Consider the following 56,528-nt stretch of genomic DNA (forward strand, 5'->3'; position numbering starts at 1 on the left):
GCGACCTGCTGAGCGACGACCCCGTCGGCGCCTGGGAGCGGGCCACCGCCGACTCGGTACCCGCCTTCCACCGGCCCGGCGCACTCGACCTGTCCGTGCACACCTCCGCCGGACGGGGTTCGGCGACCGAGTACGCCTGGCAGATGACCACCGACCTCACCGTGCACGCCTGGGACCTGGCCCGCGGCAGTGGCACCGACGAACAACTCGACCCGGAGCTGGCCGCGGCCGTCCACGCCCGTGTCCTCCCGTCCGTCGACGCCCTCCAGGGCAGCGGTCTGTTCGACCCGCCGGTGCCGGTGCCCGACTCCGCTTTCGCTCAGGACCGCCTGCTGGGCCTCCTCGGCCGCCGTCCGTAACCCCCGGCCCAGCGGTCGGTCGGGAATGAAGCAGCACCTGCGCGTGTTCCCGCTGGTCGTGCCCCCTGAACCGAACGCCGCACCGGACACGCCCGCGGACGCCGGCCCGTCCCGCGCTGCCGCCCGCCCTGCCGAGCCGGACCGGCCCTCCGAGCCGGACTCCGTATCCGCGGCTCCCGCGAAGGGGGCGTCCGGTGGCCGGATGCCCCTCGCGGTCCACGTGCTCGGCCTGTCGGTGTTCGCCCTGGGCACCAGCGAGTTCATGCTCTCCGGCCTCCTCCAGCCGCTCGCCGGGGACCTGGGGGTCAGCATTCCGCGGGCGGGGCTGCTGATATCCGCCTTCGCCGTCGGCATGGTGGTGGGGGCGCCCGTGCTGGCCGCGGCGACCATCCGGCTGCCGCGCCGCACCACCCTGATCGCGCTGCTCGCCGTCTTCGGTCTGGGGCAGGTGGCCGGAGCAGTCGCCCCCACCTACGAGATCCTCTTCGCCTCCCGCGTGGTCAGCGCACTGGCCTGCGCGGGGTTCTGGGCCGTCGGCGCGGCGGTGGCCGTCTCCCTGGTACCGGTCACGTCCCGGGCCCGCGCCATGGCCGTGATGGTGGGCGGGCTCAGCGTCGCCAACGTCCTCGGCGTCCCCGCGGGCGCCTTCCTGGGCCAGCACTGGGGCTGGCGGGCGGCCTTCTGGGCGGTCGCCGCCCTCTCGGCGATCGGCCTGGTCGGCGTGGTGGCGCTGGTGCCGCGCACCCGGCCGGCGACGGGAGCGGACCGGCCGATGCTCCGCAGGGAGATCCGGATCTACGCCGACCCGCAGGTGTGGCTGGCCCTCTCCGTCACCGCGCTCAACGGCGCCGCCGTCTTCGCGGTCTTCTCCTACCTGTCCCCGCTGCTCACCGACACCGCCGGGCTGGACGAGAGCTGGGTGCCGACCGTACTCGCCCTCTTCGGCGTGGGGGCGCTCCTGGGCACGGTGCTCGGCGGCCGGTTCGCCGACGCCCACCTCTTCGGCACGATGTACATCGGCATCCTGTCCGGCACCGCTGTGCTCGTCCTGCTGGCGCTCACCGCACAGCTCCCGGCAGCGGCGATCGGGCTGTCGCTGCTGCTCGGTGTGGCGGCGTTCTTCACCGCACCCGCGCTGAACGCCCGGATGTTCGACGTGGCGCACGCCGCCCCCACTCTCGCCGGTGCCACCACCACGGCCGCGTTCAACATCGGCAACACCCTGGGCCCGTGGCTCGGCGGCCTGGTGATCAGCGCGGGCTGGGGCTACCGGAGCGTCGCCTGGACGGGGGCGCTGCTGGCCGCGCTCGCCGGGCTCGGCACGGTGGTCGCCTCGCGGACCCGGCGCACAGCGGCGACCGGCGCCGGACCGCACACCGTCCGCGCGCCGGAGCCGCCGCCCACCGCCGCCGGGCCTGCCGCCGACCCCGTCGGCACGTCCCGCTGAGCAGCCCGCCCCCGCTCACTCCCACCGAGCCTCCGCGCAGGGCCGCGCCGGGGCGCCCGCCCCGGTCCGAGTGCGCCGGTCCGTCGGCTCAGCGCCGGGGACGGCGGCCGTACGGGCGCCGGGAGCCCGGGTACGTCAGCCGCCACAGCACGCCGAGGAGCAGCACCCCGGTCGCCCACAGGAACACCACGACGGTCACCTCGACGCCCGCGCCCACCTCGCCCGCGCTCCGGCAGGGGTCCAGCTCGTCACCGGTGAGCCCGCCGCACCGCCCGGCCCCCTCCCCGACGAGGAAGGTCGCCGCGGCGACGGTCCACAGCAGCATCTAGGGCGAGCAGATGCTCATCGGAGCGGGTCCGCTCCCGCACCCAGACCACTTCCTCGGGCTTGGGGGTGAAGAAGACATGCATCCCCCGCACCGGCATCAGCCGCTTGAAGCGCGGATACGCGGTCCGTTCTACGAGGTCACGCCGCCGGTTCCCGCCCCTGGTACGAAAACGATCTCTTCGGGGCGGGACCGTACCAGGGTGATCACCAGCCGTTACGACGGCCCTGGAGAACCCCCGTGCGCACCGGCCGCACGGCCTCTGCGCTCGACACCCGTGACCGACAGCAGCAAGCAGCCCGGCCGTGACGGAAACCTGAGCAACGAGCAGGTGGCACTCCTCGTCGAGCAGTTCACCGGCCAGACCAACCGGATCGCGGACATCACCTCGATGCTCATCAAGTACGCCCAGGCCGGCGGCAAGGACTGGGAGACCTACGAACGCCTCCTGGACCACCTCGCCCGCGAGGGCATGAAACTCATCCAGTACGGCCACGGCCCGCTCCAGCCGGACCTGGAGAAAGCCGCCCGCGTACAGATCGAGCAGGCCGCCGGGACCACCGCCCGCCAGGGCGGCATGCGCGAACACCTCCACCAGCGCACTGCTGCCTCGCTCCTGGCCACCGTATGGTTCGCCGGCCAGCACCACCACGTCGAAGCCGACGACTGGCCCGACACCCTGCCCGCCACCGTCCCCGGTGCGATCCGCCAGGCCCCGGCCATCAACAACGACCCCACCATGCACACCTTCCGCGACACCGGCGCCCCCGCCGATAGCGGCCCCGCAAGCACCAGTCACCCGCTCAGGATCGGGCTGCTATCCCTTCCGGACGTATCTCGACTGACCCCCCGAAGGAGCCTGCCGACACCTACGCACCGAGTACCTGATGCCGCACCTCCGGCTTCCATTCGACGTACTCGGCCTCCACTCCGCCCTGATGACGGGCGTAGAGGAAGCGGCCGGTTGCGCTGGTTGCCTCCTCTGTGGTGATCTCGGCGCCTGCCTCGTCCAGTGCCACGCGCGCCTCGTCCAGGTCGGAGACAACCACTGTGGCCGTGGCGTGGGCATACCGAGCGCGTTCCCCGGCGGGTCCGGCGATGACCAGGAAGTCACCGATGGCGGCGAGCTCGATCTCGTCGAAGGAGAAGTGCAAGTCCGGACGCGTTCCCGTCAGGCGTTCCAGCAGGGGGAGGGTCGTGCTCAGGTCGTCGGCCCAAAGGCGGGCGTACGTCTTGAGGATCATCGTTGCTCCAGGGGTCCGCTCAGGTTGCCGTGGTTTCCAGCAGATACGGACTAACCGTAGGAGAGTATGCTCCGAACTGGAAGAACGCACCTTTCCGTGAGAGGGGCACCTCGTGGTAACCAAGCATCCCGCCCGTGATCCGGCCGACACGGATCTCACCCGCGCCGACTCGCTGGCCCGTGAGATCTTCGCGGGTGTGGCCAACAAATGGGCGTTGCTGCTCATCAACGTCCTGGCCGACCGCACCCTGCGGTTCACCGAGCTGCAGACGCAGGTCGGAGGCATCAGTCACAAGATGCTGTCCCAGACACTGCGGCACCTCGAACGGGACGGGCTGGTCGACAGGACCGTTCATCCGGTGGTGCCGCCCCGTGTCGAATACCGCCTCACCGAAGCCGGCCAGGCACTGCGCGCCACGGTCAACGGTATGTGCGCCTGGACCCGTACCTATCTGGACCACATCGAGGAGGCTCGGCGCCGGTTCGACTCCGCCCGTGCGGTGTGACATGGCCGGCCATGGCCGTGACGGGGTGAACAACCCCTGCTCGGGCCCTGTCAGGATGCCGCGTCCGGCCGGCCGTTTGCGCTTCGGCCGGACGTCGTTGACGTTGCCGGGCGCGATCTCCGGAGCCCTCGCCTCGCAGACCGACCGGGCCCGCAGCGGGGCGTCGGCCGCGGCGAACACCGCCATGATCTGCCGGGAGGTCGGATGGTCCGGCAGCTTCGCGGCCGGCGGCGTTTCCGTGCGCGGACGCGGCCGGCACCACCACCGCGATCACCAGAACGAGAACGTCAACTGTCAGGCCCCGCTTGCGGCCTGGGACTTTCTTGCCGCGTCCCCTCCGGTGGTGTCAGCCGTCGGCACCCCGGCGGCCACGTGCAGGCTCTGGGTATCGCGCACCACCAGGCTCGGGGCGGCCCTGCGCCCCCGGCTCTCGCGGACCTGCCAGCGCAGCAGTTCGTGGATGGTCCGGTCGGTGCCGTCGTCGCGCCACGTGTGGACGTCGTACGTCACCGCACCGAACGGGGGCAGGCCGTGGGGAGGTCGTCCCACGGGCAGCCGGTACGGGACCGGTAGAGCAGGGCGTTGACGATCTCCCGCATCCCGTGGGCACCCTGATGGCCACTGACGGAGGACGCCTGGCCTTCCAGGAGGCGACGACGGACTCGATCAGGGCCCGCCGCTCGTCGGACACGTCGCTCTTGCAGGGCTGGCGGTCGCTCCTCGCCTCCGCCGAACCCACCATGACGACGAACGTGCTCGGCCCGATCCGGCTCATCGCCACGTTCATCGCCCATCTGCAGGCGCAACCGGACGCCACCGTCATGACCGTCTCCTCGGGACTGGCGTTCACGCCTCTCCGGATCACGCCGAGCTACAACGCGTCGAAGGCGGCGATCCACATGCTCAGCGAGTCCGTACGGCTCCAGCTCGCCGACACCCCGGTGCGGATCGTCGAACTCGAACCGCCGGCCGTGCGCACCGCGCTGCTGCCCGGGCACGAGGAGAACGAGCTGGCCATGCCGCTCGACGCGTTCGTCGAGGAGGTCGCCGGACTGCTCGAAACCCGGCCGGACGCCAAGGAGATCCGGGTCGAGCGTGTGAAGTTCCTGCGCTACGGCGAGGCCCGCGGCGACTACGGCCACGTGGTCGAGGCGCTCAACGGTGCGGCCCCGCACGGCGAGTAGGCCGAACGCCGTACCGCGACGAGCGGCACCGGGCGTGGAAGGCCCCTCAGCCGGGCGGGCGGGGGGTCGGCCGGCCCTTGGGGCGGCGCAGACCGGCGGCGGTGATCCGGCGGACCAGTTCCTTGCTGCCGACCTCCACGGCCCCGAGCCGTACGGCCTCGGCGTAGTGGTCGGAGGGGAGGTCGTAGTGGTCCCCGTCGAACGCCCGGCGCGGGGCGCCGAGGCCGGCCGCGAAGGCGTGCAGCTCCGCGAACGACACGTCGCTGACCAGGTGGGACCACATCCGGCCGTGCCCGGGCCAGCTCGGCGGGTCGATGTACAGCGTCACGCGCGGGTCGCCAGACCGCCGACGGGAGCGACCGCGGTGGCCGTCTCGGTGCAGACCCAGTGCGGGTCCTCGCCGAGTTCCGGTTCGACGTCCAGAGCGTGCGGGCCGCCCACCGGACCGCCCGGAGCGTCCCCGCAGAGCGGGCACAGCGGCCAGCGGCCGTAGCGGTCCAGCAGGGCGTCCTGGACGTCCTGCGCGACCAGCCCGGCGACGTACGCCGCGCCCTGCGGCCACTGCTCCACCCACCAGCGGCGGTGCGTCACCGACTCCTCGACCAGCGACACCGTGTCGGCGCCCGCGACGTCCTCCGCGGTGAGGTCGGCGAGGATCAGGGCGCGGGCCCGGTGCAGTGCCTCTTCCAGCTCCATCCGTCCATTGGACCATTCCCGGCCGGGCCGGCGGCCCGGCCGGGCACAGCCGTCCGCATTGCGGCCCGCCGCGCGGGCAGAAGGGAACTGCGGGGGCTCGGTGTGCGGAACAGGCGACTCCCTGCGGTGAACAAGCGGTGAACCCACCCTTCCCAGAGCAGACGGAGCAGCATGAAGGACACCCCCCACCGGCGCGCTCCCGGCAACCACTCCGGCGCCCGCGAGGCCGCGAGCCCCGCACGCCCCGCCGTGCGCACGCCTCCCGCGGTCCGGCCGTCCGCGAGCGCCATCGCCCCGCCGGCGGGCGGGGTGCCGGCGGGACGGCAGGCGCCGGTCCCGGGCGGCCCGCCGCCCGGGACCCGGGCACTGGCCGCGAAGGTGCGCACCCTCGCCCCCTCGATGACCCGCTCCGTGCAGCGCGTGGCCGAGACGGTGGCCGCCGCTCCGGCAGGCTGCGCGACCCTCACCGTCACCGGCCTGGCCGAGCGCACCGGCACCAGCGAGGCCACCGTCGTCCGCGCCTCCCGCCTGCTCGGCTCCCCCGGGTACCGCGACCTGCGGATGGCGCTCGCCGGGCACGCAGCCCGGGAGTCGTCCGGAGCGGCCCCCGCCGTCACGGCGGACATCGCGGCCGACGACCCGATGGACCAGGTCATCGCGAGACTCGCGGACGACGAGCGCCGCACCCTCGCGGAGACCGCGGCCCGCCTGGACCCGGGCCAAGTGGAGGCCGCGGTGATCGCGCTGGCCGCCGCCCGCCGGGTGGACGTCTACGGCGTGGGCGCCTCCGGACTCGTGGCCCAGGACCTGGCGCAGAAACTGCTGCGGATCGGCCTGCTCGCGCAGGCCCACGCCGACCCGCACCTCGCCGTCACCAACGCCGTGCAGTTGGCGGCCGGCGACGTGGCGGTGGCGGTCAGCCACTCCGGGCGCACCGTGGACGTCATCGAGCCGCTGCGGGTCGCCTTCGACAACGGCGCCACCACCGTCGCCGTCACCGGCGGACCGGACGGCGGCATGGCCACGTACGCCGACCACCTGCTCGTCACCTCCCCCACACGGGAGAACGTGCTGCGTCCCGCGGCCATGTCGAGCCGCACCGGCCAGTTGCTCGTGGTGGACTGCCTCTTCGTCGGCGTCGCCCAGCACACCTACACCACCGCCGCCCCGGCGCTCGCCGCCTCCTACGAGGCCCTCGCCCACCGGCACACCCCGGGCCCCCACTGACCCTCCCCCACCGCACGCACACCGGCCACCCGGCCACGGACGCCCGGCCCCGGCACGAGAGAGCCGCACCACCATGAACGCCTCCACCTCCGCGCCCGACCCCGGCCCTGGCTCCGACCCCGCACGCGACCCCGGCTCCGACGAGCTGCGTGCTCAACTGGACCGGCTGGCCACCGAGGCGTACCGCCCGGAGCTCGCCGGGATCGACCGGCTGCCCACTCAGGAAATCGCCCGGCTGATGAACACCGAGGACGCCTCGGTTCCGGCGGCCGTCTCCGCACGCCTGCCGCAGATCGCCGCCGCCGTGGACGCCGTGGCCGCACGGATGGCCCGCGGCGGACGGCTCGTCTACGCCGGGGCCGGCACGGCGGGACGGCTTGGCGTCCTCGACGCCGGCGAGTGCCCGCCGACGTTCAACACCCGTCCCGGGGAGGTCGTCGGTCTGGTCGCAGGCGGCCCGGCCGCGATGGTCACCGCCGTCGAGGGCGCCGAGGACCGGGCCGGCCTCGCCGTCGCCGATCTGACGGCGCTGGCGCTGACACCCGAGGACACCGTCGTCGGCATCTCCGCCTCCGGGCGCACCCCCTACGCCGTCGGCGCCGTCGAGCACGCCCGGGCGGCGGGCGCGCTCACCGTCGGCCTCGCCTGCAACGAGGACTCGCCGCTGGCCGCGGCGGCCGAGCACGGCATCGAGGTCGTCACCGGGCCCGAGTTGATCGCCGGGTCGACCCGGCTGAAGGCCGGCACCGCGCAGAAGCTCGTCCTGAACATGCTCTCCACGCTCACCATGATCCGACTGGGCAAGACCTACGGGAACCTGATGGTCGACGTCCGGGCGTCGAACGAGAAGCTCCGGGCACGCTCCCACCGCATCGTGGCGCAGGCCACCGGCGCGTCCGACACGGAGATCACCGACGCGCTGCTGGCCACCGGTGGCGAGGTGAAGCCCGCCGTCCTGTCGCTGCTCGCCGACGTGGACGCCGCCACTGCCACCCGGCTGCTCAGCGCCTCCGCGGGCCACCTCCGTCCGGCCCTGGAGGCCGCGACCGGCACGGGCCCCGGGACCGCTTGACGCGGCACCCGTCCACCCGTCCACCCGTCCACCCGTCCATCCGTCCACCCGTCCACCCGTCCACCCGTCCACCCGTCGGACCATCACGTCCTGCACGAACAGCGAGCCGGCCAGCAGCACCGTCACGGTCCGCGGCGCGAGCGGCAGCCGCGGCAGACAGGACGGGGGAACCGGGCCGGGCGGTCGACTCGTCCGCGAGGGAAGAGACAGCGACGGCCGGGGCTCAGATCTCGTGCGTCACCCGGGCCGGGTTGCCGACGGCAACGACGTCGGCGGGCAGGTCGCGGGTGACGACCGCTCCGGCACCGACGACGGTGTTCTCCCCGATCGTCACGCCCGGGCAGACGAGGACGCCGCCACCGAGCCAGACGTTGTCGCCGATGGTGATCGGCTTGGCGGCCTCCCACTTGGCCCGCCGCGCCTCCGGCTCGATCGGGTGCGTCGGAGTGAGGAGCTGCGTGTGGGGACCGACCTGGACGTCGGCACCGATGGTGATCGGCGCGACGTCCAGCAGCACGGTGCCGACGTTGATGAAGGTGCGCGGGCCGATCGTGATCCGGTAGCCGTAGTCGACGTGCAGGGCCGGACGGATCTCCACGTCCTCGCCGACGCCGCCGAGCAGTTCCTTGAGCAGCGCCCGCCGGGCCTGCGGGTCCTCGGCGCTGCTGGCGTTGTAGCGCTCGCTCAGCAGCGCGGCACGCTTGAGGTCCGCTTCCAGCTCCGGGGCGTCGGACCGGAACAGCTCGCCCGCGAGCATGCGTTCCTTCTGGCTGGCCACGTCTGGTCCTCCCGAGGGGCCGCCGGGGCCCCGGTCGTAGCCGGGCCCGCTGCGGGGGTCGGCGCTCCTCCCCCCACGCTACGGGCAGTTCCGGGGCGACCGGAACCCGGCACGACCACCGGCGGGACGCGTCCGAGGGGCACTGGCCGGGCCGTCCGGGCTCTCCCGCGGTGGGGCGCGGTCCCCGGACGGCCGCGACCGTCAGGAGGGCCAGGTGCTGCGGAGTGCCGGGAGGAGGGTCTCCTCGGCCCAGCGCAGGAAGGAGGGCTGGGTGTCGCCGCCGACCTGGACGACCGCGAGCTCGCTGAACCCCGCCTCGACGAAGGGCGCGAGGGCGGCGACGAAGTCGTCCGGGTCGTCGCCGCAGGGGATCGACTCGGCGACGTCCTCCTCACGGACGAACCGGGTGGCACCGGCGAACGCAGCAGGCCCGGGCAGCTCCGAGTTGACCTTCCAGCCCCCGCCGAACCAGCGGAACTGGTCGTGGGCCCGGGCGACGGCTGCCTTGCGGTCGGGGTCCCAGCAGATGGGCTGCTGGCCGATGCGCGGCTTCCCCGCGCCCCCGTGCCGGCTGAACGCCTCCAGCAGCTCCGTCTTCGGCTCGGTGGCGATCAACAGGTCCGCGAGTCGTCCGGCCAGCGCGCAGGACTGCTCGCCGGAGACAGCGAGACCGATCGGCGGCACCTCGTCCGGGAGGTCCCACAGCTTCGCGGACTCGACCTGGTAGTGCGTGCCGCGGTGGTTGACGTAACCGCCGGCGAAGAGCTTGCGGATGATGTCCACGGCCTCGGACAGCATCTCGTGCCGGACGTCGGCCGGCTGCCAGCCGCCCCCGACCACGTGCTCGTTCAGGTTCTCCCCCGCGCCGAGCCCGAGGCGGAAGCGCCCCTCGGCCAGCAGTTGGAGGGTCGCGGCCTTCTGGGCGACGATCGCCGGGTGGTAGCGCACCGTCGGGCAGGTCACGTACGTCATCAGCGGGATGCGTTCGGTGACCTGGGCGGCGGCGGCGAGGACCGCCCACGCGTACGGGGAGTGCCCCTGCGAGGTGAGCCACGGAGAGTAGTGGTCGGAGGTGACGGTGAAGTCGAAACCCGCCCGCTCCGCCTGGACGACGTGGTCGACCAAGTCCTTGGGGCCGGCCTGCTCGGTCATCATCGTGTAGCCGAATTGCACCATTTTCACCGGGTCCCCCACTCGCCCCCGAGGGAAACCCGGCCAAGACGCGGCGGAGAGGGAGCAGGACACCGGACATGCCGGAGGGCGGCATCCGGAACCCGGATACCGCCCCCCGCCGTACGGTTCGCCCGCGCACGGCGCGCCCGCTCTCACGGGGCGCGCCCGGCGCGGGAGCGCCGGACCGCCGATCCCCGAGGGGATCAGAAGTCCATGCCACCGCCCATGCCGCCGGTCGGGTCCGGAGCGCCGGCTCCGCCCTTCTCCGGCTTGTCCGCGATGACTGCCTCGGTGGTGAGGAAGAGCGCGGCGATGGACGCCGCGTTCTGCAGCGCGGAACGGGTGACCTTGGCGGGGTCGATGATGCCCTCGGCGATCATGTCGACGTACTCGCCGGTCGCAGCGTTCAGGCCGTGGCCCACAGTGAGGTTGCGGACCTTCTCGACCACGACGCCGCCCTCCAGACCACCGTTGACGGCGATCTGCTTGAGCGGGGCCTCCAGGGCGAGCTTGACGGCCTGCGCACCGGTGGCCTCGTCGCCCTCCAGCTCCAGCTTCTCGAAGACGCTGGAGGCCTGGAGCAGGGCGACGCCACCGCCGGCGACGATGCCCTCCTCGACGGCGGCCTTGGCGTTGCGCACCGCGTCCTCGATGCGGTGCTTGCGCTCCTTGAGCTCCACCTCGGTCGCGGCGCCGGCCTTGATGACGGCCACGCCGCCGGCCAGCTTCGCGAGACGCTCCTGGAGCTTCTCACGGTCGTAGTCCGAGTCGGAGTTGTCGATCTCGGCACGGATCTGGTTGACCCGGCCCTGGACCTGGTCGCTGTCGCCGGCACCGTCGACGATGGTGGTCTCGTCCTTGGTGATGACGACCTTGCGGGCGCGGCCCAGCAGCTCCAGGCCGGCGTTCTCCAGCTTGAGGCCGACCTCCTCGGAGATGACCTGGCCACCGGTGAGGATGGCGATGTCGCCGAGCATGGCCTTGCGGCGGTCGCCGAAGCCCGGCGCCTTGACGGCCACGGACTTGAAGGTGCCGCGGATCTTGTTGACGACGAGCGTGGACAGCGCCTCGCCCTCGACGTCCTCAGCGATGATCAGCAGCGGCTTGCCGGACTGCATGACCTTCTCCAGCAGCGGAAGGAGGTCCTTCACGTTGCTGATCTTGCTGTTGACGATCAGGATGTACGGGTCGTCGAGCGACGACTCCATGCGCTCCATGTCGGTGGCGAAGTACGCCGAGATGTAGCCCTTGTCGAAGCGCATGCCCTCGGTGAGCTCAAGCTCCAGACCGAAGGTCTGCGACTCCTCGACGGTGATGACGCCTTCCTTGCCGACCTTGTCCATCGCCTCGGCGATGAGCTCGCCGATCTGGGTGTCGGCGGCGGAGATGGAGGCCGTGGAGGCGATCTGCTCCTTGGTCTCGACGTCCTTGGCCTGCTCCAGCAGAGCAGCCGAGACGGCCTCGGTGGCCCGCTCGATGCCCCGCTTGAGCGCCATCGGGTTGGCACCGGCGGCCACGTTGCGGAGGCCCTCGCGGACCAGCGCCTGCGCCAGGACGGTGGCGGTCGTCGTGCCGTCGCCGGCGACGTCGTCCGTCTTCTTGGCGACCTCCTTGACCAGCTCGGCGCCGATCTTCTCGTAGGGGTCCTCGAGCTCGATCTCCTTGGCGATGGACACACCATCGTTGGTGATCGTGGGGGCGCCCCACTTCTTCTCGAGGACGACGTTCCGGCCCTTGGGGCCGAGTGTGACCTTGACGGCGTCGGCGAGCTGGTTCATCCCGCGCTCGAGGCCGCGCCGTGCCTCCTCGTCGAACGCGATGATTTTGGCCATGTGAAGTGGTCCTCCCAGACGGGGTGGATTGCTCCGGACCGCTGGCGCCCGCGACGGACGGCCTGCCCGCCCGGAGGTTCCTTCCCCCCGGGCTTGCGGACCTCACCGAACCGGTCCTTCGTTGTCACTCTAACCCGCAGAGTGCTAACGCCAATGATTAGCACTCGCCCCCCGAGAGTGCAAGCGGCCGAGGCGATTCCGCAAGCGACCCGCGGCCGCGCCGCGCGGAGCGGCCGCCCCGCGCGGCGGACCCTCGAAGCCGGCCGGACACGCCGAAGGGTCCGCATCCCCGTCTGCGGGGGATGCGGACCCTTCGGTGACGATGTGGTGTGGTCGTCGCTCAGGCAGCCACCCGGACCATGTCCGCCTGCGGCCCCTTCTGACCCTGCGAGATCTCGAACTCGACTCGCTGCCCTTCCTCAAGGGTGCGGTACCCGTCCATCTGGATCGCGCTGTAGTGGACGAACACGTCCGCACCACCGTCGACCGCGATGAAGCCGTACCCCTTCTCCGCGTTGAACCACTTGACGGTGCCCTGAGCCATCCCAAACTCCCCTATTGCTGGCCCTGCGCGAGGCCGCACTCCGCAGACCTCGGGTCAGAACTCACCCCCGACAGGCGTCGTGGGGTGTGCGCCGGAACGCGTCGACCGCCGCTGAATGTATCTGCACGGACGCCCTCTGCAACAGGTCAATCCGACGAGAATTCCGGGCGGCGGCACGCGGATGTTTCGCCCCGAACCTGAAGGAAACCGGGCAAGGCGGGCCGGGCACAACGGATCAACCCGACAAATGGGTCAGCATTTTCGGGCACAACTTGTCGCGTTCTCACCTGCGCGCGGCAGGGATGCTCAGGGGGGCGAGGTCCATTCTATCGCCTCTCGGAGCACGGAATTGCCCCCTCCGCTTGTCCTGCGGAGGGGGCAATCCAGGAGGAAAGGTTCGTACCGGTCCGCGGGTTCAGCCGCCGGCGACCGCGGGGATGATCGAGACACCCGCGCCGTCCGGGGTGGGCGTCTGGAGACCCTCGGCGAACCGCACGTCGTCGTCGTTCACGTAGACGTTCACGAAACGGCGCAGCTTGCCGGTGTCGTCCAGGACCCGCGGGCCGATCCCCTGGTAATTCTCCTCCAGGTCGGTCAGCACCTCGGAGAGGGTCGCGCCGTCGGCGGACACCTCGGACTTGCCGCCGGTGTAGGTGCGCAGAATGGTCGGGATGCGGACGGTAACGCTCATCGGGTTCACCTTCTGTGACGTGCCGTGGGTGAGAAGGGGTGACGAAGGAGTCGGTGGGGCGCGGTGGCGCGCCGCCGGGGTGTCGGGAGGGACGGGACCGGGTCGGCCGGACAGGTCAGGGCCGTGCCCCTCCCGGACCGGCCTCCCCGGCCGGGCGGGTCAGCCCAGGCCGGCGGCCCGGAAGGCGTCCAGGCTGGGCCGGATGACCGCAGAGGGGCCGGAGGTGGGCGCCACCGCGTCCAGCGTCTTCAGGCCGTCCCCGGTGTTCAGCACCACCGTGGTCAGCGACGGGTCCAGCAGGCCCTTCTCGATCAGCTTCGCCGTGACACCGACGGTCACCCCGCCGGCCGTCTCCGCGAAGATGCCCTCGGTCCGGGCCAGCAGCTTGATCGCATCGACCACCTGGGCGTCGTCGACGTCCTCCACCGCACCGCCCGTGCGCCGGGCGATGTCGAGGACGTACGGGCCGTCGGCCGGGTTGCCGATCGCCAGCGACTTGGCGATGGTGTCCGGCCGCACCGGACGCACCACGTCGTGGCCGTCCCGGAAGGCCTGCGAGACGGGGGAGCAGCCCTCGGCCTGGGCGCCGAAGACCTTGTACGGGCGGTCCTCGACCAGTCCGAGCGCGATCAGCTCGCGCAGCCCCTTGTCGATCTTGGTCAGCTGCGAGCCGGACGCGATCGGGATCACGAGCTGGTCCGGGAGCCGCCAGCCGAGCTGCTCGCAGATCTCGTACGCCAGGGTCTTCGACCCCTCCGCGTAGTAGGGACGCAGGTTGACGTTGACGAAACCCCAGTCCTCTCCGATCGGGTCGCCGATCAGCTCGCTGCAGAACCGGTTCACGTCGTCGTAGTTGCCCTCGATCCCGACCAGTTCACCACCGTAGACCGCGGCCATCACGACCTTGCCCTGTTCCAGGTCGTGCGGGATGAACACACAGGAGCGCAACCCCGCACGGGACGCCGCCGCGCCGACCGCTCCCGCCAGGTTGCCCGTCGAGGAGCAGGAGAGCGTGGTGAAACCGAAGGCGCGCGCGGCCTCGACCGCGATCGCCACCACCCGGTCCTTGAAGGAGTGCGTCGGGTTCCCGGAGTCGTCCTTGACGTGCAGCGAACCGGTGACGCCCAGTTCCTTCGCCAGGTTGTCGGCCCTGACCAGCTTGGTCATGCCCGGATTCAGGCTGGGCTTGTCCGCGACGTCGGCCGGGACCGGCAGCAACGGTGCGTAGCGCCAGATATTGTGCGGACCGGCCTCGATCCGCGCCCGCAGCGCCTCGGGATCGTCCGCCGGCAGGTCGTAGGCGATCTCCAGCGGACCGAAACACGCCGTACAGGCGAAGCTCGGACCCAGCGGGATACGCTCCCCGCACTCGCGGCAGGAGAGCGCCGCAGCGGGCCCGAGGAGACCCTCGGAAGCGGAACCGCCGTTCGATCCGGCGGCACCGGTGCTGCTGTCGACTGTGTGCACAGACATGGAGGCGAGGCCCTTTCTCCTCATCTTCCCCTCGGCGTATCTCGCCACGGGACGGAATTGGCACCTTCCCCACGGCGGCCTCGCCCGAGAAGAATTCGGAACACGAGTGCGCGCGGGAGGGTTGCCGGGGCTTCAACGGGCCGTTCCCTCTGCCCCTCTGGATGAGCGGTATGACGCCGGGCCCGTGATCCACCCGGTGTGTTTGTCCCGCGGGCCACCGGCGGTCACCGGCAGCCGACCCCGACATACGGAGGTCACACGCGTTGTTCAAGACTGTAACCGACACCCGTCATCGTGGAGACAGTCGTCCGCACCGCGAGACGTGACGCTGCCGCCCCCCGGTGGACGCCCGCCGGGGCGGCAGTGCCGCGGGCCCGCTCGCCGCGCACCGGCCGGTGACCGCACGCGTGGGGGCCGTGCGGCCCCCACGCACCGACCGGCCCGCGCGGCGGACGGCGACGACCCGCGACACCGAGACCTGGGGAGACGCGCACGTGCTGGATGAGGTCGACAGCTGGCTGCGGCGGCGTTCCTGGACCGCCGCGGACCGGTCGCTGCCACAGCTCCTGGCCGCCAAACGCGCCGCCGGGCCGCGCGGCACCGTCAGCGTCGTACTGCCCGCGCTGAACGAGGAGTCCACCGTCGGCGCCATCGTCTCCGTCATCCGCGAGGAGCTGATGACGGACGAGACCCCGCTGGTCGACGAACTGGTCGTACTGGACTCCGGCTCCACCGACCGCACCGCCGAGACCGCCGCCGCGGCCGGTGCGAAGGTCGTCCACCGCGACGAGGTGCTCCCCCGGCTGCCCGCCCTCCCCGGCAAGGGCGAGGTGCTGTGGCGCTCGCTGCTCGCCACCACCGGCGAGCTCGTCTGCTTCGTGGACGCCGACCTGCGCGGCTTCGAGTCGCGCTTCGTCTCCGGCATCGTCGGCCCGCTCCTCACCGACCCCGGCCTGCACCTGGTCAAGGCCATGTACGACCGGCCGATGGGCGACGACCCGGCGGGCGGCGGCCGGGTCACCGAGCTCGTCGCCCGCCCGCTGCTCAACCTGCACTGGCCTCGGCTCGCGGGCTTCGTCCAGCCGCTCGGCGGCGAGTACGCGGCCCGCCGCACCCTGCTGGAGCAGCTCCCCTTCCCCGTCGGCTACGGCGTCGAGCTGGGCCTGCTCATCGACGCCCTGGACACCGTCGGCCTCGACGCCCTGGCCCAGGTCGACGTCGGCGTCCGCCGGCACCGCCACCAGGACGGCCAGGCGCTCGGCCGGATGGCCGCCACCATCCAGCGCACCGCCCAGCTCCGGCTGCCCGGCGCCCCTCTCGCCCGCGCCGAGATCACCCAGTTCACCCGCCTCCCCGGCGGCGGCTTCGACGCCCGGACCCACCAGGTCGCCACCGAGGAGCGCCCGCCGATGCGCGGCGTCCCCGAATACCACGCCCACCGACGCGCCGCCTGACCCCGGCGGCGCGTCGGGTGGCGCGGCCGGTGCCGGGCCCCTCGCGGCAGCCCTGCCGCGGCCCTTACCGCACCCGAACGAGATCCGCACGAGATCCGTACGACAGTTTGAGCAGGCCCGACGACGGATACGCTCGCGACATGGCCCCTGCACCCCGCATCCTCGTCGCCTCCAACCGCGGCCCCGTCTCGTACACCGAGGCCGAGGACGGTTCGCTCACCGCCAAGCGCGGCGGCGGCGGCCTGGTGTCCGGGCTCTCCGCCATCGGGCCCGACGCCGGCGCCCTCTGGGTGTGCGCCGCCCTCACCGACGCCGACCGCGCGGCCGCCCGGCGCGACCGGGGCCGGCTCCCCGCCACCGACACAGGCGAGCAGCGCGTCCGCATGCTCGACATACCGGCCGACATCTTCGCCGCCGCCTACAACGGCGTCGCCAACTCGGTCCTGTGGTTCGTCCACCACCTGCTGTACCAGACCCCGTTGGAACCGGTCTTCGACACCGCGTTCGAGGCCGAGTGGGCGTCCTACGAGGCGTACAACGCCGCCTTCGCCGACGCCCTCGCCGCGGAGGCCGACGAGGGCGCCACCGTCCTCGTGCAGGACTACCACCTCGTCCTCGTGCCCGGCCTGCTCCGTGAGCGCCGCCCCGACCTGCGCATCGGGCACTTCTCCCACACCCCGTGGGCGCCGCCGGACTACTACCGGCTGCTCCCCGACGAGGTCGCCGCCGCCGTGCTGCGCGGCATACTCGGCGCGGACCGCGCCGCCTTCCTCACCTGGCGCTGGGCCGAGGCCTTCACCGCCTGCTGCACCGACCTGCTCGGCGCCTCCGTCATCTCCGCGGACGGCGAACTCCTCGTCTCCCACGAGGGCCGCGCCACCCGGATCGGCGTGCACGGCCTCGGCGCCGACGCCGAGTTCCTCCGCGAACGCGCCCACCGCGAGGACGTCGACGACAGGATGGCCGACCTTCGCACCCGGATCGGCGGCACCGACCGCCGCACCGTCGTCCGGGTGGACCGCACCGAGCTGTCCAAGAACATCGTCCGCGGCCTGCACGCCTTCCGCCGCCTGCTCGACGACCACCCCGAGTGGCGCGAACGCGTCGTGCACCTCGCCTTCGCCTACCCCTCCCGGCAGGACCTGCCGATCTACCGCGACTACACCGCCGAGGTCTCCCGCGTCGCCGAGGAGATCAACGACGCCTACGGCACCCCCGGCTGGACTCCGGTGCTGCTGCACGTCAAGGACGACTTCGCCCGCTCGCTGGCGGCCTACCGCCTCGCCGACGTCGCCCTCGTCAACCCGATCAGGGACGGCATGAACCTCGTCGCCAAGGAGGTCCCCGTCGTCTCCGACGCGGGCTGCGCCCTCGTCCTCTCCCGCGAGGCCGGCGCCCACGCCGAACTCGCCGCCGACGCCTGGACCGTCAACCCGTACGACATCGCCGGCACCGCCCGCGCCCTCCACGAGTCCCTGCTGCTCCCGGCCGCCGAGCGCACCGAACGCACCCAACGCCTCGCCGACGCCGCCACCGCCCTCCCCCCGCACCGCTGGTTCCTCGACCAGCTCCACGCCCTGGAGCCCTGAGCCCTCGCCCCGGCCTTCCCTGTCCAGTAGCGCGCCGCGGCCCCGGGAAGGCCGGGGCGAGGGCTCAGGGTGCCTGCTCCGGCAGGAGGGCGGAGAGGAGAGCGGCCACGCCTTCGGGCCCGTCGACGACGAGGTCGGCACGGTCGGCGAGAGTGGTGACGGTCTCGCCGGGGACGGTGCTGGCGCTGCACACCAGCAGGCCGGGACGGCCCGACTCGCGGCGCCTCCCGACGGCGTCGTAGGCGGCCAGGTCACCGAGGTCGTCACCGGCGTAGAGGACGGGACCCGCGTCGGTCTCGGCGAGGAAGGAGTCGAGGGCCAGGCCTTTGTCCATGCCGGGCGGCCGGAGTTCGAGCACCATGCGGCCGGGTTCGAGGTGCAGGCCGTGGCGGGCGGCCAGTTCGTGCAGCGGTGCGCGGAGCAGCTCGAAGGCGGCGGCCGGGTCGGGGGTGCGGCGGGTGTGGACGGCGAAGGCGCGGCCCTTGTCCTCGGTCCACGTGCCTTCGGGCGCGCCGATCCGGGTCAGCAGGGACGGGAGTGCGGCGCGGGCTGCGGCTACGCCGGGGTCCGGGGGCGGGGTGCGGGTCTCCCCGGTGGCGGCGTCCCAGCGTTCGGCACCGTAGGCGCCGAGGACGGTGACCTGCTCCAGGCCGGGGACGCCGGCGAGGCCCGCGTACCGGACGGCGAGGTCGGCCGGGCGTCCGGTGACGATGGCGACGGCGCGGATGCGGGGAGCCAGACGGGCCAGCGCCGGGACGATGTCCGGGTGGGCGCGGGCGTCGTCGGGGTCGGGGACGATCGGGGCGAGCGTGCCGTCGAAGTCGAGGGCGACGACCGTTTGTTCGGGGCGGGCGCGGATCGCTGCGAGGGCGGCGGTGCCGGCCCGGGTGGTCGGCGCGGGGACGGAGTCGCCGGGGCGCCGGGGAACAGAGGTCGGACTGTCCATGCTCCCGAGCCTACCGGCGGGCGCGCTGGGCTTCGCGGACTCGGCGGAGCCGGTTGACCGTCACCGGGGCGTGGGCGAGGGCCGCCGGATCGTCGAGGAGAGCGTTGAGGAGTTGGTAGTAGCGGGTGGGCGAGATGTCGAGCCGCTCCCTGATGGCCCGCTCCTTGGCGCCCGGCCCGGCCCAGCCGCGCCGCTCCACCGCGAGGACCGCCCGGTCCCGCTCGGAGAGGCCCTCCGTCGGTCCGCCCGCGCCGTCCGCGGAGCCCCCACCCGCGGCATCGTCCGCGGGCGCCGACCCGTCGGTCCCGCGACCGTCCGGCGCGGACCCGGGGCCGGACGCGGACGCATCCCCGGCAGGTCCGTGCCCGGCCGACGCAGCCTCGGGGAGCGGGCCCCCGGCGGACGCGTCGGCGGCGGGTTCGTTCTCGGTCACCCGATCCACCCTACGGCGCGCTCCCCACACCGGCCGTCGGCCGACGGTGGCTCACCCGGCCGCCCCGCACGTCGCCCGGGGCGGCCGGGGGCCGGACGCGCAAGGGTCAGTTGCGGGCGTTGGCGGCGGCCTCCGCCTCGTCGGCCTTGCGCTGGAGGGAGCTGAGGACGGTCTCCGGGTTGCCGTTCTCGGCGACGGCCTTGCCGATGCCCTCCTTGACGGCCTGGCTGGTGGCGGCCCAGGAGACCTTCCCGACGGGGTAGAACTCGGCGATGGGGAGCTGTTCGAGGAACGGCTGGAGGTCGTCGTGCTCCTCGGCCTCGGTCATCCGGTTGGACGCGGAGGTGGTGACGGGGAGCAGCCCGTAACGGTCGATGAAGGCGTAGTGCTGGTCGACGCTGAACACGAAGTCGAGGAACTTGCCGATCTCGGCGCGGTGGCCGTTCTGCTTGAAGCCCATGATCCAGTCGGCGACGCCCATCGTGGAGCCGGATTCGCCGGTGCGGCCGGGGAGCGGACCGGTGCCGTAGTCGATCTCGCCGCGGTCGGCCTGCTGGGTCAGCACGGGGTGGCCGTTGAGCATGCCGACGTCGCCACGGGCGAAGGCGTCGAAGGAGTCCTGGCGGTCGGTCGTCGCGGGCGAGTTTGGGCCGGTCAGGCCGGCGCCGACGAGTTCCTCGTTCAGCCAGTTGAAGGTCCGGATGTTCTCGGCGGAGTCGAGGGTGTAGCCGCCGACGTTGTTGGTGTACGCGCCACCGCCGCCGAACATCCACAGCATGGTCTCGGCGGGGGCCTCCTCCGGACCGAGCGGAAGGGCGTAGGGGATCTCCACACCGGCGGTCTTGAGTGCCTCGGCGTAGGACTTGATCTCTTCCCAGGACTTCGGCGGCTTCTCCGGGTCCAGTCCGGCTTCGCTGAAGAGCGTCTTGTTGTAGAAGAAGACACGGGTGCTGGAGACGAACGGCAGGCCGTACTGGATCCGGTTGAGCTCACCGGCCTGCGCGAGGGTCGGCAGGAAGTCCGCCTGGACAGGTATGGAGAGCATCTCGGAGGCGCCGTACAGAGCGCCCTGGGCCGCGTAGTCGGCGAAGGCACCGATCTGCGCGACGTCGGGTGCCTCACCGGCCTCGACCATGTCCGCGACGCGCTTGTCCACGTCGTTCCAGCTGTACACCGAGACATCGATCTTGATGCCCGGGTGCTCCTTCTCGAAGGCTTCGGCCAGGGCGTCCCAGTACTCCTTGGAGCCGTCGTCTCCACTGGGTGTGCCGTAGTCGGCGGCGACGAATTTGAGGGTGACGTCGCCCCCGCCGCTGCCGCCGCTGCCGCAAGCCGCAGCTGACAGCCCCACGGCGCTCACCATGCCGCTTGCTGCCAGTCCCAAGAACCGCCGCCGCTCCACTGAGACGTCCCCTTTACCCTGTTGCATACCCGAATAGCAGATGCCTGTTCGCGCGTCGTTCGCATGCGCGCGGAACAAGAGTCTCCATTCCGGGTCCCACCCGGTCTACACCACCCCCCGTATCGCTTCGGCAACAGACGTACCGCGCAGGTCAGCGGCTCGCCGTGACGGGAACCACGAAGTGGACTACACCACTCCCCGCTCCTCCCGGGAGCCCGGACCGGTCCCCTCCCGTCCGTACGCCGCGGCGGGACTCAGGAGCCGAGCCCGCGGTACCGGCCGCGGTAGTAGGTCAGCGGACCGCCTTCCGCGGACAGGAGGGCCGTGCCGACCACCCGGGCCAGGACGAGGGTGTGATCGCCTGCCGGGATACGCCGCTCGGTACGGCACTCCAGCTGCGCGAGCGCACCGTCGACCAGGGCGGCCCCGGAGACCGGGCCACGGGTGTGCGCGATCTCCCGGAACATCAGCCGGTCGCTGAGCCGGCCCTTCATGGCGAACCGGTCCGCGGTCCGCCGCTGGCTCTCGGCGAGGAGGGAGGCGCCCCACAGCGGCTGCCGCTCCAGCACCTCGTCCATCCGGGAACCCCCGCGGACGCTCAGCAGGACGAGCGGCGGGTCGAGTGACACCGAAAGGAAGGCCGTCGCGGTCATGCCGACGTCCTCCCCCTGCGCCCCGTCCTCCTCGTCGAAGGCGGTGACCAGCACCACCCCCGCGGCCAGCCGGGCCATCGCCGCCTTGAAGTGTTCTTCGCTCACGCCCTCAGCATGCGGGACGCCCCGCCCCCCGCCCTCCTCGGGCCCGGCACCCCCCGCACCGACCACCTCGTCGGGGGACGGCGGAACCTCCGAGGACGAAGTGCGCGGGGGCCGGGGACGGGAGGAGCGGGCGGCGGCGGAATCGGTTGTCGAATACACCCTTACGACGCTAACCGCGTCGGACACCCGACCGCATCGGGCCCGGGGACCAGAGCCCGCCGACGGTAGTCCTAGACCCCGCCCGCACTCATCACCGCATCGTCGGTGCGCGCCGGGAACGCGCCGTTCCCGGCGCGCACCGGGAACGGAGCACACCGCACCCCCGGCCCGTCGAGCCCGACGGCGACCGCCGTCGACACGGGCCTTCCCGCACCGGAGGTCGACACGGGCCGTCGACACAGGCCGTCAACATGGGCCGTCAACGCGGCGGGGCACGCAGGGACGCGCGGTGGACGGAATCGCGGACGGCATATGCGGGAGGTATGTTCCCGACTTCGGGAGCTTCCCCACTCGCAGCTACCAACTGCACACGCTCTGCTGTGACATGAGTCACAGATGGGATTTATCGTTGACCCTGTGTACCGAGTGGGCAGCTCGCTGTGATTCAGTGGCGGGAACACTCGGACGAGTGGCATTCGATGGATGGGGGCCACGGGGGGGGAGGGCGATGGGCACAGATGCGGAGCCGTACGTCCGACTCGCCACTCTGCGCCAGCTCCACCAGTCGGTGGCGAAACTGAACACCGCCCGCTCCCTCGCCGACACTCTCCAGACGGTGGCGAACGGCGTGGTCGAGGGACTGGGGTTCCAGCTGGCCGCGGTCAACCTGGTCCGCGGCGACGGCGACCTGGTGGTGGCCGCGGTGGCCGGCAGCCTCGGCGCCGAGTCCATGATGGCCGGCCGGGTGGGCTCCAAGGAGTCTTGGGCCCGCCGGCTCACGATGGGCGAGGCCTGGGGGGAGCTGCGGTTCATCCCCTACACCGAGGGCTGGGTCCTGGACGACGACGACGTCCCGCAGTGGCACACGACGGGCCCGTCGCCGCGCTTCGCCGACGAGTGGCACCCGATGGACCGGCTCTTCGTCCCGATGTACTCGTCCGACAGCGAGCTGCTCGGGGTCATATCCGTCGACCGCCCCGCGGACGGCAGGAGGCCGGGGGCCTGGGGCTGCGAGGCGCTCCAGATGTACGGGTTCCAGGCGGCCATCGCCATCAGCAACGCGCGCCTGCGCTCCAACATGCAGCGCGCCCTGGTCCGGCTGGAGCGCGAGCAGCAGGCCCTGCGGGCCAGCGAGGAGAGCTTCCGGCAGGCCTTCGAGTACGCGCCCAGCGGGATGGCGATCGCCGAGATGGGCGGGGATCAGCAAGGTCGCCTGATCAAGGCGAACGACGCGCTGTGCCGCCTCCTCAGCAGGCCCGCGTCGGTGATGCGGCGCTACAGCTTCTCCGACCTGGTGCACCCGGAGGACATCGGGACGCTGCTGCGGACCTCCGCCGAGGGCGGCCGGGCAGAGCTGCGGCTGGCCCGCCGGGACGGCTCGTACCTGTGGGTCTCGCTGCGGAACTCCGTGGTCGCCGACGCCGCAGACGGCCCGCGCTTCCTGCTCACCCATGTCGAGGACATAGAGGAGCGCAAGCGGCACGAGCTCCAGCTCGCCCACCGCGCCAGCCACGACCAGCTGACCGGGCTGCCGAACAGCGCCGAGCTGCGCGCCCGGCTGAGCGGCCGGCTGTGCAGTCGGCCGGGACCGGCAGCGGCCGGATCGGCGGGGCACGGCTTCACGGCGGACGAGTTCGACGGGCTCGGCCTGCCGGGCTTCGACCATCACACGCACATCGCCGCCCCCGAGACCGCGGACCCGCTGGACAAGGGACTGGCGGTGCTCTTCTGCGACCTGGACGGCTTCAAGTCGATCAACGACCGGTTCGGGCACCACTGCGGAGACGCCGTACTGATCGAGGTGGCGAGGCGGCTGGCGGGCGGGGTGCGGGACAACGACACCGTGGCCCGGCTGGGCGGAGACGAGTTCGTGGTCCTGGCCGAGGGACTCTGCCAGGCGGACGCGGCGGATCTGGCGCTCCGGTTGCGCAACGCCATCATCCCGCCGATCCGGGTGGACGGGCGTGCGGTCCGGGTCGGGGCCAGTTTCGGCATCGGCTGGGCGGCTTGCGGAATGTCGACCGAAGGGGTATTGCAATCCGCTGACCAGCGGATGTACGTGGAGAAGCGGTCCCGATCCAAGGGTCATCGGCGCGCCGGCTGACCCGATCGGCACGGGTCTCCGACCCGGACCTGTCGCTCAAAAGGGGTAAGCTGCGGCGCGTCAGCCGTATGCCGTGTGAGGAGAGCAGGGGATGACCGCCGGAAATAACGGTACGAGCAGTCCGGAGGGCGACGACCCGTTCGGCTATCTCTACCGCTCGGACGACGGTTCGCCCGCACAGGCCCAGCAGGCCGGCGTGCCGCGTACCTCGTACAACCAGGTGCGCGCGGTCGGTGAGCGCCGCAACGGCGGGCAGCAGGCGGCCCCCAGCCCGTACTACGCCGCACCCGAGGCGCAGCCCGTCGGCGGAGGCGCTCCGCCGTACCCGCCCGGCGGTCGCGGCCCGGCCGGGCACGGCGGCGGACGCGGCCGGGGCGGCGGCTCCGACCGCCGCAACGGCCTGCTGATCGGCGCGATCGCGGCGGCCGCCGCGGTGGTGCTCGGCGTCGGCGCGGCCGTCGCGTTCAGCGGCGACGACGAGGTGGGCGACCTGTCCGCCTCGCCCACCTCCGACGCCGGCGGCGGCAAGGTCGAGGCGAGCGAGGACCCGGGGGCGAACGCCGAGACGCCGCCGGAGCCGGACGAGGAAGTGGACCTGCCGAGCGAGGACGCCTCCAGCCTCCGGCTGGACAACGGCCCGACGGTCGCGTCCGACGTGGCCGGCTCCGAGGCGTCCGACGGCCAGTACGTGTCGGGCTTCAACAACGAGGGCGCCGCCGCGACCTGGACGATCGAGGTACCCGACGCGGGCAAGTACACGATGTTCGTCGGCTACTCGGTGCCTGGCAAGGACGCGGACTCCACGCTGGCGATCAACGGCAAGCCGCACGGCCAGCCGCTGAACATGGGGAACTTCGCCAAGGCCGAGAAGGGCGACTGGGAGAAGGGCTGGACGGTCACCTACGCCTGGGTCCAGCTCGACGAGGGGTCCAACTCGCTCCAGGTCTCCTGCCAGTCGGACAACTCCTGCGACTTCGCGGTGGACCGCGTGTGGCTCGCGGAGGGCCACGTCGAGCGCTGAGCCGACCGCACCCCCGCGCGCCGGCACCCGCAAGGGTGCCGGCGCGCGTCAGACCGGCTGGGTCTGCGGCCGGGGCTGCGCGGGGTGCTGCACGCCGGGCGGCCGCACGACCCACTCGCCCTTGCGGAGCACTCCGGCCACCGTCCAGTCGGCGGTCAGCACGACGAGGTCGGCGTCCTTGCCCGGTTCGACGGAGCCGATGCGGTCGGCGAGGCCGAGCAGCCGGGCGGGAGTGGTCGAGAGGGCCTTCACCGCGTCGACGACCGGCAGCCCATCGACGGTGACGGCCCGCCGCAGAGCGGTGTCCTGGGTGAGGGTCGAGCCGGCGATCGTGCCGTCGCCGAGGCGGGCGACGCCGTCGGCGACCTCCACGGTCAGCGGGCCGAGCCGGTAGCTGCCGTCATGGAACCCGGCGGCGTCCATCGCGTCGGTGATGAAGGCCACCCGGTCCGGTCCGGCACTGCGGAAGGCCAGCTCCAGGACGGAGCGGTGCAGGTGGGTGCCGTCGTTGATCAGTTCGACGGTGACCCGTTCGTCCTCCAGCAGGGCGGCGATCGGGCCCGGTTCCCGGTGGTTGAGCGAGGGCATCGCGTTGAACAGGTGCGTGGCGACGGTGGCGCCGGCCTCGACGGCCGCCCTGGTCTGCGCGTAGTCGGCATCGGTGTGGCCGACGGCGGCGATCACGCCGTGTTCGGCGAGCAGCCGCACCGAGTCCAGGCCGCCCGGGCGTTCGGTGGCCAGGGTGAACATGCGGGCACTGCCGCGGGCGGCGTCCACGAGCTTGCGGACCTCGGTCGGGTCGGGGTCGCGAAGCAGCTCCTCGCTGTGCGCGCCCTTGCGGCAGGGCGAGATGAACGGGCCCTCGAAGTGGATGCCGGCCAGATCACCCTGCTCGACCAGTTCGGACAGCAGCGCCGCCTGCCGGGCGAGTACGTCCAGGTCACCGGTGACGGTGGAGGCGAGCAGGGTGGTCGTGCCGTGCTCGCGGTGGGTCCGGACGCCGGTCAGCACGTCCTCCGCGGTACCGGAGCTGAAGGAGGCGCCCCCGCCGCCGTGGTTGTGGATGTCGACGAAGCCGGGGACGACCCAGTGGCCGGTGAGGTCCAGGGAACCCGGTCCCGGCACCTGCCCCCCGGTGCCGACGGAGGTGATCCGCCCGCCCCCCACCGCGACCCGGCCGTTCTCGGTGACGCCGGCCGGCGTCACCACACGGGCGCCGCTCAGTACCTCGGAATTCGCCTTCACAGCTCCGAAACCTCCGCAGAGAGTAGGTCCCAGGCGAGAAGTCCCGCGCCCAGGCAGCCGGCGGTGTCCCCCAGGGCCGCCGGCACGATCGAGGGGAGCCGCTGGAAGGTGGCCTTGGCCTGCACCGCCGCGCGCAGCGGCGCGAAGAGCGTCTCGCCCGCCTCGGCCAGTCCGCCGCCGATGATCAGCGTCCGCGGGTCGAGCAGCGTCAGCGCGGTGACCAGGCCGGCTGCCAGGGCGTCCACCGCGTCATCCCAGACGGCGCGGGCGCGCGGGTGGCCGGCGGCCACGGCGGCGGCCGCGTCGGCGGCGGTCGCCCGTGGGTCGCCGGAGACCGCGGCCCACGCGCGGCCGACGGCGGCGGCCGAGGCGAGGGTCTCCAGGCAGCCGCGCTGCCCGCAGCCGCACAACGGTCCGTCCGGGCGGACGACCACGTGCCCGATCTCGCCCGCTCCGCCGTGCGCTCCCGCCTCCACCCGGCCCTCGATGCCGAGGGCGCCGGCGATGCCGGTGCCGAGCGGTACGAAGAGGAACCGGTCGACGCCGTCGCCCGCTCCGAGCCTGCCCTCGGCCAGCCCGCCGGCGCGGACGTCGTGGCCGAGTGCCACCGGGACGCCCCGCAGGTGTGCGGTGAGCAGCGCGCGCAGCGGAACGTCGGACCAGCCCAGGTTGGCCGCGTACCGGACGACCCCGGCGGGCTCGTCCAGCACACCGGGCACCACGACTCCGGCGGCTGCCGCCTCGGTGCCGAACCGTTCGGTGCCGAGGGTGCTCAGGTCGGCGGCGAAGGCCAGGACGGCCGCGGTCACCGCCTCAGGTCCGCTGTCGCGGTCGGTCGGTCGGCGTGCCTCGTGGAGCAGCGCGCCGTCCGCTCCCACCAGGGCAGCCTTCATGCCGGTGCCGCCCACATCAAGGGCGATGACGTATTTCACGGGTCCAGTCTCGCCCGAGAGACCACGAAAGGTCTAGTCCACTTCACCGGGGACCGCGTCCGGGTCCCGCCCGGCGGGCCCGCAGGCTCCCCGTCGCGGCCGGAACGTCAGTCCCCGTCGCGGCCGGAACGTCAGTCCCCGTCGCGGCCGGAACGTCAGTCCCAGTCGCGGCCGGAACGTCAGTCCCAGTCGCGGCCGGAACGGCCGCGTTTCAGCTCGCTGCGGTGGCGCTTGCCGCGCAACCGACGCTCCTTCACGCCCCTGGGGGTCTTCCGGGCCCTCCGCGGCGGGGGCGGCGGCGCCGTGGCCTCGGCGAGCAGGGCAGCCATCCGGGCGGCCGCGGCCTCCCGGTTGCGCCACTGCGAGCGGTGCTCGTCGCCTCGGACGGTCAGCACGCCGTCGACCAGCCTGTCCGCCAGTCGCTCCAGTGCCCGCTCCTTCCACACCGGTGGCAGGCACTCGGTGCGGGCGAGGTCGAAGAGGAGTTCCACCTGGGTGTCGCTGGTGTTGACGTGCTGCCCGCCCGGCCCGGACGACCGGGAGAAACGCCAGTTCAGCTCGGCCGCCGGCAGGACGACGGAACCGCGGATGCGAGGAGGACCGGACATGCTTCCATCGTCCCCGCCCGGGCACCCGGGTGCACTCCGTTTTCGGTGCGGGATTCCGTGCGCCCCCCGGCGGCCGGATGCAACGCGGTCCGGTGAAGTTTCCCGAGGAGATCCGGCGCGCAAGGAACCAGCTCGTACCCGCTCCGCGTTGGGAGAGGTGACTGTACCGTCGTCGGAAGCAAGCGCCATCGACGCACGGATCCACCAGCGGTATCCACGAGGAAAGGGACAACTCCCATGGCTGTGAGCCTGTCCAAGGGCGGCAACGTATCTCTCACCAAGGAGGCGCCGGGTCTCAACGCCGTCACGGTCGGCCTCGGCTGGGACGTCCGCACCACCACCGGCACCGACTTCGACCTGGATGCCAGTGCCATCGCGGTCAACCCCGGGGGCCAGGTCTTCTCCGACAAGCACTTCATCTTCTTCAACAACAAGGTCTCCCCCGAGCAGGCCATCGAGCACACCGGCGACAACGTGACCGGTGAGGGCGAGGGCGACGACGAGCAGATCAAGATCAACCTCGCGACCCTCCCCGCCGACGTCGACAAGATCGTCTTCCCGGTCTCCATCTACGACGCCGAATCGCGGAGCCAGAACTTCGGTCAGGTGCGGAACGCCTTCATCCGCATCATCAACCAGGCCGATCAGACGGAGATCGCGCGCTACGACCTGAGCGAGGACGCGGCCACCGAGACGGCGATGGTCTTCGGCGAGATGTACCGCAACGGCGCCGAGTGGAAGTTCCGCGCCGTGGGCCAGGGCTACGCCTCCGGTCTGGTCGGCATCGCGCAGGACTTCGGCGTCAGCGTCTGACACTTCCGTAGCCGTCCCACCGCCGGCTCGGCCCAAGCCGTCCGTGCCGGCGGGCCTGCGGGCCGGACGTCGGGGACGCTTCTCCTACTCGCCACCGGGGCCCACGGCACCGCGAAGGCAGCGCCGTGGGCCCCGCGTCGTGCGCCGGGGCGTGTCCACCCGCGGACACCCGGGGCGGCGGGTGGACACGCCCGGGTGTCCGACACCAGGTCGCGCGAGGTCCGGCGGCAGGGCCGGCAGCGTCCCGCCCCACCAGACGACCAGCGCGACCCGGGCGTACAGGACCTCCGGAGCCTCCGGCATCCGGATCAGTGTGGAGCCGAGGATCACGCAGTACGCCGCCGGCGGGACGAAACAGATCAGCAGGCAGCGCGTGAGGGCCCGGGGCGGCCCCGTCCGACCGGAGCCGTCCCGTTTCACCACGGCGAGCCCGAACAGCTTCTTGCCCAGCGTGCGGCCGGAGAGCAGGGTCGCCACATAGTCGTAGAGCGCCATCAGCAGCATCGCGAGCCCGAAGCGCAGCAGGAACACGGCTCCGGCGGCGGTACTCGCCTGAGTGGCCGCGTCGGCGGCCACGTGCTGCAACCGGTCCATGCTCGCTCCCGCCCGGGCGGTCGCCCGCGCCCGTCACGCAGGTGCGGTCTTCCGGAACGGGACCGACGCGAGCGGCACCGTCGGCAGCAGTGCCGGGTTGCAGGCGACGAAGCGGGCGCCGAAACGCCGCCAGAGCCCGGCCGATTTCCCGTGACACACGCCCCATCCCCACCTTCCCGGCACCCGTGCCCGACCCGCCGGTGTGGGGCTGAACGGTCCGGGGCGGGAGCCGGGGCCACTCGCCGGGCTTCCGACCGGTGAGCGAAAAGACCCGGAAGCTAGCAGCACGGGACCGGCTCCGTCCGGTGAATGCCCGGACTGCCAGGGCGGGCGGGGCGGGCGGGCCGGGCCCGCCCCGACGGACGCCGGACGTACCCACTGCGACGGAGGGGGGCCACTGCGACGGGCGCCGACAGCGGTGGAGGAGCCGTGACACCATCGGGTCCGTGATCGACCTCGGCTACTCGCTCTCCCGCCGCTTCCCGGACTCCCCACAGACGGACTACCGCACGGCGGACGTGCATGCCCTGCGGCACGACCTGTTCTGCGGAGACGTCTACCTGCTGGACGAGCAGGCGGACCGGGAACTGAGCACCGCCTGGGGCTGGGTGCCCGTCCTGGACTTCGCATGGGCGCTGTGCGACGTGGTCGAGCAGGTGGACCGGGATCCGCTCGGGACACGGGCCTCGACTCCGCAACGCGCGGAACTGGACTTCACCGAGTCCTCGGACCGGATGCTCTTCCACCGGCGCTTCGGCTGGGTCGAGGTCTCCGCCGACTGGCAGCCCGCCGACGAGCCGCCGCTCAACCTCGACCACGCCTCACTACGCCGGGAGTCCCGGGACTTCCTGCACGACCTGGTCGCCGACCTCACCGACACGCACGAGGGCCTGGACAACAACCCGGCCGTGTGGTCGCTGCTGGCCCGCTTCCCCCGCGTGTGAGCGCCGGCCGCGGGAACGAGCCGTCGGCCGACGCTCGAACGGGTACGAGGCCGTAGGAGGACGTACGGGCCCGGGCGGCCGCGTCACCCGCGTCCCGGGCCCTCCTCGCGTTCGGCGGCCGTCGTCGCGGTGCTCCGCAGGGCGGACGCGGCGGCGCGGATCTCGGGCAGCCGCCGGTACAGCTCCTCACCGGGGCAGCGGGTGTGGAAGCCGTCCCGATGGCCGGAGACGGCGGGCAGCGAGACGGCGGTGCCCTTCGGGTAGCGGCTCGCGTCGTGGGTGGAAACCAGGCGCACCTGCCCGTCGGGGTCGGTGCCGGGGCGCAGCTTCCAGGCGGCGAGCGCGGCGACGGCGTCCAGCATCGCCTGCGGGACGCGGCTGCCGGAGCCGAAGCTCCCGATGGCGCCGATTCCGGTGCTGTCCGCATTGAAGCCCTTGATGTGCGCGCCGCGGACGGGCCGTGCGACGCCGCCCGCCCGACCCTCGTAGACGGTTCCGCACCGGTCCACCAGGAAGTTGTAGCCCAGGTCGTCCCACCCACGGTGCTCGACGTGGTCGTGGTGGACGGCCCGCAGCAGCGCCGGAACGTCTGCGCACGCGTAGTCGTTCGGGTGGGAGGTTTGGTGGACGAAGACCGCTCGCGGCCGTCCGGTGTAGGTGGCCGGCTCGCGGACCAGGCTCTCGTCGGCCCGCCACTCCGCTCGGCCGACGATCTCCGGCCGGGGCGCGGCGGCCGGTTCCCGGACGGCGGGGCGCTCGGCACCCGGGCGCGGCTCGCTGGCCGGGCCGGGGTCCTCCCCGGCCACCAGCAGGGCCAGCGGCAGTGCGGCCGCGCCCAGGACGACTCGCCGGGACCACATGGGAACCACCCTGCGGCCGAGTCGCTCCGGCGGACAGGGGGTGGGGGCCGTTCGAGTGAGGGGGCCGTTCGAGTGAGGGGCCACGGCCCGTACTGCCCGCGGGCGGCCCGCGGCAGGGGACGCGGGCCCCGCCCTCGCCATCCGGGCGGCGGGTTGCCCCGCCACCGCCCGAGGGAGTGCACTGACGTGGGGATTCGAAGTCGGCAGTGCGGGGAGGAGACGGGGGTACCCGGGGCCGGGCCGCCCCTGGCAGCCACCCGAAAGACAGCACCCACGAAGTCCGGAGCCGCCACCATGCCAAGCTGGACCGCCCAGGACATCCCGGACCTTCACGGCACCACCGCCGTGGTGACCGGAGCCAACAGCGGGATCGGCCTCACCACCGCCACCGCACTCGCCGGCGCGGGGGCGTGCACACTCCTGGCCTGCCGCGACCGCACCCGCGGCGAGCAGGCCGCGGAGAGCGTGCGCGGCGCGGCGCCGCAGGCGGAGGTGCAGCTCATCCGCCTCGATCTCGCCGACCTCACCTCGGTGCGCGAGGCCGCGGAGGAGATCACCGCGGCGGTGGAGGGGCGGCTGGACCTGCTGATCAACAACGCCGGGGTCATGGCGCTGCCGTCCCGGCGCACCCGGGACGGTTTCGAGATGCAGTTCGGCACCAACCACCTGGGCCACTTCGCCCTGACCGGCCTGCTGATGCCGGTGCTCGGCGCCGTGCGGCCCTCGCGGGTGGTGTCGGTCTCCTCGCTGGCCCACCGCTACGGCCGGATCGACTTCGACAACCTCAACGGCGACCGCAGCTACGGCAAGTGGTCCGCCTACGGGCAGTCCAAGCTGGCGAACCTGCTGTTCACCGAGGAGTTGAACCGGCGGGCTCAGCGGGCCGGGCGTCCGGTGTCGGCGCTCGCCGCCCATCCGGGGCTGAGCTCCACCAACCTCGGGCAGGCCGGTCCGCAGATGTCGGGGCGTGTCTGGGCGGCCCGGATGGAGCGCCTGACCCGTCTGTACACCCAGCCGGCGACAGCCGGAGCACTGCCCGTCCTGCGTGCCGCCACGGACCCGGACGCGGCACCGGGCGACTACTTCGGCCCCGGAGCGCTGCTGGAGACCCGCGGCTCACCGCGGCCGGCCCGGCGCTCCGCCCGCGTGGACGACCCGCGGGTGGCCGAGGAGCTGTGGGCGGAGTCCGTCCGGCTCACCGGAGTCGAGCCGGACTTCGCCGTCCGCCGCTGACGGCACCGCCCGCGCGTGCGTCGGCCGCCGGTTCCGCGCCCTCCGGGCAGGCCGCTCCCGCGGCCCGCCCGGAGGGCGCGGGAAAGGGAACCGGAGCGGGGGTTCGTACGTCCCCCGAGTAGGCGGCGAGACCGTGTCCTGACGACTTCCGCCGGGACGCCCCGGCCGCACCGGTGGGCCGCATATCCTCACCGCGTCGAACGTGTCCGGCAGGGGGGAGGAAACCCGTCCATGGAGCCGTTGAATCCCGGGGATCCGCAGGAGATCGGTGCGTACCGGTTGCTGGCACGGCTGGGAGCGGGCGGTATGGGCCAGGTGTTCCTGGCCCGGTCCGACCGCGGCCGGACGGTCGCCGTCAAGCTGGTGCGGCGGGAGCTGGCCGAGCAGCCCGAGTTCCGGGCCCGGTTCCAGCAGGAGGTGGACGCCGCCCGGCGCGTCGCGGCGACCTGGACGACGCCGGTCCTGGACGCGGACACCGGTGCGGCCGTCCCGTGGGTGGCCACCGGGTATCTCGCCGGGCCCAGCCTGCGCCAGGTAGTCGGGGAGCACGGTCCGCTCCCCGAGCGTTCGGTCCGAGTGCTGGCGGCGGGCCTCGCCCGCGCCCTGCGGGACATCCACACGGCCGGTCTGGTGCACCGCGACCTCAAGCCGTCGAACGTGCTGATCACCCTGGACGGCCCGCGGGTGATCGACTTCGGGATCGCCCGCGCCTGGGACACCGTCGCCGAGGGCGGCGGACTGACCCGCCCGGGGGCGCTCGTCGGGTCGCCGGGGTTCATGGCTCCCGAGCAGGTCCGCGGCGGCCCGGTCACCCCGGCCTGCGACCTGTTCGGCCTCGGCCTGGTGCTCGCGCACGCGGCGACCGGCCGCTTCCCGTTCGGCGGTGCCGACCAGGGCGCACACGGGCTGATGTTCCGGATCGCCGAGCAGGAGCCCGATCTCGACGGGTTGCCGGAGAGCCTGGAGGGGCTCGTCCGGGGGTGCCTCCAGAAGGACCCGGCCCAGCGGCCGGAGCCGGACGGAGTGCTGGAGAGGCTGACCGGTCCGGACGCCCCGGCTCCGGAGTCCGAGCCGTGGCTGCCCGCCGCGCTGGTGGCCCAGCTCGGGCGGCACGCCGTGGAGCTGCTGGACCGCGAGCACGCCGCGCCGCCGCCGGACCCCGCTCGGGAGCCGGCCGGCCCGGCAGCGGCCGACGGCGGAAAGGCGGCCGAGACGGCCGCGGGTTCGGCCGGACCGGACGCGGGCACGGCGGTGCCGTCCGCAGGCGGGACCGCCGCGGGCCCCGCGGCCGGGGCCGCGGCCGGGGCCGCGGGCGGCCCCGGTCCGGCGTCGGGACCGGCGGCTCCGCAGGCGCCGCCCGGCTTCGGCCCGCCGGCCGCGTCGTTCCCCGTCCCGGGGTACGCGTACACCGCGCCCACCGCGCCCTTCGTCCCCCGGCCGCCGCACGAAGCGGAACCGCCGCCCGCGCGCCGCAGCGACGGGCGCCGGACGGCGCTGGCGCTGGGCGCCGCGGCACTGATCGTCGCGCTGGCCGCGGGCGGCACCGTCTACACGGTAATGAGCGCGGACGACGGCACGACGGCGACCGGGGTAACCACCGGCGCCGGCGCCGAGGACGACGAGGCGGGCCCCCCGGGGGGCGATCCGGAGGGCGGCGGCCCGGATCGTACGGGCGAACCGGCCGCCGGCGGTTCCGAGAGCACCGACCCGTCCGGCAGCGACGATCCGGACGCCGGAGACGGCCCCGACGACAGCGACGACGCGGCGGACGACACCGGCGTGCCCGAGGCGTTCCTGGGCACCTGGCGGGCCTCCTTCCCGACTGCGCAGGGCACGAGTGTCCGGGTGCTCACCCTGTCCGAAGGGGCGCCGGGCGAGCAGGTGATGGCCCTGGCGGGTCAGGGGCCCGACCATGACTGCGCCTGGACGGCGACGCTGCGCGAGGCGGGTCCGCCTCTGGAGCTGAGCGAGTCCGCAGTCTCGCGCGGCGACCCAGCCACCTGCTCTCCCGGGGAGTGGAGCCGGCTCACTCTTTCGGGCGAAAGCACCCTGGTGCGGGAGCTGGTGGGCAGCGGCGGCACCCCGCTCACCTACACCAAGGTGGACTGATCGGGCGCACCGCGGCACGGACGACTCTGGTCGTGGCGGGACGCACCGAACAGAGGCAGCACCGGGCGGCGCCCGCGCCGGAGGATCGCCGGACAGTCCGCCGCCCGGTGCGGGCCGGCCCCCGGGCGGGCCGCGCCGGGGCCCTCTCCAGGAGCCCGCCGTGAGCAATCCGAACGAACCGGTCCGCCGGGTCCCCGCCGACCACGCGGACCCGGCGGACCCGGCGGGCGCCATCCTGGCCGTCCACGAGGCGCTGGCCGCCTTCGACCCACCGGGCGGCCTCCGCCGGGCGGACGTCCTGGCGGATCACGCCCGCACGCTCGTCGCGGCGTCGGGCGAGCTGAGCGCGCTCGGCGTGGACGAGCGGGTGCTCCGGTCCCTGGCGATCGCCGTCCGGCAACTGCACCGGGCCCAGCGTGCGTCGACCGCCCACCGCGTGAACTGGTTCACCCGGCCACTAGCCACCTTCGCTTCGCGGTGTCCACCGGCATGGCCGGTGGGGCGCTGACCCGGGTGCTGGTCGGCCTGGGCGTTCTGGACGAGCCGCCGGAGCGCGGCTGAGCAGCCGCGGCCCGGTTGCGGCGGCCCGCCGCAACGCCGGGTGACGAAGGCCACCCGTCGCCCGCGCGGGCGACGGAGCGCGGCACGCGGAGCGAGGGGAGCGACGTGGGCGGGTTCGGTTCCGGCGACCCGCCGCACCAAAAACCTGCACCAGCGAGAGTAGACATCCACCTTCGATGTGGTTAGAGTTTCTCCCGTAGCCAAGGAAGTCAGTACGGCGCGGCAGAGACGAACTGCCCGCAGGCAGGTTTCGGAACGGCTGCACGGCGGTGGGGCCGGAGGATCACGAGGGCTTCACCGCCGGGCGCCGGGCCGGGTGGCTCCAGGAGCCACCGCAACAGATCCGCACGACCGCAGTTCCCCGTTTCTGATCGAGGAAGGAGCCGACGCCATCAGCAGGAGCTGAGCGGCCGTCTCGACCGCTCGGACACCGACAGGCCCCGGAACGGAAGGTGGTTCCCGGTCTCGCATCCACGAAACCCGCACGCCTCGCCCTCCCGGGCGGCCGTACGGAGACAGAGGACCGGCGCAGTCGGCCGGTAGATGGTGTTGATCCCCTCGGGGCTCCGGTGCCGTACGGCACCGGAGCCCCTCGACGCGTTCCCGAAGAGGTGCAAGTGCCCGCAGACACCAGACAGAACACCGCGGACCGTTTTGACGACGACGACTATCCCGCCTACACCATGGGCCGCGCCGCGGAGATGATCGGCACCACACCCGCCTTCCTCCGGGCAGTGGGCGAGGCCCGGTTGATCACCCCGCTGCGCTCCGAGGGCGGCCACCGTCGATACTCCCGCTACCAGTTGCGGGTCGCCGCCCGCGCCCGCGAGCTGGTGGACCAGGGCACCCCGGTGGACGCCGCCTGCCGGATCGTCATCCTGGAGGACCAGCTCGACGAGGCGCTCCGCATCAACGAGAAGCTGCGCCGGCCCGCGGACCTGGCCGACCAGGAGTCCGTCGACCAGGACTCCTGAACCGCCGCGGGCCGGTCCGCCGGCCCGGCGCCGACCCGCTCAGGGCCACGCGGGAGATCCCCCGCAACGGCTCGCGCCGGAGAAAATGACCGTCGCTCCCCGGAAGAATTCACCGGCCGACGTGCCCCAATACCTGTCCCCGCGGATGCAGAAACCGGGGCTCCGGGGTGACCCGGGCTCCTTGCGTGTTCCCCGGGCCCGCCGGCCGTCCCGTGCTACGGTTGCTCTCAGTTGCAGTTGCGGTTCCCAAAGACTTCAAGTGCTCCCGCGGTTTCCTAATCACCGCGGGTGTACTTATGTATTCTCCGGCGCAGATCGGATGGGGCAATCACAGCCTGCAGCCCGGCATGGGACCGCACAGTGCGGCCCCGCCTCGAAGGAGAATTTGTATGGCAACTGGCACCGTCAAGTGGTTCAACGCGGAAAAGGGCTTCGGCTTCATCGAGCAGGAGGGTGGCGGCGCTGACGTCTTCGCCCACTACTCGAACATCGCCGCCCAGGGCTTCCGCGAGCTGCACGAAGGCCAGAAGGTGAACTTCGACGTCACACAGGGCCAGAAGGGCCCGCAGGCCGAGAACATCGTTCCTGCCTGACGCTGAGGCGTAAAGCTCAGGGCCCGCACTCAAGGGTGCGGGCCCTGAGCCATTCCCTCCCTACAGGACCGATCGCTGAAGCCGTGATCCGCTCACGGTTCCGGTCCGAGTGCGCGGCACCGCCCAATGACGGTCGGTGGACCCCCACATGAACGTGATGTGGCCCGGCGGCAGCAGTCCGCCCCGGTCGCTTTCGGCGACACCGGCGTGGCGAACCACGCTGGCATCACGCTTTCCCCGCTCGTGCGGCCGTGCCGCACGACCCGGTTCTCTTTTTCACCACGGCTCGTTCCTGCGATTTCCCGCGCCGTCATTGCCGCGGAAATTCCTCGATACGCGCCGCATCGAGGAAAGGTTCTGCATGAACCGCAACACCCGCACGAACGACCGCTCCTCACGCAGCCGCGGCGGCTCGTACGGCAGCTCCCCCCGAGGTGAGCGCTTCCGCCCGCAGGGCGGCGCCCCCGCACGTTCCGCCGGCCGTCCCGCCCGGCGCCCGGCGCCGGCAATGCAGGGCGAGTTCGCGCTGCCCGTCAGCACGACACCCGCGCTGCCCGCCGTCGAGTCCTTCGCCGAGCTCGACATGCCAGCGGCCGTCTTGACCGCGCTCACCGCCGAAGGCGTCACCGCCCCCTTCCCCATCCAGGCCGCGACGCTGCCGAACGCGCTCGCCGGCCGGGACGTGCTGGGCCGCGGACGGACCGGCTCCGGCAAGACACTGGCCTTCGGCCTGTCCCTGCTGACCCGCATCGCCGGTGAGCGCGCCGAGTCGCGGCAGCCGCTGGCACTCGTCCTCGTTCCCACCAGGGAGCTCGCCCAGCAGGTGACCGACGCCCTGACCCCGTACGCCAGGGCGCTGCGGCTGCGGCTGGCCACCGTGGTGGGCGGCATGTCCATCGGCCGACAGAGCAGCGCGCTGCGCGGCGGAGCCGAACTGGTCGTCGCCACCCCGGGCCGCCTCAAGGACCTGATCGGACGCGGCGACTGCCGCCTCGACCAGGTGCGGGTCACCGTGCTCGACGAGGCCGACCAGATGACCGACATGGGCTTCATGCCGCAGGTCACCGAGTTGCTGGAGCAGGTGCGCGGCGACGGCCAGCGGATGCTGTTCTCCGCCACCCTGGACCGCAACGTGGACCGGCTGGTGAGGCGGTTCCTCACCGACCCGGTGGTCCACTCGGTCGACCCCTCGGCGGGCGCCGTCACCACCATGGAGCACCACGTGCTCCATGTGCACGCGGCCGACAAGCACGCGACGACGACCGAGATCGCCGCCCGCGAGGGCAAGGTGATCATGTTCCTGGACACCAAGCACGCCGTGGACCGGCTGACCCGGGACCTGCTGGCCAGCGGTGTCCGCGCGGCGGCCCTGCACGGCGGCAAGTCCCAGCCGCAGCGCACCCGGACGCTGACCCAGTTCAAGAACGGCCACGTCAGTGTGCTCGTCGCCACCAACGTGGCAGCCCGCGGCATCCACGTCGACAACCTGGACCTGGTCGTCAACGTCGACCCGCCCAGCGACCACAAGGACTACCTGCACCGCGGCGGCCGCACCGCCCGCGCCGGCGAGTCCGGCAGCGTCATCACCCTGGTGCAGCCCAACCAGCGCCGGGAGATGACGCGGCTGATGGCTGCCGCCGGCATCACCCCCCGGACCACCCAGGTCCGTTCCGGCGACGCCGAGCTGAGCCGGATCACCGGCGCCCAGGCGCCCTCGGGCGTGCCGGTGACCATCTCCAGCCCGGCCACCGAGCAGCCCAAGCGCGGCACCGGGGCCTCCCGCGGCCGCCGCACCGGCCGCGGCCGCCGCTCCCCCGCCGCGGCGGGCCGACGCGAGGGCTCGGGCCGCCCCGCCGGTTCACGCGCCGCCTGACCGGCGACGCACCGACACAGCCCCGAGGGGCGGTACCGGCTCGGCCGGTACCGCCCCTCGGGGCGTTCGTGTGGCAGCGGATCGGGCCGGGGGCAGTGGGCGGCACTCAGCCGTCGGTGTAGCTGAAGTCCCCCACCGTCCAGGCGCTCACGTCCTCGATGGCGACCCGGTACATGCCACCGGTCATCGGGATGCCCAGACTCCCCTGGAGGATCTTGGCGACGTGGAAGTGCAGGTGCACCGGGCGCTCACGGCCCTGCCGCGGCGGGGCGTCCGTACCGGAGGGGGCGAAGATGCCGGAGAAGGGACGCAGCTCCTCGGAGGGCTCCAGCACCTCCGCGACCCGCTGCCGCCACACGGCCTCGGGCGCCAGCCTCCCCGTCACCACCGCGCCGTGCACGGCCACGGTGAGGGCCATCCGGTACGTCTGTTCCGACTCCACCAGCATGGCGATGTCCACAAGCAGCTCATCGGGCGTCGACATGGACCCGGAGCTTACTACGGCGAGCTGAACACACGGTCCGTCCGCGGACACGAGGCCGCGTCTCAGCGGCGGACGAGTGCCCGGATCTCGCGGACGACTTCGTCCGGCGTCTCCTCGGCCATGAAGTGGCCCCATTCGACGGTGCGGTGCCGCAGATCGTCCGCCCAGGCCCTCCACCTCTCGGAGGCGTCGAAGCCGCGGGCCGCGCCCCACCCCTGCTGCACGACGGAGACCGGCATCCGGAGCCGGTTCCCGGCCTCCAGGTCGGCCCGGTCGTGGGCGACGTCGATCCCGGCGGAGGCGCGGTAGTCGGCGACGATCGACGGCACAGCCGCCCGCGAGGCGTCCAGGTACGCGGTGCGGACGTCCTCGGGCACCGCACCCGGGTCCTTCGCCCACGTGTCCAGGAAGTGGCCGAAGAACGCGTCCGCGGAAGCACTGATCATCTGCTCGGGCAGTCCGTGCGGCTGGGCCATCAGGTACAGGTGGAAGCCGACAGCGGCGCTCGTGCCGTGCATCACGTCCCACATGTCCAAGGTCGGCAGCACGTCCAGCGAGGCGAGGTGCGCGACGGCGTCCGGGTGGTCGAGTGCGGCGCGGAGCGCGACGAGGGCGCCGCGGTCGTGCCCGACCAGCGCGAACCGCTCGTGGCCGAGCGCCCGGGCCAGCGCGACGACGTCCGCGGCCATGGTGCGCTTGGCGTAGGTGTCCTCGGCACTCTCGGCGGGCTTGTCGCTGGCGCCGTAGCCGCGCAGGTCCGGGCAGATCACCGTGTGGTCGAACGCGAGCTCGACCGCCACACGGCGCCAGCACAGGTGCGTCTGCGGGAAACCGTGGAGCAGCACGAGCGGACTGCCCGAGCCGCCGACGGCAGCGTGCAGGGACACCCCCTCGGCGACGGCGATCCGTCGCTGGGCGAATCCGGGGATGGCGGGGTTCGGGGGCATGCTCGCGCCTTTCTCAATGGCCGGGTGTCCGGCGGCACGTCGGGGCGGAAGGGCCTGTTCCGGACGGCGGCGCACCGGCCGGGCACCGCCCTTCGGGCGGTCGGCGGCCGGACGCCGGGACGCCCCCAGCTTCCCGTGCCCGGATGGGCATCCGGTCAGTACGCGCTAGCGTGGCCGGGACGGCACCGCGGAAGGAATGGCTCAGGTGGAGGTCGTGTTCGGGGTGCTGGGCCCGGTCACCGCCCGGAACGGCGCCGGGGAACCCGTACCGCTCGGGGGCCCGCGGCACCGCGCGGTGCTGGCCCGCCTGCTCGTCGCCCGGCTCCGGGTCGTGCCGGTCGCCCGCCTGGTCGACGACCTGTGGGACGACCCGCCGCCCGGCGCGGTCGGAGTAGTGCGCACCTTCGTGTCCGCCCTGCGGCGCGTGCTGGAGCCGCGGCGTCCCCCGCGCGCCCCGGCCCGGCTGCTGGTCACCGACGGCCCCGGGTATGCCCTGCGTGGCACACCGGAGTCGGTCGACGCCTGGCGGTTCGAGCACGCCGTCGCCGAGGCGGCGGAACTGCCGCCGTGGGAAGCGCTCGCCCGGCTGCGGGAGGCGCTGGACTCATGGCGGGGGCCCGCCTATGCCGAGTTCACCGACGCACGGTGGGCCCGTGCCGAGCGCTCCCGGTTGGCGGAGCTGCGGCTGCACGTCGTGGAGCGGCAGGCCGAGGCACGCCTCGCCCTGGGCCGTGCGGCCGAGGCGGTGCCGGACCTCGACGCGCACGTCACCGAGCACCCCTGGCGCGAGGACGCCTGGCGGCTGCTGGCCCTCGCCCTCTACCGCACCGGGCGCCAGGGTGACGCCCTCGCGGTGCTGCGCCGCGCCCGGGCGCTCCTCGCCGCCCAGTTGGGCGTCGATCCCGGACCGGCGCTGCGGCGTCTGGAGGCCGACGTCCTCGCTCAGGCGGGGAGCCTCGACCACCGAGCCCGCCCGGACGCGGCAGGCGGGCTCGGTGCACCCGTCCGCCGCGACACCGCGACGGGAACGGACGGCGAGGCGGGACCGGACGGGGCGGCCCGGGTGTGGACGGCGGCCGCCACCGACTACGACCGGACCGTGGCCTCCGGGGCACGCGCCCGGCTGGAGTCCGCGGTAGGCCTGCTGCGCAACCTCGCGGTGACGGGCGGCGGCGGTCTCCGAGCGGCTCGCGACCACCGCACGGCCGCCATCGCGGCGGCCGAGCAACTGGGCGACCCGGAATTCACCGCCCGGGTGACCGGCGCCTACGACGTCCCCGCGCTCTGGACCCGCCCGGACGACCCGGAGCAGGCCGACCGGATCGTGGCCGCCGCCGAACGCACCCTCGCCACGCTCCCGACCGGGACACACCCGGCCGCTCGGGCCCGGCTGCTGGCGACCGTCGCCCTGGAGTCCCGCGGCACCCGCTCCGCCCGCGGCCCGCAGGCGGCCCGGCAGGCGGCGGAGCTCGCCCGCGGCCTGGACGACCCCGTCGTGCTGGCCTTCGCCCTCAACGGCGTGTTCATGCAGACCGTGCACCGTGCCGGCCTGGCCGCCCGGCGCGACGGGGTCGGAGCCGAACTCGTCGAGCTGGGCAGCCGGCACGGACTGGTCACCTGCGAGGTGCTGGGCCACCTCGTACGGCTGCAGGCGCGCGGCGCCCTCGCGGACTTCACCGGCGCCGACCGGCACGCGGCGGCCGCCGACCTCCTGGCGGCACGTCACGAACTGCCGCTGGTAGGCGTGTTCACCGCCTGGTTCCGGGCGCTGCGCCTCGCCGAAACGGGCGCGACGCAGGCAGCCGGGGCCGCATACCGGGCCGCAGCGGCCCGGTTGGACGGCGCCGGGATGCCCGGCCTGGAGAAGGGGCTGCTGCCGCTCGCCCTTCTCAGCCTCCACCTCCGCCACGTCCCCCCGCCGACACCCCGGAAGCAGCATTTCTCCTGGCGGTGCGCGCCGCCACGGCGTCCGCGGCGGGCGGTGCGCCACACGGCGGGAGCGGCGCCTGGGGCCCGTACGAGCCCTGGGTACGCCCGCTGCTCCTGCTGGCGGAAGGCCGCCGGAGCGCTGCGGGACGTCCCCGACCCGCCACCCGACCTGCTGCAGGAGGCCCTGTGGTGCCTCGTCGCCCACGCCACCCTCGCGGTCGGCGACCGGCGGACGGGAGAGCGCGCCCACGTCGCACTCACCCCGGCCACGGACGAACTCGCCGGAGCGGGCAGTGGGCTGCTCTCCCCCGGCCCCGTGGCCCGGTACCTCGACGCCCTGACGGAAGCCCGCCGGCGCCCCCGCTGACCCCGCGGTGTGCCCGCCGCGCCGGTGTCCGCGGCGGGCACGCGGGCAGCGCAACCGGTCCCGCGCAACTCGCGGTTGAAAGCCCGGGCAAGCGGGCAGATACCTCGGTTCGGCGCCCCTCAACCGTGTCCATCATCACCCTGGGTGAATCGATCGTATGAGTTAGTGTTCGAAAACGTGAACTCCTCCTCACTGCCCTCTGACCAGCACGCTTCCGCGGTCGCCGCACTCGCACAGGCGCTTTTCGACGGCCGGTTGGCGCAATTTCACGCTCCCTGGCGCACGCTGTTCAGCACTCCGGCGTTCCGCTTCCGGGAGGGGCTGGGGCCGGACGCGCGCGCCGCCCTCTCCTACGAGCGGCTGCGCCTGGTCAACGAGGCGATCGACAGTCCCGAGGACCTCGTGACCGACGTGGAGCGGCTCGCCGCCCTCCACGAGTGGGCCGGGCCGGTGGACGCGGGCATGGCCACCGTGGCGAGCATTCACTACAACCTCTTCCTCGGCAGCCTCGTCGACCACGCGTCGGGACCGGTGCGCGACCTCCGGGAGTTCACCGAACTGAGAAGGACCGGCACCTTCCTCTGCACCGAGCTCGGCCACGGCAACAGCGCCTCGCAACTGGAGACCACGGCCACGCACGATCCGGCGACCGGTGGTTTCATCCTGCACACGCCCACGCCGACCGCCCGCAAGTTCATGCCCAACACCAGTTCGACGGGCGGCCCCAAGACCGGCGTGGTCGCGGCCCGGCTGATGACGGACGGCAAGGACCGGGGCGTCTTCCTCTTCCTCACCCCACTCAACGACGCGGCCGGGGACCCGGTGGCCGGGGTGGAGGTGCGGCGTCTCCAGCAGACCTCCACCAGCCCCGTGGACCACTGCCTCACCTCCTTCGACCACGTCCTCCTGCCCTACGAGGCCATGCTCCAGGCCGACCACGGACGCTTGACCCGGGACGGCCGCTTCACCAGCTCGATCGGCAGCGCCCGCAAGCGGTTCCTGCACTCCATAGGGCGGGTCACCACCGGCAAGCTCTGCATGAGCGCCTACAGCCTCGGCGTCACTCGGCACGCCGTGGCCGTCGCCGTGCGCCACGCGCACACCCGGCAGACCGCGGGGGTCACCGCCGGCGGCAGCGTCCCGCTGTTCGCGCACCGCAGCCACCACGCGCCCCTGCTGGACGCCGTCGCCACCACGTACGCCGCCACCCTCTTGCACCGCACCGCCGTACGGCGGTGGACCGATGCCGAGGCACAGGCGCACGCCACCCGTGACGGTGACACGGACGCGCACGCCGACGCGCGGGAGGACGGCGAGCGGTTCGCGGCCGTCGCCAAGGGCTGGATCACCTGGAAGGCCCGCCAGGTGATGACCGAGTGCCGCGAACGCTGCGGCGCCCAGGGGCTGTTCCTCGCGAACGGGATAGCCGGCCAGCTCGCGGCCAACGAGGGGACCATCACGGCCGAGGGTGACAACCTTGTCATCTGGGTGAAGTCCGCAGGCGAGATGCTGCTGGGAAACTTCACCCCCACGGAGCCCTCCGACACGCCTCCCGGCACACACGGCCTGACGGACCCCGACTTCCTCCAGGGCCTGCTGTCCGACGTGGAGCGGCTCTGGTACCGGAGGGCCCGCACCCGACTGCGCTCCGCGCCCTCCGGAAACCCCCTCGGTCGATGGAACGCAGCCGTGACGCCGGCACTCGAACTGGTCGACGCCCACGCCCACCGGCAGGCGGCCGAAGCGATGCTGACCGCGGCCACCCGCGCCACCGACACCGACGCACGTGCGCATCTGACCGCCCTGCACCGGCTCTTCGCCCTGCGCCAGGTGAGCGCCCACAGCGGGGACCTGCTCGCCGACGGACGGCTCACCGCCGCTCAGGTCCGCAACCTGCCCGACGAGACCGAGGCCACCGTCGCCGCGCTGGAACCGCACGCCCTGACGCTCGTCGAGGGATTCGCCGTCCCCGACGAGGTCCTCCTCGACCACCCCGTCCTGCACTCCGAGCCCCCCGTCGCATCCCAGCTCCTCCCTGCCTGAGGACGCCACGGGACCGCTTCGTCACTCCCCGCCCGGGCGGAGGCGGGCCCCTCCGTCGGCCGACCCGGTCGCCGCGGACTGCGCACTGCACCCGGCCGGGCACCGGAGCGCCTGAGCAGGGCCACGTCAGGTGGTCGCGTGCCCGAGGCCGGCGCCACCCGCGGGCGGCCCCTTCCTCTTCGACCGTCCGTGGTCGGGACCACTGTCGACTCCGACCTCTTGCACGGGCATACGGCATGCGGTCCGCTCTCCCGCCCGAGGGGAGCACCGGCCGCCCGCGCACGACACCGCCGCCGACGTATCGGTGAACGACGAAACCCCAGATCACACGAGGTGTGACCTGGGGTCCGACGGAGCCTCCTGTCGGATTCGAGCCGACGACCTACGCATGACAAGACCGCGAGCGGTCGTACCGCCGCGTGACGCACACCCCCACGAAGTGTCGTCGTTCCTGATCAGAGCGCATGCCCCGCGCCCTCCACCGCTGCCCAGTGCTGCACCCTCCAAGGGCGTCCGGCCACCCCTTGGTCACCCCAGGGACAACGCCCGTCCTCACGACGGGGCGCGGCCCCGTCGTCGGACCTCGACAGACACGCTGAGCGGTGGAGTCGAAGGCGCCGCCCCTCGCGTCGTCGGCTGAGCCGCGCGCACACAGGCACGAAGGGTCCGCAGCGGGCGCGTGGCGACTCCTACGCTTCCCGCAATCACCGACGAGGGACGGAGAGGCCACCGTGACGACCTCCGACGACAAGGCCATGAAGCGCATCGGGGAAGCCATATCGATGCAACACGCAGGCGACCTCGACGGTGCTGGGCAACGGTTCACCGAAATCTGGCAGGAGATCACCCCGAACGGCGACCCGTTCCACCGCACCGCACTCGGAGGCAAGCCCCCGATCAGCCGCGTGAACAACGCTCCAGGTCAACACACCTAGCGCTCGGCCCCGGCTCCGAGTTCTGCCAGGCAGGTCAGGGCCGGCAGAGCCGCGGCGATCGCCTGCCGCTGCGCCGGCGTCAACTGGGCTATCAGCGGGACCAGATGACGGCCCCGGTCCTCGTGCCGGGCCTGGCCGATCTGTCGGCCGCTGTCGGTGATGTGGACGAGTGCGGCGCGTCCGTCCGCCGGATCGGGACGGCGTTCCACGAGACCGTCGCGCTCAAGCCGAGTCACCAGCTGGGTGAGTCCGGGCTGGCTGATCTGTTCGGTCTTCACGAGCTCCGTCAGCCGTTTCGGGCCGCTTACGGCCAGTGTGTCCAGCACGGACAGCGTCGTGAACGACAGCTTCTGCACCGTGGGGAGCCGGATGTAGTAGCGATTGAAGTTCTCGATCGCTCTGGTGAGATCACCGACATCCAAGTCGGTGTTGTTGTCAACACGTTGAGTAGAAGTCACCCTGGAAATGTATCGCAGGCTTATATAAGCTACTGATCGATCGCGTGCCTGCGTTGCGTCCAGGCGCACGGCTTGCCGCACACCTCGGCGCAACGACGCGTCACCAGACTTGTAGAGCGCTAGGTGAGGAACACCCAATGACTGTGCAAATTGGCATCAACGGCTTCGGGCGCATCGGCCGCAACGTCTTCCGTGCGGCGGCCGCGCGGTCTTCGGAGCTGGAGGTCGTCGCTGTCAACGACCTGGGCGACGTGCCCACGATGGCCCACCTGCTCGCCTACGACTCGATTCTGGGGCGCTTCCCCGAGGAGGTCACCGCCGAGCCGGGTGGGATTCGCGTGGGTGACCGGACGATCAAGGTCCTCGCCGAGCGCGACCCCAGCGACGTGCCCTGGGGCAGCCTCGGAGTGGACATCGTGATCGAGTCCACCGGCGTCTTCACTGACGCCGCGAAGGCACGCTCGCACGTCGAGGGCGGAGCGAAGAAGGTCATCATCGCCGCTCCGGCCAGCGGTGAGGACATCACGGTGGTGCTGGGCGTAAACGACGATGCCTACGACCCCGAGCGCCACACCATCGTCTCCAACGCCTCCTGCACCACCAACTGTCTCGCCGTGCTCGCCAAGGTGCTGCACGACGCCGTCGGCATCGACGCCGGCATGATGACCACCGTCCACGCCTACACGCAGGACCAGAACCTCCAGGACGCCCCGCACAAGGACCTGCGCCGGGCCCGCGCGGCGGCACTGAACATCATTCCCACCTCCAGCGGCGCCGCCAAAGCGATCGGCCTCGTCCTGCCGGAGCTGGCCGGCCGGTTGGACGCCACCGCGCTGCGGGTGCCCGTCCCCACCGGCTCGGTCACCGACCTCACGGTCGTCACCCGGCGCGCCACCACGGTGGAGGAGGTGAAGGAGGCATACGCGGCGGCGGCCTCGGGGCCCTACAAGGGCCTGCTGTCCTCCGTGGAAGCGCCGTTGGTCAGCACCGACATCGTGGGCGACCCAGCCTCCTGCGTCTTCGACGCCGGGCTCACGCAGGTGTCCGGCCCGCAGGTCAAGGTCGTCGGCTGGTACGACAACGAATGGGGGTACTCAAACCGCCTCGTCGATCTCGCGCTTCTCATCGGAGCGTCTCTGTAGCTCCTCGCCGACCCGGCGTCTGCACCACCGCACGTCAGCAACGGTCGCGCTCGTAAGACGGCGCACAGCACACCCGACGGTACCGAGTCGTCGACCTGCCCGGATGCACGACGAACCCCCCACGCGACGCCACAAGGACGGACGAGATGAAGGAACCTCCCGAGTTACCTTTCGACAACCCCAGCGTGCTCGGCATCGCACCCCAGATGCGCGCACTGCAGCGAGAGCAGCCGATCACCAAGGTGCGCACCGCTGGTGGGGACGCCTGGCTGGTCACCCGCTACGACGAGGTGAGGACGCTACTCGCCGACCGTCGTCTCCGTCTCAGCAATCCCGACCGAGAACGGGCGGCCCAGAGCGCGGCCAGGGGATTCATGGTCGCGCTGATGGCTGGGGAGGACTGTGACACCGAGACCGCCAGGCACGGGCAGATGCGCAAGCTGCTCGTGCCCCGGTTCTCCACGCGCCGGATGAACCTGATGAAGGCGCGGATCGAACAGCACGTGGACGAGCTGCTGGACCAGTTGGCTGCCAGCACTCCACCGGTAGATCTGCACCGGGTGTTGTCGTTCCCCTTGCCGACCATGGTGGTCTGCGACCTCCTGGGCGTGCCGCTGGCCGACCGGGAGCGGTTCGGGCAGTGGGCGCGAGGCACCTTCGACCACAGCGACAACCAGCACTCGACGAACACCTATCAGAAGGTTGTCGACTACACGACGGAGCTTGTGGCGCGTAAGCGAGTCGATCCGGGCGACGACATCCTGTCCGAGCTGATCGCGGAGAAGGACGGCGCACTGTCCGACGCGGAGATCGCTCACCTGGGCAACGCCGTGCTGCTGTTCGGCTACGAGACCACCATCGTGCGCATCGACCTGGGCACGCTGTTGCTGCTGCGCAACCCGGCGCAGCGTGCCCAGCTGGCCGAGAACCCCGAGCTCGCGCCAGCCGCGGTCGAGGAGATCCTGCGCCTGGCCGTTGGAGGCAAGGGATCCAACGCGCTCATACCCCGCTACGCGCACAGCGACATCACCGTCGGCGAGACGGTGATCCGGGCCGGGGACATGGTGAGGCTGGCTATCGGTGCGGCCAACATCGACGAACGGGCGTTCCCCGGCGGAAGCCTGCTCGACCTCACCCGGGACAAGCCCATGTCACATCTGTCGTTCGGCCACGGCGCCCGGCACTGTATCGGCCGCACGCTGGCCCGGATCGAGCTGACCGCGGTCTTCGAGCGGCTGTTCCGCAGACTGCCGAACCTACGGCTCGCGGTCCCGGAGGATTCGCTGCGCTGGCAGGAGCACCGAATCACAGGAGGGTTCGACGAACTCCCCGTCACCTTCTGAGTGACATCGCACGAGCGAACACACGGCCACCCACCGGTCAAGGTCACAGGTGGCATGTACCGCAAGATCGAATCCTTCGGTCCGCCCGGACGTTTGACGCTCCTTCCCCACGCAGAGTCACGAGGACGAGGAACCATGACGGATACCTTCAGCGACTACGTCAACTGCACGCCCCTTCTCGACGACCGTGAGGCCCTCGACCAGTTCTACGAGGAGCACGGCTACCTCTACTTACACGGCGTTCTGGACCGTGAACTCGTTCGGGCCGTCGCCGAGCAGATACTCGAGGGCCTGGTCGCGCTCGGCCACGCCGTCCCGGGCACCACACTCGACACCCTGTCCATCGAGTCGTTCGAGGCAGTCGACGAGGTGGCGATGCACGACTACGCCGAGTACGACGACCTGTGGAACCACCCTTCGAGTCTCAAGGTCTGGGAGAAGGTCTTCGGCGAGCCCGTCTTCGTCTTCAAGTCGACGACGATCCGCTACTACCCCTCCGCCGCGGGCTCGCAGGAGCCGACCTTCCTCACGCCGCTCCACCAGGACGGCTTCTACATCGGCCCGAACAAGGACTTCCGCACCGTCTGGATACCGCTGCTCCCGACAACCTCCGGCAGAGGCGGCGTCGCCCTCGCCGACGGCAGCCACAAGAAGGGCCCGCGCGAGCACGTCGTCACCGAGAACTTCCGCCGCTTCGGCCACGCCGTGCGTGGTGTCCCGGCGGAGCAACTCGACGCGGATGAACGGTTGTTGTTCTCGCCGATGGAACCGGGCGACGTGATCGTCTTCCACGCCTTCACGTGCCACAAGTCCATCCCGAACGTCTCGGTGAACCCGGCGGGCATGCGGATGTCGATGGACACTCGTATCCAGCCCGCCTCCTCACATCGCGGGTTCAACGCCCTGACTCCCTGGCCGGAGTCCGCGAAGGACCCTTCCAAGGGCATCATGTCGAAGATCACCGGGACGCCGTCCAGCGTCGAGTGACGTCGTCACCCTCCCGCATCCACCCCAACCGTTCCTCACACATGCTCGGGTAGGCAGCGCATGACGAAACGCGAGGGCCTCTCCCCTCCGCAGGGGCCCAGCGCGACACCAGAGCCCTCGGCCGCAAGGAAACCGGAAGCCTCTGGCCTCGGTGGCATCGCCCTCGTGGTGGTGCTCACCGGGTACGCCCTGTCCATCGTGGACGCCTCCATCGTCAACGTGGCGCTGATCTCGATCAGCAACGACCTCCACAGCGGCCCCGCTGCATTGGAGCTCGTGGTCTCCGGTTACGTGCTCACCTACGCCCTCGGGCTGGTGTTGGGCGGACGTCTGGGCGACGCCTTCGGCAGACGGCGCCTGTACGCCTACGGACTCGCGGCGTTCACCGTCACCTCGGCGCTGTGCGGACTCGCTCCGACGATCGAGTTCCTCATCGTGGCCCGGCTGCTGCAGGGTGCCGCCGCGGCCATGCTCGTACCGCAGGTGCTGGCGACGATCCAGGCGGCCACCGAGGGACAGGTACGGGCCCGAGCGATCGGCATGTACGGCACGACCGCCGCCCTCGGCATGGTCATCGGGCAGATCCTGGGGGGCCTGCTGGTCTCGCTGGACGTCGCCGGGATCGGCTGGCGGTCGGTCTTCGTGATCAACGTGCCGATCGGAGTGGCCGCGCTCCTGGCCGTCCGGCGTGTCCCTGCCACCAGGGGCGACACGAAGCCGGGCTTCGACCCGTTGGGCACCGCGCTGTTCGGTGTCACCATGGTCTCTCTCCTGACCCTGGTCGTGGCGGGGCCCGACCTCGGCTGGCCGCTGTGGCTCTGGTCGCTGCTCGCGATCGCCGCAGTGGGAGCGCTGGCCCTCGTGCGGGCCGAACGCGCACTGGAGACTCGCGGCGGCTCACCGCTGCTCTCCCCGACGGTGCTGTCCCATCCGGGGATGCGCCGAGGACTGGCGGCCATGGTGCCGTTCTCAGCTGGGTTCGGCGCCTTCCTGTTCGTCTACGCGCTGCTCGCGCAGGGCCACTTCGGCTTCAGCGGGCTCGCCTCAGGCGGTGCTTTGGCCCCGTTCGCCGCGGCGTTCTTTGTGGTGGTGCAGTTCACCCCGAGGATCGTGGCGGCCCTGGGAGGGCGGATCGTCACCCTGGGCGCCTTTGTGCAGAGCGTGGGTCTGCTGCTGCTCGCGCTGGTGATCTGGCTTGGCTGGCCACGTCCCTCGCTGGCGCTCGTGCTCGTCGGGATCGCCCTCTTCGGCGTTGGCGCGGCGCTGATCGGCCCGACGTTGTTTCGGATGATCCTCGCCGACGTACCTCCCGCGCAGGCCGGCATGGGGAGCGGCGTACTGGTGACCAGCCAGCAGATGGCGACCGCACTGGGCACGACCATCGGCGGAACGCTCTATCTCTCCCTGTCCGCTTCGCTGTCGACGGTGTCGGCGGCCGTGTTCGTGCTTGGCCTGTTGGTGTGCTTCTCGCTGACCGTGTTCGTGATCAGCCTGAAGCTCCCCGACCCAGCTGGCTCCCGCGCCCGTCGACCCGCACGCTCTGATCCGGACCGCCTCGTGGACAACGGCGCGCCGTCCCCCGGCCAGCCCACAGGAAGAAGCGGAGGCAACTAAGTGCACTTACAGACGCGGACGGCCGTGGTGACCGGTGCGGCCGGCGGAATAGGCCTCGCCCTCAGCACCCGTTTCGCACGGTCCGACGTCGGCGTGGTGATGGCGGACGTCGACGATGACACACTGCGCCGCCGGGCCGCCGAACTCGCCGCACAGGGCGCCCAGGTCACCGCCGTGCCCACCGACCTGACCGACCCGGAAGCCGTCGGCCGGCTCGCGGACACGGCGTTCGACGTGCTCGGTGACATCGACGTGGTGTGCAACAACGCCGGGGTCCTGGGCCCGGTGGGAAAGCCGCTGTGGGAGGTGCCGCTGGAGCGGATGCGGCAGGTATTCGAGGTGAACCACTGGGCGCACGTCCTGGTGGCCCGTGCCTTCGTCCCGCGGTTGTTGGAGCGCGGACGGCCCGCCCATCTGATCCAGACCGCCTCGATGTCCGCCTTCGTCGTCGGCGCCGGTAGCGCCGCGTACGCCGCCTCCAAGCACGCCGACCTCGCGGTCTCACGCAGCCTGCGCGCCGATCTGCAGGGGAGTGGGGTGCGGGTGTCGGTGCTGTGTCCGGGCCGCGTTGACACCCCCATGGTCCAGGGCCTGACCGCCCCGCGTGGAGCGGGCGGCGACACCACGGTGAGCGCCGAGGACGTCGCCGAGCTGGTGTGGGACGCGCTCGGCTCCGACCGCTTCTACCTCTTCACCAACTCCGATGCCCGGCTGCGGCTGGGCGATCAGTTCGACGACGTGTTGCGTCATGTTTCCCTTCCACCCCCCTTCTCCAAGGAGAGCTGTGGCTCGCGACGAAAGTGACGAACGAGGCGACGAAGAACCGACCATCGACCTGGAAGCGGTGAGGGAGAAGTACCGGCAGGAACGCGACAAGCGCAGCGTCGGTCGCACCTACCAATCCGCGCGCGGTGACTTCGGCCGCTACGCGCGAGACCCCTACACGCGCTGGCAGGAACGCGAGCCGCTTGCCGATGAGGTGGACATCGCCGTCGTGGGGGCCGGCATCGGCGGGCTGTTGACCGGCGCCCACCTGCGCAAGGAGACCGGCCTTGAGCGTATCCGGCTGATCGACGAGGCAGGCGACGTCGGTGGCACCTGGTACTGGAACCGTTTCCCCGGCGTCCGATGCGACGTCGAGAGCTACGTCTACATGCCGCTGCTCGAAGAGATCGGCACGATACCCACCGAGAAGTACGCCACCGGGCCCGAGATACTCGCCCACCTCCAGAAGATCGCCCACAGGTACGCGCTCTACCGCGACGCTCTCTTCCAGACCACCGTCACCGAGCTCCGCTGGGACGAGTCGGCAGGAAGGTGGCTGGTGAGCACCGACCGCGGAGACCTGTTCCGAGCCAGGTACGTGGCGATGTCGATCGGTCTGATGCACCGTCCCAAACTTCCCGGGCTGCCCGGCCTGGAGACGTTCGCCGGACACTCCTTCCACGCCAGCCGTTGGGACTTCGACTACACCGGCGGCGACAGCACCGGCGGCCTGACCAAGCTGGCGGACAAGACAGTCGGAGTCATCGGCACCGGCTCGACCACCATCCAGCTCGCCCCGCACCTCGCCGAATGGGCCGAGAGGCTGGTCATCTTCCAACGCACCCCGGCCACGGTCGACGTTCGCGGCAACCGGCCCACCACATCCGACTGGGTGGACACCCTCGAGCCTGGCTGGCAGCAGCGCCGGATGGAGAATTTCCACGCGTTGACCTCCGGCGTCCCGCAGGAGGAGGACTTGGTCCAGGACCGCTGGACCCAGACAACGGCACAGCTGGCAGCGGCGATTCTGCCCACCGGCGACACCGAGGGCGACCCGAAGGAGCGGGCTCTCGCGGCCGAGCGGGCGGACTTCCACAAGATGGAGGAGCTACGCGCCCGCATTGATAGCGTCGTCACCGACCCAGCGACCGCCGCAGCCCTCAAGCCGTACTACCGCGTGTACTGCAAGCGCCCCTGCTTCCACGACGGTTACCTCCAGACCTTCAACCGGCCCAACGTGACGCTCGTCGACACCCAGGGGCAGGGCGTGGAGCGGCTGACCCGTACCGGGGTGGTCGCGAACGGCCAGGAGTACCCGGTCGACTGCCTGGTCTTCGCCACCGGCTACGAGCACGAGTTCGCCGTCCCGTACACCGACCGCGCCGGCTACGACATCGTCGGCCGGGATGGCGGGAGGCTGTCGGAGAAGTGGGTGGGGGGAGCGCACACCCTGCATGGGCTGCAGGTGAGCGGCTTTCCCAACTGCTTCATCCTGTCCAAGGTCCAGGCCGGCCGGCACGTCAACATCGCCTACATGCTGGGCGAGCAGACCCGGCATCTGGCACACATCGTCAAGTCCGTCGAGGAGCGCGGCTCTCAGGTGGTGGAAGCCTCCGAGGCCGGCGAGAAGGAGTGGGTCGAGGAGATCCTCCGGCTCGCCGCGAACGACAACGACTTCCTTGAGAACTGTACACCCGGCCTCTACAACAACGAGGGCGACCCCAACGGGCTCCCCCTGCTCAACTCCAGTTACGGCGGCGGCTCGGTGGAGTTCGTGAACATCCTCAGGCGCTGGCGTGAGGCGGGCGACCTCGCTGGGCTCGAACTGCGCTGACCCCATCCCCTCGGCGAAAGGCGGCAACGCCCATGGACATCACGCCGTTACCCGGCGTCGCTCTCGGCGCTGTTGTGCACGGCGCCCGTGTCACAGGCGACATGGACAAGAATCGACTAGCGGAGATCTGGGCAGCGCTCGACGCACATCTCGTGCTCGTCTTCCGTGGCCACCAAACCCCCACCTATGCGCAGTTCCTGGCCTTCGGGCGCCTCTTCGGGCACATCCCGAAGACCGGTCTGACCAGGGGCGCACACCCCGACCACAACGAGATCCTGATCGTCTCCAACCTGGTGGAGGACGGCCGCAAGATCGGTGTGGGCGACGCGGAGTGGATGGCCTGGCACACCGACTACTCCTTCCGCCCCCGTGTCTCCCAGCTCGGTTTTCTGGAGGCGATGGAAGTGCCGGCCTCCGGCGGCGGACAGACGCACTTCACCGACATGTACGCCCTGTACGAGTCGTTCTCGCCCGAGGAGCGCCTGCGTCTGCACCCCCTCCGGGTCCGGCACGCCCTGCGCACCGGGTACGAGGAGACCATCGAGGAGGAGCTCCAGGGGGAGGTGTCCCTCGAAGAGGGTGCCGCACACATCCAGCCCGAGGACGGCACCTCCACCATCCATCCCCTCATCGCCCGCAACCCCCGCACAGGCCGTCAGTCGGTCTACGTCAGCACCCTGAACACCAAACGGATCGTGGACCTCACTCCCGACGACAGCCGCAAGCTGCTCGAAGAACTGCTGTCGCACGCGGGCAGGCCCCAGCACACGTACGCCCACACCTGGCAGCCCGGGGACATCGTCATGTGGGACCAACTCGGCACCGTCCACGCCAAGCAGCCCTTCGACCCGGCCGAACGGCGCGTCATGCGCCAGGTCGTGAGCATCTTCAACGACCCGAACGCCCCCTGGCACGCGGAGGTCACCCTATGAGCGCCGCTCCCGCCTGCCTCAGCCACAGCCGACTCACGATCACCCCGGCGCTGCGTGCCGCCGTCGACCGGCTCGACCGCCGCTCACGTCACCAGGCGGCCTACCACTTCGGTTGGGTCACCGCCAGCGGTGTGCCCACCACGGCCGACGCCGGCAAGGCCGTGCGGCCGGCGCTCGCGCTGCTGTCGGCTGAGGCGGTCGGCGCGCCGCCCAAGGTCGCTCTGCCCGGCGCGGTGGCCGTGGAGCTCGTGCACAACTTCTCCCTGGTGCACGACGACCTGATGGACGGTGACGAGGAGCGCCGGCACCGGCACACGGTCTGGAAGCTGTGGGGTACCTCCAGCGCCGTCCTGACCGGTGACGCGATGCTGGCGCTTGCCCAGGAGGTGCTGCTGGACACCGAGTTGCCGACGGCGGCGCCGGCCGCCCGGCTACTGGCACGCACCACCCGGCACCTGATCCGCGGCCAGGTCCAGGACCTGGCATTCGAGCAGCGCCGCCACGTCACGGTCGAGCAGTGCGTCGACATGGCAGCGGGCAAGACGGGCGCACTGCTGTCGGCGAGCGCCTCGATCGGCGCCGTTCTCGCCGGAGCACCTGAGACGACGGTGGAGGCGCTGGCGCTCTACGGCGACCAGGTCGGCGTCGCGTTCCAGCTCGTCGACGACGTTCTCGGCATCTGGGGCGACCCGGCCGTCACCGGCAAGCCGGTCCACTCCGATCTGCGTGCCCGTAAGAAGTCCCTTCCGGTAAGCCACGCGCTGAACCAGGACGGTCCGCTCAGAGAAGAGCTGGACACCTGGCTCAACACCCCCGGCGAGCCCGACGAGCGAGAACTGCGGCGTGTGGCCGGCCTGATCGAGGCCGCCGGCGGCCGGGACTGGGCACTGACCGAGGCCGCCCGGCGGATGGCGCTGGCCGAGGACGCGCTGCGCGGCGTCGAGCTGGACACCGGCGCGCGGGGCGAACTCCTCGCGCTCGGGCGGTTCGTCGTCGACCGCGAGGTCTGATCCCCAGGCCTACCTCCGCCCCCGCCCCCGCCTATCCGCCCCGCGACCTCCGACCGGCGAGGCCCCCTGACAAGGGCCCCACCGATCCCTCTGAACTCCCACCCACCACCAAGGATTTGCCATGCCACAGGACATCGACTTCCACATACCCCTGCCGACTCGGCAGAGCCCGGATCACGTCCGCGCAGACACCGAACAGCTCGTATGGCCACGCTCGCTGGGACTGATCAAATCCGAGGAGGCGGCGACACGTCACCTGCGCGGCGGCTACGCCGACCTGGCCTCCCGCTTCTACCCCCACGCCACTGGAGCCGAGCTGGACCTTGGCGTCGACCTGATGTCCTGGTTCTTCCTCTTCGACGACCTCTTCGACGGGCCGCGTGGTGAGAACCCGGAGGAGACCAGGAAGCTCACCGACGCGGTCGCGGCGGCTCTGGACGGCCCCCTCCCCGACACCGCGCCCCCCATCGCACACGGCTTCGCCGACCTCTGGCGGCGCACCTGCGAGGGCATGACGCCCGCCTGGTGCGCGCGCAGCGCCCGACACTGGCGCAGCTACTTCGACGGCTACGTCGTCGAGACGGACAGCCGCTTCAGGGACGCACCGTACGACTCCGCCGCCCAATACCTGGTTATGCGTCGGCAGACCATCGGAGTGCAGCCGACGGTCGACCTCGCGGAGCGCGCGGGCCGTTTCGAAGTGCCGCACCGGGTCCTTGACAGCGCGGTGCTCTCCGCGGTGCTCCAGATCGCCGCCGACGTCAACCTGCTGCTGAACGACATCGCCTCGCTGGAGAAGGAAGAGGCGCGCGGCGAGCAGAACAACATGGTCATGATCCTGCGCCGGGAGCACGGGTGGTCCACGGACCGCAGCGTCGCCCACATCCAGAACGAGGTGCGCGTACGCCTGGAGCAGTACCTCGTGCTGGAGTCCTGCCTGCCGCGGGTCGCCGACACCTACCGCCTCGACGAGGCCGAACGCCATGCCCTGGAGCGCTACCGCGACGACGCGGTGCGCACCGTGATCCGAGGTTCCTACGACTGGCACCGCTCCTCGGGCCGCTACGACGCCGAGTTCGCGCTCGCCGCCGGTGCCCAGGGCTACCTGGAGGAGCTCGGCAGCACCGCCCGCTAGCGACCGCGGGACCGCACGAGAGCAGCGTACGCGCCCGAGCGGCGGCACAGCTGTCGACGGTCCGCAAGCAGTCGCCAACAGACCTGCACAGACAGGAAGTTGAGGACCAAATGACCGAGCAGACCACCTTCTCGGCGGGAACGGCGCCCGGGGCGCTCCCCGTCGTGGGGCACGCCCTCCAGATGATGCGTCACCCCGTGAACTTCATGACCTCACTGTCAGCCCACGGCGACCTGGTCGACATCAGGATCGGCCCCATCACGGCTTACGTCCCCACCCACCCCGAACTGCTGCGCCACGTCCTGACCAACGACAGCGTCTTCGACAAGGGTGGCGTCTTCTACGACCGCGCGCGTGACATCGCCGGCAACGGCCTGGTCACCTGCCCCTTCTCCGACCACCGCCGCCAACGCCGGCTGATGCAGTCCGCGTTCACCCGAGGCCAACTCAAGCGGTACGCCGAGGCCATGCGGGCTGAGATCGAGGACACCGCGTCGCGTTGGCGGGACGGCACGGTCGTCGACGCGTTCCAGGAGATGTACGGCATGGCGCTGCGGACGGTCGGCCGCACCCTGTACTCCACGCCCGTCAGCCCCGAGCTCACGGCGAAGGTGGAACGCTCCTTCGACGTCGTGCTCAACGGCCTGTTCCGGCAGATGTTCATGCCGGCCTCGATCCGTCGTCTGCCCCTGCCCTCACAACGCCGCTACCGGAGCAACCTGGCTTTCCTGCACCAGACCACGCAGCAGCTCGTCGACGACTACCGCAGCTCCGAAGGCGAGCGCGACGACCTGCTCGCAGCCCTGATCGCCTCGCGCGACGACGACGGCGGCCGGCTCGGCGACAAG

General features: G+C 72.1%; 52 protein-coding genes, 2 pseudogenes and 1 riboswitch (2 of these 55 cut by a window edge). Of the genes and pseudogenes, 31 read left to right on the forward strand and 23 right to left on the reverse strand.

What is annotated here, in order from left to right; genetic code table 11:
* Together H300_RS0114435 and H300_RS26915 are read left to right on the forward strand one after the other, a co-directional pair.
* Positions 1-359, forward strand: partial view of a TIGR03086 family metal-binding protein gene (locus tag H300_RS0114435; RefSeq protein ID WP_028428000.1) — the 3' portion only. It extends 205 nt beyond the left edge of the window; the window shows 359 of its 564 coding nt (coding positions 206-564); the start codon falls outside the window, past its left edge; the stop codon is at positions 357-359.
* 202 nt (positions 360-561) lie between these two features.
* Positions 562-1,806 carry a Cmx/CmrA family chloramphenicol efflux MFS transporter gene (locus H300_RS26915; protein ID WP_051270054.1) on the forward strand — a complete coding sequence of 415 codons (1,245 nt, stop codon included), beginning with the start codon at positions 562-564 and terminating at the stop codon, positions 1,804-1,806.
* A gap of 88 nt (positions 1,807-1,894) precedes the next feature.
* On the opposite strand, the gene H300_RS0114445 is transcribed toward H300_RS26915, so the two are convergent.
* Together H300_RS0114445 and H300_RS0114450 are read right to left on the reverse strand one after the other, a co-directional pair.
* Positions 1,895-2,131 carry a hypothetical protein gene (locus H300_RS0114445; protein ID WP_028428001.1) on the reverse strand — a complete coding sequence of 79 codons (237 nt, stop codon included), beginning with the start codon at positions 2,129-2,131 and terminating at the stop codon, positions 1,895-1,897.
* An 869-nt stretch (positions 2,132-3,000) separates the two neighbouring features.
* The gene (locus H300_RS0114450) at positions 3,001-3,375 is read right to left on the reverse strand and encodes a hypothetical protein (RefSeq protein ID WP_028428002.1); all 375 of its coding nucleotides are present in this window, start codon (positions 3,373-3,375) and stop codon (positions 3,001-3,003) included.
* 112 nt (positions 3,376-3,487) lie between these two features.
* On the opposite strand from H300_RS0114450, the gene H300_RS0114455 reads away from it, so the two are divergent.
* Positions 3,488-3,880 carry a winged helix-turn-helix transcriptional regulator gene (locus H300_RS0114455; protein WP_028428003.1) on the forward strand — a complete coding sequence of 131 codons (393 nt, stop codon included), beginning with the start codon at positions 3,488-3,490 and terminating at the stop codon, positions 3,878-3,880.
* A 223-nt stretch (positions 3,881-4,103) separates the two neighbouring features.
* Here H300_RS0114455 and H300_RS32425 read toward each other — a convergent pair.
* Positions 4,104-4,622 (reverse strand): annotated as a pseudogene (locus H300_RS32425) (transposase); the annotation flags it as partial.
* Here H300_RS32425 and H300_RS26925 point away from each other — a divergent pair.
* Positions 4,621-5,064, forward strand: coding sequence for an SDR family NAD(P)-dependent oxidoreductase (locus H300_RS26925; protein WP_486583833.1), 444 nt, complete (start codon positions 4,621-4,623; stop codon positions 5,062-5,064). The pseudogene H300_RS32425 and the gene H300_RS26925 sit on opposite strands and share 2 nt — an antisense overlap.
* A gap of 46 nt (positions 5,065-5,110) precedes the next feature.
* On the opposite strand, the gene H300_RS0114470 is transcribed toward H300_RS26925, so the two are convergent.
* Together H300_RS0114470 and H300_RS0114475 are read right to left on the reverse strand one after the other, a co-directional pair.
* Positions 5,111-5,392, reverse strand: a complete 282-nt coding sequence (locus H300_RS0114470) for a DUF4031 domain-containing protein (RefSeq protein ID WP_028428004.1) — start codon at positions 5,390-5,392, stop codon at positions 5,111-5,113.
* Entirely contained in the window at positions 5,389-5,760 is a 372-nt protein-coding gene (locus tag H300_RS0114475) for a hypothetical protein (protein WP_028428005.1), read from the reverse strand. The genes H300_RS0114470 and H300_RS0114475 overlap by 4 nt, the downstream gene beginning before the upstream one ends.
* 171 nt (positions 5,761-5,931) lie before the next feature.
* On the opposite strand from H300_RS0114475, the gene H300_RS0114480 reads away from it, so the two are divergent.
* Both H300_RS0114480 and murQ read left to right on the forward strand, forming a co-directional pair.
* Complete coding sequence (locus tag H300_RS0114480; protein WP_078515998.1) at positions 5,932-6,987, forward strand: MurR/RpiR family transcriptional regulator; 1,056 nt, start codon at positions 5,932-5,934, stop codon at positions 6,985-6,987.
* Positions 6,988-7,060: 73 nt separating this feature from the next.
* Positions 7,061-8,059, forward strand: coding sequence for an N-acetylmuramic acid 6-phosphate etherase (murQ, locus tag H300_RS0114485; RefSeq protein WP_028428007.1), 999 nt, complete (start codon positions 7,061-7,063; stop codon positions 8,057-8,059).
* A gap of 223 nt (positions 8,060-8,282) precedes the next feature.
* Here the strand turns inward: murQ and H300_RS0114490 are convergent, their stop codons facing one another.
* The 6 genes from H300_RS0114490 to thrC all read right to left on the reverse strand — a co-directional run bounded on the left by H300_RS0114490 (position 8,283) and on the right by thrC (position 14,550).
* Positions 8,283-8,816 (reverse strand): sugar O-acetyltransferase, encoded by a 534-nt coding sequence (locus tag H300_RS0114490; RefSeq protein ID WP_037980432.1) that lies wholly within the window; start codon positions 8,814-8,816, stop codon positions 8,283-8,285.
* A gap of 222 nt (positions 8,817-9,038) precedes the next feature.
* On the reverse strand, positions 9,039-10,013 hold the full coding sequence (locus H300_RS0114495; protein WP_028428009.1) for an LLM class F420-dependent oxidoreductase: 975 nt from the start codon (positions 10,011-10,013) through the stop codon (positions 9,039-9,041).
* A 200-nt stretch (positions 10,014-10,213) separates the two neighbouring features.
* Positions 10,214-11,842, reverse strand: a complete 1,629-nt coding sequence (groL, locus tag H300_RS0114500; RefSeq protein WP_028428010.1) for a chaperonin GroEL — start codon at positions 11,840-11,842, stop codon at positions 10,214-10,216.
* A gap of 340 nt (positions 11,843-12,182) precedes the next feature.
* Positions 12,183-12,386, reverse strand: coding sequence for a cold-shock protein (locus H300_RS0114505; protein ID WP_003949956.1), 204 nt, complete (start codon positions 12,384-12,386; stop codon positions 12,183-12,185).
* 415 nt (positions 12,387-12,801) lie between these two features.
* A complete protein-coding gene (locus tag H300_RS0114510; RefSeq protein WP_028428011.1) occupies positions 12,802-13,077 on the reverse strand; it encodes a MoaD/ThiS family protein in 276 nt (91 codons plus the stop codon).
* Positions 13,078-13,236: 159 nt separating this feature from the next.
* The gene (thrC, locus tag H300_RS0114515; RefSeq protein WP_486583837.1) at positions 13,237-14,550 is read right to left on the reverse strand and encodes a threonine synthase; all 1,314 of its coding nucleotides are present in this window, start codon (positions 14,548-14,550) and stop codon (positions 13,237-13,239) included.
* 17 nt (positions 14,551-14,567) lie between these two features.
* Positions 14,568-14,718: riboswitch (SAM riboswitch) on the reverse strand.
* 326 nt (positions 14,719-15,044) lie between these two features.
* Here thrC and H300_RS0114520 point away from each other — a divergent pair.
* Together H300_RS0114520 and H300_RS0114525 are read left to right on the forward strand one after the other, a co-directional pair.
* The gene (locus tag H300_RS0114520) at positions 15,045-16,004 is read left to right on the forward strand and encodes a glucosyl-3-phosphoglycerate synthase (protein ID WP_028428013.1); all 960 of its coding nucleotides are present in this window, start codon (positions 15,045-15,047) and stop codon (positions 16,002-16,004) included.
* Positions 16,005-16,144: 140 nt separating this feature from the next.
* Complete coding sequence (locus tag H300_RS0114525) at positions 16,145-17,593, forward strand: trehalose-6-phosphate synthase (protein WP_037980363.1); 1,449 nt, start codon at positions 16,145-16,147, stop codon at positions 17,591-17,593.
* Between the two features lie 64 nt (positions 17,594-17,657).
* Here H300_RS0114525 and otsB read toward each other — a convergent pair whose 3' ends face one another.
* From otsB to H300_RS0114545, 4 genes are all read right to left on the reverse strand, one after another.
* A complete protein-coding gene (gene otsB, locus H300_RS0114530; RefSeq protein WP_028428015.1) occupies positions 17,658-18,539 on the reverse strand; it encodes a trehalose-phosphatase in 882 nt (293 codons plus the stop codon).
* A gap of 10 nt (positions 18,540-18,549) precedes the next feature.
* A complete protein-coding gene (locus H300_RS26930; protein WP_078515999.1) occupies positions 18,550-18,972 on the reverse strand; it encodes a DUF3263 domain-containing protein in 423 nt (140 codons plus the stop codon).
* A gap of 106 nt (positions 18,973-19,078) precedes the next feature.
* Positions 19,079-20,401 (reverse strand): extracellular solute-binding protein, encoded by a 1,323-nt coding sequence (locus H300_RS0114540; protein WP_199779190.1) that lies wholly within the window; start codon positions 20,399-20,401, stop codon positions 19,079-19,081.
* A gap of 227 nt (positions 20,402-20,628) precedes the next feature.
* Complete coding sequence (locus H300_RS0114545) at positions 20,629-21,105, reverse strand: flavin reductase family protein (protein WP_078516010.1); 477 nt, start codon at positions 21,103-21,105, stop codon at positions 20,629-20,631.
* 694 nt (positions 21,106-21,799) lie between these two features.
* Here H300_RS0114545 and cdgB point away from each other — a divergent pair.
* Positions 21,800-23,395 (forward strand): diguanylate cyclase CdgB, encoded by a 1,596-nt coding sequence (cdgB, locus tag H300_RS0114555; protein WP_028428018.1) that lies wholly within the window; start codon positions 21,800-21,802, stop codon positions 23,393-23,395.
* Between the two features lie 91 nt (positions 23,396-23,486).
* The gene (locus H300_RS0114560; RefSeq protein ID WP_028428019.1) at positions 23,487-24,416 is read left to right on the forward strand and encodes a hypothetical protein; all 930 of its coding nucleotides are present in this window, start codon (positions 23,487-23,489) and stop codon (positions 24,414-24,416) included.
* 48 nt (positions 24,417-24,464) lie between these two features.
* Here H300_RS0114560 and nagA read toward each other — a convergent pair whose 3' ends face one another.
* The 3 genes from nagA to arfB form a co-directional block, all read right to left on the reverse strand.
* The gene (gene nagA, locus H300_RS26935; protein WP_051270051.1) at positions 24,465-25,661 is read right to left on the reverse strand and encodes an N-acetylglucosamine-6-phosphate deacetylase; all 1,197 of its coding nucleotides are present in this window, start codon (positions 25,659-25,661) and stop codon (positions 24,465-24,467) included.
* Positions 25,658-26,593: an ROK family protein gene (locus H300_RS0114570; RefSeq protein WP_028428020.1), complete on the reverse strand. Its 936-nt coding sequence runs from the start codon at positions 26,591-26,593 to the stop codon at positions 25,658-25,660. The genes nagA and H300_RS0114570 overlap by 4 nt, the downstream gene beginning before the upstream one ends.
* 179 nt (positions 26,594-26,772) lie before the next feature.
* Positions 26,773-27,201, reverse strand: coding sequence for an alternative ribosome rescue aminoacyl-tRNA hydrolase ArfB (arfB, locus tag H300_RS0114575; RefSeq protein WP_028428021.1), 429 nt, complete (start codon positions 27,199-27,201; stop codon positions 26,773-26,775).
* Between the two features lie 237 nt (positions 27,202-27,438).
* Here arfB and H300_RS0114580 point away from each other — a divergent pair, with 237 nt between their 5' ends.
* The gene (locus tag H300_RS0114580; RefSeq protein ID WP_028428022.1) at positions 27,439-28,014 is read left to right on the forward strand and encodes a TerD family protein; all 576 of its coding nucleotides are present in this window, start codon (positions 27,439-27,441) and stop codon (positions 28,012-28,014) included.
* 84 nt (positions 28,015-28,098) lie between these two features.
* Here H300_RS0114580 and H300_RS0114585 read toward each other — a convergent pair whose 3' ends face one another.
* On the reverse strand, positions 28,099-28,608 hold the full coding sequence (locus tag H300_RS0114585) for an RDD family protein (RefSeq protein ID WP_078516001.1): 510 nt from the start codon (positions 28,606-28,608) through the stop codon (positions 28,099-28,101).
* A 446-nt stretch (positions 28,609-29,054) separates the two neighbouring features.
* On the opposite strand from H300_RS0114585, the gene H300_RS0114595 reads away from it, so the two are divergent.
* A complete protein-coding gene (locus H300_RS0114595; protein WP_028428025.1) occupies positions 29,055-29,552 on the forward strand; it encodes a hypothetical protein in 498 nt (165 codons plus the stop codon).
* A gap of 83 nt (positions 29,553-29,635) precedes the next feature.
* Here H300_RS0114595 and H300_RS0114600 read toward each other — a convergent pair whose 3' ends face one another.
* On the reverse strand, positions 29,636-30,412 hold the full coding sequence (locus H300_RS0114600) for a peptidoglycan recognition protein family protein (RefSeq protein WP_028428026.1): 777 nt from the start codon (positions 30,410-30,412) through the stop codon (positions 29,636-29,638).
* A 294-nt stretch (positions 30,413-30,706) separates the two neighbouring features.
* Here H300_RS0114600 and H300_RS0114605 point away from each other — a divergent pair, with 294 nt between their 5' ends.
* The 6 genes from H300_RS0114605 (at position 30,707) to H300_RS0114630 (ending at position 37,755) form a co-directional block, all read left to right on the forward strand.
* Positions 30,707-31,645: an oxidoreductase gene (locus tag H300_RS0114605; protein WP_028428027.1), complete on the forward strand. Its 939-nt coding sequence runs from the start codon at positions 30,707-30,709 to the stop codon at positions 31,643-31,645.
* Between the two features lie 231 nt (positions 31,646-31,876).
* Positions 31,877-33,754, forward strand: coding sequence for a serine/threonine-protein kinase (locus H300_RS0114610; RefSeq protein WP_028428028.1), 1,878 nt, complete (start codon positions 31,877-31,879; stop codon positions 33,752-33,754).
* Between the two features lie 160 nt (positions 33,755-33,914).
* Positions 33,915-34,262 carry a hypothetical protein gene (locus H300_RS0114615; RefSeq protein ID WP_028428029.1) on the forward strand — a complete coding sequence of 116 codons (348 nt, stop codon included), beginning with the start codon at positions 33,915-33,917 and terminating at the stop codon, positions 34,260-34,262.
* A gap of 736 nt (positions 34,263-34,998) precedes the next feature.
* Entirely contained in the window at positions 34,999-35,289 is a 291-nt protein-coding gene (locus tag H300_RS0114620; protein WP_106966844.1) for a helix-turn-helix domain-containing protein, read from the forward strand.
* A gap of 389 nt (positions 35,290-35,678) precedes the next feature.
* On the forward strand, positions 35,679-35,882 hold the full coding sequence (locus H300_RS0114625; RefSeq protein ID WP_028428031.1) for a cold-shock protein: 204 nt from the start codon (positions 35,679-35,681) through the stop codon (positions 35,880-35,882).
* 361 nt (positions 35,883-36,243) lie between these two features.
* Positions 36,244-37,755, forward strand: coding sequence for a DEAD/DEAH box helicase (locus H300_RS0114630; RefSeq protein WP_028428032.1), 1,512 nt, complete (start codon positions 36,244-36,246; stop codon positions 37,753-37,755).
* A gap of 106 nt (positions 37,756-37,861) precedes the next feature.
* On the opposite strand, the gene H300_RS0114635 is transcribed toward H300_RS0114630, so the two are convergent.
* Together H300_RS0114635 and H300_RS0114640 are read right to left on the reverse strand one after the other, a co-directional pair.
* Positions 37,862-38,239, reverse strand: coding sequence for a hypothetical protein (locus tag H300_RS0114635; RefSeq protein ID WP_028428033.1), 378 nt, complete (start codon positions 38,237-38,239; stop codon positions 37,862-37,864).
* Between the two features lie 62 nt (positions 38,240-38,301).
* On the reverse strand, positions 38,302-39,186 hold the full coding sequence (locus tag H300_RS0114640) for an alpha/beta hydrolase (protein ID WP_028428034.1): 885 nt from the start codon (positions 39,184-39,186) through the stop codon (positions 38,302-38,304).
* A 205-nt stretch (positions 39,187-39,391) separates the two neighbouring features.
* On the opposite strand from H300_RS0114640, the pseudogene H300_RS26940 reads away from it, so the two are divergent.
* The 3 genes and pseudogenes from H300_RS26940 to H300_RS0114655 all read left to right on the forward strand — a co-directional run bounded on the left by H300_RS26940 (position 39,392) and on the right by H300_RS0114655 (position 44,460).
* Positions 39,392-41,482, forward strand: a pseudogene (locus tag H300_RS26940) (AfsR/SARP family transcriptional regulator).
* Positions 41,483-41,647: 165 nt separating this feature from the next.
* Positions 41,648-43,525 carry an acyl-CoA dehydrogenase family protein gene (locus H300_RS26945; protein ID WP_486583844.1) on the forward strand — a complete coding sequence of 626 codons (1,878 nt, stop codon included), beginning with the start codon at positions 41,648-41,650 and terminating at the stop codon, positions 43,523-43,525.
* A gap of 731 nt (positions 43,526-44,256) precedes the next feature.
* A complete protein-coding gene (locus tag H300_RS0114655; RefSeq protein WP_028428035.1) occupies positions 44,257-44,460 on the forward strand; it encodes a hypothetical protein in 204 nt (67 codons plus the stop codon).
* Here H300_RS0114655 and H300_RS0114660 read toward each other — a convergent pair.
* Positions 44,457-44,918, reverse strand: a complete 462-nt coding sequence (locus H300_RS0114660; protein WP_028428036.1) for a MarR family transcriptional regulator — start codon at positions 44,916-44,918, stop codon at positions 44,457-44,459. The genes H300_RS0114655 and H300_RS0114660 overlap by 4 nt on opposite strands.
* A 137-nt stretch (positions 44,919-45,055) precedes the next feature.
* On the opposite strand from H300_RS0114660, the gene gap reads away from it, so the two are divergent.
* From gap to ptlI, 10 genes are all read left to right on the forward strand, one after another.
* Entirely contained in the window at positions 45,056-46,060 is a 1,005-nt protein-coding gene (gene gap, locus H300_RS0114665; RefSeq protein WP_028428037.1) for a type I glyceraldehyde-3-phosphate dehydrogenase, read from the forward strand.
* 146 nt (positions 46,061-46,206) lie between these two features.
* A complete protein-coding gene (penM, locus tag H300_RS0114670; RefSeq protein WP_028428038.1) occupies positions 46,207-47,403 on the forward strand; it encodes a pentalenolactone synthase in 1,197 nt (398 codons plus the stop codon).
* A 135-nt stretch (positions 47,404-47,538) separates the two neighbouring features.
* Positions 47,539-48,390: a 1-deoxypentalenic acid 11-beta-hydroxylase gene (ptlH, locus tag H300_RS0114675; protein WP_028428039.1), complete on the forward strand. Its 852-nt coding sequence runs from the start codon at positions 47,539-47,541 to the stop codon at positions 48,388-48,390.
* A 60-nt stretch (positions 48,391-48,450) separates the two neighbouring features.
* Positions 48,451-50,004, forward strand: coding sequence for an MFS transporter (locus H300_RS26950; RefSeq protein WP_078516003.1), 1,554 nt, complete (start codon positions 48,451-48,453; stop codon positions 50,002-50,004).
* Positions 50,005-50,808, forward strand: coding sequence for a 1-deoxy-11-beta-hydroxypentalenate dehydrogenase (ptlF, locus tag H300_RS0114685; protein WP_028428040.1), 804 nt, complete (start codon positions 50,005-50,007; stop codon positions 50,806-50,808).
* 40 nt (positions 50,809-50,848) lie between these two features.
* Complete coding sequence (gene ptlE / locus H300_RS0114690; protein WP_106966846.1) at positions 50,849-52,603, forward strand: neopentalenolactone/pentalenolactone D synthase; 1,755 nt, start codon at positions 50,849-50,851, stop codon at positions 52,601-52,603.
* 32 nt (positions 52,604-52,635) lie between these two features.
* Positions 52,636-53,535, forward strand: coding sequence for a neopentalenolactone/pentalenolactone F synthase (gene ptlD / locus H300_RS0114695; RefSeq protein WP_028428042.1), 900 nt, complete (start codon positions 52,636-52,638; stop codon positions 53,533-53,535).
* Positions 53,532-54,545, forward strand: a complete 1,014-nt coding sequence (locus H300_RS0114700) for a polyprenyl synthetase family protein (RefSeq protein ID WP_028428043.1) — start codon at positions 53,532-53,534, stop codon at positions 54,543-54,545. The genes ptlD and H300_RS0114700 overlap by 4 nt, the downstream gene beginning before the upstream one ends.
* A 121-nt stretch (positions 54,546-54,666) precedes the next feature.
* The gene (ptlA, locus tag H300_RS0114705; RefSeq protein ID WP_028428044.1) at positions 54,667-55,680 is read left to right on the forward strand and encodes a pentalenene synthase; all 1,014 of its coding nucleotides are present in this window, start codon (positions 54,667-54,669) and stop codon (positions 55,678-55,680) included.
* 110 nt (positions 55,681-55,790) lie between these two features.
* Positions 55,791-56,528, forward strand: partial view of a pentalenene oxygenase gene (gene ptlI / locus H300_RS26955; RefSeq protein WP_037980369.1) — the 5' portion only. The gene runs 651 nt beyond the window's last position; the window shows 738 of its 1,389 coding nt (coding positions 1-738); the start codon lies at positions 55,791-55,793; the stop codon falls past the right edge of the window.

The organism is Streptomyces sp. TAA040 (assembly GCF_000424845.1).

What these genes read in the sequence shown, in the direction of transcription:
- penM (WP_028428038.1), top strand. Translation starts at nt 46,207, where the DNA reads ATGAAGGAACCTCCCGAGTTACCTTTCGACAACCCCAGCGTGCTCGGC.
- cdgB (WP_028428018.1), top strand. Translation starts at nt 21,800, where the DNA reads ATGGGCACAGATGCGGAGCCGTACGTCCGACTCGCCACTCTGCGCCAG.
- H300_RS0114480 (WP_078515998.1), top strand. Translation starts at nt 5,932, where the DNA reads ATGAAGGACACCCCCCACCGGCGCGCTCCCGGCAACCACTCCGGCGCC.
- H300_RS0114540 (WP_199779190.1), bottom strand. Translation starts at nt 20,401, where the DNA reads ATGCAACAGGGTAAAGGGGACGTCTCAGTGGAGCGGCGGCGGTTCTTG.
- H300_RS0114630 (WP_028428032.1), top strand. Translation starts at nt 36,244, where the DNA reads ATGAACCGCAACACCCGCACGAACGACCGCTCCTCACGCAGCCGCGGC.
- H300_RS0114640 (WP_028428034.1), bottom strand. Translation starts at nt 39,186, where the DNA reads ATGCCCCCGAACCCCGCCATCCCCGGATTCGCCCAGCGACGGATCGCC.
- thrC (WP_486583837.1), bottom strand. Translation starts at nt 14,550, where the DNA reads ATGTCTGTGCACACAGTCGACAGCAGCACCGGTGCCGCCGGATCGAAC.
- otsB (WP_028428015.1), bottom strand. Translation starts at nt 18,539, where the DNA reads ATGGACAGTCCGACCTCTGTTCCCCGGCGCCCCGGCGACTCCGTCCCC.
- H300_RS0114600 (WP_028428026.1), bottom strand. Translation starts at nt 30,412, where the DNA reads ATGTGGTCCCGGCGAGTCGTCCTGGGCGCGGCCGCACTGCCGCTGGCC.
- ptlH (WP_028428039.1), top strand. Translation starts at nt 47,539, where the DNA reads ATGACGGATACCTTCAGCGACTACGTCAACTGCACGCCCCTTCTCGAC.
- H300_RS0114605 (WP_028428027.1), top strand. Translation starts at nt 30,707, where the DNA reads ATGCCAAGCTGGACCGCCCAGGACATCCCGGACCTTCACGGCACCACC.
- H300_RS0114450 (WP_028428002.1), bottom strand. Translation starts at nt 3,375, where the DNA reads ATGATCCTCAAGACGTACGCCCGCCTTTGGGCCGACGACCTGAGCACG.
- gap (WP_028428037.1), top strand. Translation starts at nt 45,056, where the DNA reads ATGACTGTGCAAATTGGCATCAACGGCTTCGGGCGCATCGGCCGCAAC.
- ptlD (WP_028428042.1), top strand. Translation starts at nt 52,636, where the DNA reads ATGGACATCACGCCGTTACCCGGCGTCGCTCTCGGCGCTGTTGTGCAC.
- H300_RS0114525 (WP_037980363.1), top strand. Translation starts at nt 16,145, where the DNA reads ATGGCCCCTGCACCCCGCATCCTCGTCGCCTCCAACCGCGGCCCCGTC.
- arfB (WP_028428021.1), bottom strand. Translation starts at nt 27,201, where the DNA reads ATGTCCGGTCCTCCTCGCATCCGCGGTTCCGTCGTCCTGCCGGCGGCC.
- H300_RS0114475 (WP_028428005.1), bottom strand. Translation starts at nt 5,760, where the DNA reads ATGGAGCTGGAAGAGGCACTGCACCGGGCCCGCGCCCTGATCCTCGCC.
- H300_RS0114545 (WP_078516010.1), bottom strand. Translation starts at nt 21,105, where the DNA reads ATGGCCCGGCTGGCCGCGGGGGTGGTGCTGGTCACCGCCTTCGACGAG.
- H300_RS0114635 (WP_028428033.1), bottom strand. Translation starts at nt 38,239, where the DNA reads ATGTCGACGCCCGATGAGCTGCTTGTGGACATCGCCATGCTGGTGGAG.
- H300_RS0114585 (WP_078516001.1), bottom strand. Translation starts at nt 28,608, where the DNA reads ATGGACCGGTTGCAGCACGTGGCCGCCGACGCGGCCACTCAGGCGAGT.
- murQ (WP_028428007.1), top strand. Translation starts at nt 7,061, where the DNA reads ATGAACGCCTCCACCTCCGCGCCCGACCCCGGCCCTGGCTCCGACCCC.
- H300_RS0114510 (WP_028428011.1), bottom strand. Translation starts at nt 13,077, where the DNA reads ATGAGCGTTACCGTCCGCATCCCGACCATTCTGCGCACCTACACCGGC.
- ptlA (WP_028428044.1), top strand. Translation starts at nt 54,667, where the DNA reads ATGCCACAGGACATCGACTTCCACATACCCCTGCCGACTCGGCAGAGC.
- H300_RS0114620 (WP_106966844.1), top strand. Translation starts at nt 34,999, where the DNA reads ATGGGCCGCGCCGCGGAGATGATCGGCACCACACCCGCCTTCCTCCGG.
- H300_RS0114495 (WP_028428009.1), bottom strand. Translation starts at nt 10,013, where the DNA reads ATGGTGCAATTCGGCTACACGATGATGACCGAGCAGGCCGGCCCCAAG.
- H300_RS0114490 (WP_037980432.1), bottom strand. Translation starts at nt 8,816, where the DNA reads ATGCTCGCGGGCGAGCTGTTCCGGTCCGACGCCCCGGAGCTGGAAGCG.
- H300_RS26925 (WP_486583833.1), top strand. Translation starts at nt 4,621, where the DNA reads ATGACGACGAACGTGCTCGGCCCGATCCGGCTCATCGCCACGTTCATC.
- H300_RS26915 (WP_051270054.1), top strand. Translation starts at nt 562, where the DNA reads ATGCCCCTCGCGGTCCACGTGCTCGGCCTGTCGGTGTTCGCCCTGGGC.
- H300_RS0114625 (WP_028428031.1), top strand. Translation starts at nt 35,679, where the DNA reads ATGGCAACTGGCACCGTCAAGTGGTTCAACGCGGAAAAGGGCTTCGGC.
- H300_RS0114700 (WP_028428043.1), top strand. Translation starts at nt 53,532, where the DNA reads ATGAGCGCCGCTCCCGCCTGCCTCAGCCACAGCCGACTCACGATCACC.
- H300_RS0114610 (WP_028428028.1), top strand. Translation starts at nt 31,877, where the DNA reads ATGGAGCCGTTGAATCCCGGGGATCCGCAGGAGATCGGTGCGTACCGG.
- H300_RS0114505 (WP_003949956.1), bottom strand. Translation starts at nt 12,386, where the DNA reads ATGGCTCAGGGCACCGTCAAGTGGTTCAACGCGGAGAAGGGGTACGGC.
- H300_RS26950 (WP_078516003.1), top strand. Translation starts at nt 48,451, where the DNA reads ATGACGAAACGCGAGGGCCTCTCCCCTCCGCAGGGGCCCAGCGCGACA.
- H300_RS0114580 (WP_028428022.1), top strand. Translation starts at nt 27,439, where the DNA reads ATGGCTGTGAGCCTGTCCAAGGGCGGCAACGTATCTCTCACCAAGGAG.
- H300_RS0114560 (WP_028428019.1), top strand. Translation starts at nt 23,487, where the DNA reads ATGACCGCCGGAAATAACGGTACGAGCAGTCCGGAGGGCGACGACCCG.
- groL (WP_028428010.1), bottom strand. Translation starts at nt 11,842, where the DNA reads ATGGCCAAAATCATCGCGTTCGACGAGGAGGCACGGCGCGGCCTCGAG.
- H300_RS0114445 (WP_028428001.1), bottom strand. Translation starts at nt 2,131, where the DNA reads ATGCTGCTGTGGACCGTCGCCGCGGCGACCTTCCTCGTCGGGGAGGGG.